This window comes from Vitreoscilla massiliensis, from assembly GCF_001457815.1.
Classification (GTDB): domain Bacteria; phylum Pseudomonadota; class Gammaproteobacteria; order Burkholderiales; family Neisseriaceae; genus Vitreoscilla; species Vitreoscilla massiliensis.
The window spans coordinates 228,407-286,077 of sequence record NZ_LN898219.1 but is presented as its reverse complement, the minus strand read 5'-3'; the positions used below and the strand labels follow the sequence as shown (position 1 = coordinate 286,077).

The following is a 57,671-nucleotide window of genomic DNA, read 5'->3' as shown; positions in this document are numbered from 1 at the left end:
CTTGCTTGAACCTTTGAAGCAAGGCCGTGATGTCGGCTTGGTCAGCGAAGCCGGTTGCCCTGCCGTGGCCGACCCTGGTGCACAAGTGGTGGCTTTGGCACACCAACATGGATTTACCGTTAAACCTTTGGTGGGCCCATCGAGCATTTTATTGGCCTTGATGGCCTCGGGTGCCAATGGCCAAAACTTCGCCTTCCGTGGCTATTTGCCGCAACACGCCGATGAGCGCGCTGCGGCATTGAAAGACTGGGAAGCCCGCGCTTACCAACAAAAAGAAACGCAAATCTTCATCGAAACGCCATACCGCAACGATGTGCTGCTCGAAACCGCGCTGCAAACCTTAAAACCAACGACACGCTTGTGTGTGGCCTGTGATTTGACCGCCGACAGCGAAACCATCATCTCTTTGCCGGTACAAGATTGGCCTAAAGACCGTCCGAACCTGAAAAAACGCCCGACCATATTCATTATTTACGCGCAGTAAGCATGCGCACATGATTTGAATGCATGGCAATCAAAAGCGGCCTGTAAAGTTTACAGGCCGCTTTAATGTGTGTTGAAGCATATGACTGTGATATTGGATGCCATTCCCAGCCATCACGCATGCACCAGCCCCCACCACAATAGGGTCGCACAGGCTGCGGTGGTCAATGCATAATAAAACCCACCCACCACCAAGCAATGCTGAAACTCGTCTGCGGGCAAATCGTATTGCTGTTGCCACTGCGGATGGCGGCACAGCGCCCACCACAGGCGCACGTATTTGTACGGGTAAAACACGGTCGAGGAAGTCGCCATAAAATGCGGCAATTGCGCCACCAATTGAGGACGCTGCTGCAAGAGTTTGCGCCATTCCTCAGCCACTGCTTCCATGTACAGACTCAAGATGCCCAACACCACCATAGGCAATATCAACCACCACATCATCACACCTCATGCATTCAAATGATTGATACAGACAAATGCGGCCTGTAAACACTTACAGGCCGCATGAATTTGTTGCAGTTAACGTTGTGCCAATACCGCACCACCGGCGAAATAACGCTTCACACCGGCAGAAATCGCGTCGGCGACTTTGCCGCGAAACGCCGTGCCTGCCAACAAGCGCTCTTCTTCCGGATTGGAAATAAACGCGGTTTCCACCAAGATGGACGGAATGTCTGGTGCTTTGAGCACGGCGAAACCGGCTTGGTCGACTTGGCCTTTGTGCAATTTGTTGATGTTGCCCAAGGCATTCAACACATGCCGGCCCAATACCAAAGAATCGCGCACAGTGGCGGTTTGGGTCATGTCCAAGATGGCGCGATCGACGTTGGCATTGCCAACTTTTTTCACCCCACCGATTAAGTCGGCCGCGTTTTGCGAATCGGCCAAGAACTTCGCTTGCGCACTGGTGGCGCCGCTGGTACTCAAGGCATACACGCCTGTACCGCGTGCCGATGGGCTGGTAAACGCATCGGCATGCACGGAGATAAACAAGTCGGCCTGTAATTTGCGCGCCGTGGCCACGCGCACGCCCAAGGGGATGAACACGTCTTGGTTGCGCGTCATGTGGGTTTTGTAGCCGGCAGCATCGAGTTTTTTCTTCAAGTCGCGGCTAATGGCCAACACCACGTTCTTTTCTTTCAGACCATTGGGGCCGATGGCACCGGGGTCTTCGCCGCCGTGACCAGGATCTATGACCACCACCACTTTGCGGTTGATGTTGGATTTGTTTTGCGGCGTGGCTTTCGGGCGTGCTTCTTCAGGTTTGGGGATGGTGGTTTGCGCGGTGACGGTGGTCGAGCCATCTTTGCTGACCTTGCCCTTGCTGTAATCATTGAGCAGCGCCATCAATGCGTCTTCTTCCTCGGCCTGTACCGCTGGCGCCGAGCCTTGGCCTGCTGGGAACAAATCAATCACCAAGCGGTGTTTGTATTCGGCCACGGGCAATAAGGAAAACACTTGCGGGCTGATGTTGCGTTTTAAATCCACCACGATGCGCACCGTGCTTTGATCAAACTGGCCAACGCGAATCTGGTTGATGTAAGGGTCACGCGCCAATACCTTGCTCGGCACGCTTTTCATCACCTCGTTGATGCTGACGCCTTGCATGTCCACCACCAAGCGGCGCGGATTGTCGAGCACGAAGTATTTAAACGGCACGGCCGCGCTGGCTTCCAACGTCATGCGCGTGTACAAATCGGAGGGCCAAATACGGGCGGCGGTAATTTGGGCGTTGTTGGCAAAGGCCAGTGGCGTCACAGACACCAACGCACCGGCACTTAAGGTTTGCAACATACCGCGACGGGTCATCAAAGGCATGGGCTTAACATCTTTTGAGCTAGTTCTGTATGGGGAATGATTGTACACAGACGACCGGCGTCCTGTACACTCAAGGCGACTGTCACATCGGCCGCAGGCACGAAACCTGCCGCCATTTGTGGCCATTCTATCAAGGCTATGGTGTTGTCATCAAACAACTCATCCAAACCGGCGTCCAACCACTCTTCTGGACTTTGAAAGCGGTACAAATCAAAGTGTTCTACTTTAAAACCATCCAATTCGTAACTCTCGACGATGGTATAAGTCGGGCTTTTCACCGTGCCCGCAAAACCCCACGCGCGTAGCAGGCCGCGGGTCAATGTGGTTTTACCTGCGCCCAAATCACCGGCCAAATACACGGTTAATGAAGGTTTCAGGACGCTTGCTAATTTTTGTGCAAATGCAAGGCTTGCCGCTTCATCGGCAAGGAATTGCGTATAATCTGCCATGTTGTTTCCATAGATAGAAGTATGAATGCCACCGAATTGAGTCTGGCCGTGAGCACTGAAGCGAAGCGGCTGGGTTTTTTAGACTGCAAAATCGCACCGCCCCATTTGTCCGCCGAGCACGATGAGAAACTGCGTGCATGGCTGGCTCAAGGTTATGAAGGGGAAATGACGTTTTTCCACAAACACGGCACGGCGCGCAATCACGCCGATTATGTGTTGCCACAAGCCCAATCGGTCATCATGGTCGCCTTGCCGTATTGGACGGAAGGCTTTGACCTAACGCATTCCATTCTAGCAGATAGCCACGCAGCATATGTGTCACGCTATGCGGTCGGGCGGGATTATCACAAAGTTTTACGTTCTCGCCTCAAACAATTGGCGCAATACCTGTCGACACTGGCACCAGAAGGCATACACCGCCCCGTGGTCGACAGTGCGCCGGTGTCAGAAGTGTCGTTTGCGGTACAGGCCGGCTTGGGTTGGCGCGGCAAACACACTTTGCTCTTGCAAAAAAACACCGGCAGTTTTTACTTTCTCGGTGCCTTATTGACCACGGTCAAACTCGAGCCCACTGAGGCAGTTAATGGCCATTGTGGCCAGTGCAGCCGTTGCATCCAAGCCTGCCCCACTGGCGCCATCGTTGGCCCGCACATGGTGGACGCGCGCCGCTGCATTTCCTACCTCACCATAGAGTTGCCCAGCATCATTCCGGAAGAATTTCGCACCGCCATCGGCAACCGCATTTATGGCTGTGACGATTGCCAATTGGTGTGCCCGTTTAACCGCTTTACCCCAGAGAGCAGCGAAGCCGATTTTCAAGTGCGCCACAACCTGACCCAAATGAGTTTATTGGATTTATTGGCGTGGACAGCAGACGATTTCAAAGAGCGCATGGCCGGCAGCCCGATTTACCGCATCGGTTTTCACAAATGGCTGTCGAACATCTTGATTGCCTTGGGCAACAGCGCCCCCAGTGCTGCGATTGCCGCGGCGGTGGCGCCTTTTTGCCAACACGAATTGGCCTTGGTATCCGAAGCCGCACAGTGGACGTGGCAACGGCATCAAACACCGGCGTAAACACTTGAGCGCAATGGCTTACAGGCCGATGCATTTTGCCATCTGCTGCCAGTGCCATATGGACAATTGCGATGGTTTCGCCTACTGTATGCAGGCTGTGACTGCGACTGAGCAGCGCTAAGTCATACTTTGCTGCAACTTCCACAGTCATCACCCGACCATGCGGCCTGTAAAGAGGAATTTATGAATTTTCAATTGATCATCATAGGCGACGAAATCATCCACGGCAGCCGTGTCGATGCCCACTTCAGTGCGATTAAGAATTTACTGGCCGAACGCGGCTTGCGTTTGCGCAATGTGCAATACCTACCCGATGACAGGGTGATGATTATCGAGCAGCTTAAGCGCAGTTTTGCCGATGGCATTCCCACTTTTGTCACTGGTGGCATCGGTGGCACACCAGACGACCATACCCGTCAAGCGGCAGCGGCGGCCTTGGATTTACCACTGACTTTGCATGCCGATGCTGTGCCTGCCATCGAAGCCATTGCACACCGACGCGGCGAAAGCTTGGACAATCCTAACCACCTCACCCGTTTGAACATGGCGACCTTCCCGGTCGGCGCCGACTTGGTGCCCAATCCGTATAACAACATCGCCGGTTTTTCCATCCAAGAACATTATTTTTTGCCCGGTTTCCCCATCATGGCCCATCCGATGGTGGCATGGGTTTTGGACACGCTCTACCCGCATTTACACCACCAAACCCGTTATGCCAGCGTCAGCGTGTGGGTATACAACTTGCCTGAGTCCAACATCACCGACTTGATGCACAATATCGAGCAGCAATATCCGCAAATACAGACTTTTAGTCTGCCCTCTACTTTACAGGCCGGGCAAAACAGCCCTTACCAATACCGCATCGAATTTGGTTTGAAAGCACAAGACCAAGCTTGCGACAGCTTGCCGCAAGTGTGGGCGCAGGTATTGCAGCAATTGCGTGATTTGGGTGGCGAATTGCAAGACACAGACGTGCCGAGCGAATAAGCACAAAAAAGCGCCCCCGCTGGTTTAGAGCGGGGGCAAACGGAACACACCTCATAAATCTCTGCCAAACAGCCGCCGCGCTTGCTGCACATGACTACTGTTTAACGATGGCTGCATCTTAATCCAAGCGAATTTAAATGTAAATAATAACAATTATCATTAATTGTAAATTTACATCAATACCACAAGTCCATACCACCCTAGTCGATGATTTTCGCCATGGTGTTTTTCTTGCCCAAGTGTTTGGCATCGGTTTTCAGCCATTGTTGCCCTGCTTCGCGCCCTTGCTCAAACAATTGTTGCAAAAATGACCAATCAGACTTGACCTTGCTGTCACTGCCATAACCCATCAATTTGGCACCCCCATCAATTTGATGCAAAAACACCTTGCGATAGCGGCTGGTGTCCAATTTTTGCTCTTCTACCAAGCGGGTGACAAAGCGGATGGCGCGCAATTCCATGAGCAAACCGGCATTGAACGTGATTTGATTGGCTCGGTCTTGAATTTCATCCATGGTTTTGGGCATGTTTTCAATCGCAATTGGATTGATTTGCACCAGTAAAATATCGGTGGCTGGCGTTTGGTAAATCAAGGGGTACAAGACCGGATTGCCAGCATAACCGCCATCCCAATACTGCTCGCCATCAATCTCCACCGCTTGGTATAACATGGGCAAACAGGCTGAAGCCATCACCGCTTGGCTGCTGACATTGCAATTGGTAAAAATCTCGGCCTTGCCCGTGCGCACACAAGTGGCACAAATAAACAATTGCGGCATCCACGGCGCTTCTTGCAAACTGGCAATCAAGTCGAAATCAACAATATTGTTCAAAATGCGCCGCAATGGGTTGATGTCAAACGGGTTGCTTTGCGCCGGTGCCAATACCGGTCTGAGCCACGGCATCAATTGCGCGGCAAACGCAGCAGGACTGGCCGCCAACAGTGTCCCTATCTTGCCCACTTCCCACCAAAACGTGTGCAGTTTTTGCCGCGCCAATTCACAGCGCGCCTTGTGCGCCTCGGCCTCACTCATGCCCTCAGTTTTTGCCTCGGCAAACCCAGCCGCCAAGGCCACCGCATTCATCGCGCCAGCGCTGGTGCCGCTGATGCCCTCAAATTCATAGCTACCGTCTTCCAACAAAGCATCCAACACGCCCCAAGTGAATGCACCGTGTGAACCCCCTCCTTGCAAAGCCAAATCCAAACGGTATGTTTTGTGTGCTGCCATTGTTCACCTCATTTTGTGTGCCATAGCTGTTTTGCAGCGCCGTCTTGCCTTGCCGCTGCCCTTAAAACCTTCACGCATCAGCATAAATCATCGCTGACCATCTCGCCACCAACGCTGCCAATTTTAATAATTTTTGCGCATAAATAAACAATAAAACGGTATTTAGTGCAGCCAAAAATCACTGCTATAGTGGTTTCATCTTCCATTTTGCACTGCAACAGAAAGCCGCATCATGCTCAAACTCAAAAAATCCCTCTTTCTTGCCCTGCCATTGGTATTGGCTTTGGCGGCATGCGGCAACAACACTGGCAATGACAAAAACGCGGCCAGCACCGCCGCCGGCAGCAAACCCGCCGCTACAGGCAGCGTCAGCATCTTAAACGTGTCTTACGACCCAACGCGCGAGCTCTACCAAGAATACAACCAAGTGTTTCAAAAACAATGGCAACAAAAAACCGGCCAAACCTTGGACATCCAACAGTCTAACGGCGGCTCAGGCAAACAATCCTTATCGGTACAAAATGGTTTACAGGCCGATGTGGTGACTTTGGCCTTGGCCGGTGACATCGATTCTTTAAACAAACAAAAAGAATTGCTGAACAAAGATTGGCAAAAAACCTTGCCGGACAACAGCACCCCTTACACCTCCACCATCGTGTTCTTGGTGCGCAAAGGCAATCCAAAACACATCAAAGACTGGGGCGATTTGGTCAAAGGCGATGTGCAAGTGATTACCCCAAATCCAAAAACCTCAGGCGGTGCGCGTTGGAATTTCCTTGCCGCTTGGGCATGGGCAAAACAAAGCAATGGCGGCGATGAAGCCAAAGCCAAAGCGTTTGTCACCGATTTGTACAAACGTGTGCCAGTAATGGACACCGGCGCACGCGGCTCGACCATCACCTTTACCCAACGCGGCTTGGGCGATGTGTTGCTCGCATGGGAAAACGAAGCCTATTTGGCCTTGAAAGAAGCCGGTGACCAATACGAAATCGTCACCCCAAGCTTGTCCATCTTGTGCGAACCGCCTGTGGCTGTGGTCGACTCAGTGGTCGATAAAAAAGGCACACGTGAAGTGGCCACCGAATACTTAAAAGGCCTGTACACCGAAGACGCGCAACGCATCATCGCCAAAAACTTCTACCGTCCGATTAACCCGAAAGTGGCCGCAGAATTCAAAGACAAATTCCCACAACTGCAATTGGTGACCATAGACAAAGACTTCGGTGGCTGGAAAACCGCCCAACAACAATTCTTCGCCGATGGCGGTGTGTTTGACCAGATTTATGTGAAGAAATAAACCGCTTACGGGTTTACTCACAAGATACCAAAGCGGCCTGTAACGATTTACAGGCCGCTTTTTCATGCTAGCTCTGCTTTAATAAATATATTCTGTATCATATCTTTGATTATGCACTGGCTGCCAACAAATTATTGCTTGGGTTGATGGTAGTCGGAGTAACATCGGTTTGAGCATCACTGCTTACCAATGAACTCATCGCCGTTTTCAACCCTGCAGTTTGTTGCGCCAAAGTAATGGCTTGCGCTGCAGTAATCGTTTTATCGGCAAACTGAAATTGCTTTTTCCCCGCTTGCACAGTGGTATCGTAAAACTGCTTGACGGTGACTTTGTCGGTAGTGGCGCCATAACCACTGATGATCAAATCATTGCCTGATTTTGAAAATTTTGCAGTGGAACTGTTAATACTGACAAAACGCAAGGTATCAACTGCTGACACATCATCAGTATCAATGACGGTGTCGCTGCCAAAACCTTTATAAAATAAGTAAGTATCAGCATCATTGCTTGTACCACCATACAACACATCAGTCCCAGCTCCACCATTAAAGGTGTCGCTGCCCTCAGCACCATTCAAACCATCATTTCCCGTTCCTCCAAATATTGTATCGTTACCAAGACCACCATTTAAAACATCATTACCATCATCACCATAAATGGCATCATTACCGGCTAAACCTAAGATACTGTCAGCAAGTTTACTGCCATTCAAAATATCATTGGTGACAGTACCATTTAAACCAAAACGTTTTGAACCAGACTGCATATCCGCCAATGTGATTGTTTTGTCAGCGAATTGGAAAGATTTGGTATGGGCATTCACTAACTTATCAAAATACTGCCTTACTATGGCTCTATCTGTTCCTGCACCATCCCCCGAAACCACCAAGTCGTTCCCTGAGCGAACAAATACCGCTTGTGTACTGTTAATATTGGAAAATTTCAATACATCAATAGCAGTGGTATCATCAACATCAATAATACTGTCTATCCCCATACCACTGGCAAAAACATACACATCAGCATCATTACCTTCGCCACCGTACAGATTATCATTCCCTGCACCACCATTTAAAGTATCGTTACCAAGACCACCATTTAAACCATCACTACCATTACCACCTGACAAACTGTCATTACCAATACCACCACTTAAAATGTCATTACCATTCAAGCCATTTATAACATCATTACCATCTAAACCATTGATGACATCGCTATATGAAGTGCCATTCAAAGTATCTGCGTTTACCGTACCTGTAATATTGAGTCGGATGGTGCCATTCACCAAATTACTCAAAGTTAAGGTTTGATCTGAAAATTTAAACTGCTTATTTGAGGCCTTAACTGCAGTGTCAAAATACTGTTTTACCGTAACTTTATCAGTAACACTCGCATATCCTGAAATCACCAAGTCATTGCCAACCTTAGTAAATACAGCACTGCTACTACTGAATGCCGAAAAATTCAATACATCTACAGCAGTAGCATCATCGGTATCATTGATGGTGTCATTTCCATGCCCAATGGCAAATACATAAGTATCCGCATCATTACCCACTCCGCCATACAAAGTATCACTGCCTTTACCACCCTCTAACATATCATTGCCAGCACCACCATTCATGCCATCATTGCCGTCACCGCCATACAATGAGTCATTTCCTGCTTCTCCAAATATGGTATCGTTACCCACATCTCCAAGCAAAATATCATTATCGTTACCACCAGACAATTTATCATTACCGGCATCACCATAAAGCACATCATTGCCGTTATAACCAAACAAAGTATCGTTACCGGCATAACCGATTAAGGCATCACGAGTGCCTGAACCCCATAAAGTATCATCGATGTTTTCACCAAATTGTATGCTGTCCACAGTCGCATCGCTAAATATAAAAGTGGAAATTTGGTCTGATGCCACACCGTTAGTTGCATAGTAATTTTGAAACGTGACTTTATCACTTCCATTCGTATGACTTATGACTAAATTCTGTGCCGACTTCAAGAAGCTAAACTCTCGAATACTCAAACCCTGAAAACGAGCAATATTATTTTGAGTGAGATTGCTTTCAGGCTCTTCAGCGGTATTTTCATGATCTTTTACCAAATCTGCGCCAAAACCCGCTGCAAAAATATAGGTATCATTATTGGCACCACCTGAAAGCACATCATTACCAGCACTTCCTGTTAATGTATCATTACCAGCTTCACCGTATAAATAATCAGATCCATCACCACCAGTCAACGCATCGTTTCCCACTCCAGAAAATACAGTATCATTGCCGTTTCCACCAATTAAGACATCATCGGCAATTCCACCTTTAATATAGTCGTTACCATTACCACCATTACTGGTTAACTTGCCTTTTCCTGCCAATATGATGTCATTGCCATTTCCCCCATTAATGGTGGTGGCAAGTTTACTGCCATACAACACATCATTTGCAGTCGTTCCTGTAATATTGGTTACGATAGAATTTGCAAATTGCAAACTGTAAGTGGGCAAAACATTATCCCAATAATAGTATTTAATGGTTAAACTATCGACGCCATTATTGTGCGTAATAACCAAATCCACGTCATTTCGAGTAAAGGTCACATCCGTTTCTTTAATATCAATAAACTTAATTATATTATTTTCACCCGCTCGCTCGTAATTACCATAAATTACATCTTGCCCATGCCCTTCTTGAAACACATAGGTATCGCTCCCAGCATATCCTGTAAGGACATCATTGCCAGCGCCTCCCCAAAATACATCGGCATCGACAATGCTATTATTATTTGACCCGCTAAAGGAATCATCACCAGCTCCACCAATAAACACATCATCTGCAAATGTGCCTGTTAGGGTAGTCTTAGTATTATTGGTTAAAAATCGAATCCCAGGATGATTGGTGAAATTACTGTTACTGAATGCTTCAGTGGTATAGACATTGTCAATTTCAGTGAAGTACAAATCCATTTTCTCAGCCCAAGCAGCCCAAGATTTGTTTTTATTAGAAAACTGTATATTTTCTATATTATTAACAGAATAAAACTGGTTATACAGCGTGTAAGATCTGTCTAAATTACTGCCCTTAATGATTAAATTATCGTAACTGTTTTCTTTATCAGCAAAGAATCTTGCATCTTCATAATTAAAATTGGTAAATGTCAAAGTATCAGTGCTGGCTGCTTCTGAAGACTCAATAATAATGCGATCACCTGCATACGCATTATTGATTTGATACACATCATTTCCCACGCCCCCATAGAGCTTATCATTACCACTTTTACTGTAAAGTGTGTCATTGCCGCCATTAGCATAGATATAATCTGCACCCAATCCATCAAAAATCACATCACCATAGTCCGTGGTTTTTACTTGATTATAGTCATAGTAAGAACTAGATGTTTCTGGCGCATCTGGCATATTGGTAAGTACAACGGGCCCATTCCATTTATTTGCACTGCTCAAATCTAAATCTACTCGGGAATATTCCTTCAAACTGATTTTTAATGCAGTAGTAGCCAAATTATTAAGGCTAAATTGCACATCTTTAAACACAAAATTTTCTATCTTATAATCATTGCTATAGAAAAAATTTTTTAAACTGACATAGTTACCACCGTTATAACCTGTAATTTTTAAGCCATCTGAATCATCGCCATCTAAAACAAATTCAACATCTGTAAAATTCACATCATTAAAGACAATTCTATCGGTACCTTTATTATCATTAATGACATCCAGACCATTATTTTTATTAAATACATAAGTATCATTGCTTGATGATGCTGGCTCATATGAATTATTTTGATTGGCTGTATCGGTATAGGTTGACATGGCTTGCTCCTGAATATAAATATTGTAAAATTTTTAACTAGAATGAAAAAACACAGACTCTGGCCTTACTCAATTTCGCCATGATAGTATATTGAACCTAAATGCTATTTTCTATTTGTCCATATCTTAAATTCTCATCTTTATTATTAAAAATCGCATGTACCATACGCCTTGAAATATTCGGTTAATTTTGATCCAAATACAGTATATTTCATCAGGAAAATGAAGCAAATACACCACTTCATCTTTTGGATTTTAGATTTTAAAAGCGGCCTGTAATAATTTACAGGCCGCTTTTTTAGCTGTTTGAAACAACAGTCTGTCTGATTATCTGAAAAAATATGCCCTTATTTCAAGCAGTTTTCCAAGCCACCCATGCTCCCTACTTGACGCCAAACGCATCTGTTGTCACCCTAAAACCCACACATCAAAACAGGAGAGCCTTATGGAAACCATCTCATTTGATGCCTATCTGGCGCAGTTGATGCCGCAGCCTGCTCCCGTGGTCAATTTGGAAACCTTAAGCGCCTTGCAATTGGCGCACATCAGCACGTTTGCGTTTCAATCCCTGTCGACGGTATTGCACCAAGACATCCAGCTTGATGCGGATGCGCTGTATCAAAAAATCGTGGTGGGCCATCAAGGCGGCTATTGTTTTGAATTGAATGGCTTGTTTTTGCGTTTGTTACAGCATTTGGGGTTTGAGGCGCGGGCGATTACCGGTCGGGTGGTGCACGACAACAATCCGGCTCTGGCCCATGCGCGCACGCACATGGCACTGTTGGTCAGCCTGTATGGGCAGGCATATTTGGTTGATGTTGGTTTTGGCGGCTTGGTGCCGACCGCGCCCTTGCAATTGCTCAACCCCGAAGCGCAAGCCACGCCGCATGGGCTGTATCGCATTCAAAACATCGGCAATGAATTTGTGTTGTCCGTGCAAATGGGCGACGAATGGCGCATGTTGTATGCGTTTGACTTGCAAAAAGTGAACGACATCGATTTGGAAGTGGCCAATTGGTTTGTCGCCACCCACCCCAAGTCGCCGTTTCGCACTCGTTTGATGGCGGCGCGCACCGAGCCCAATGGTAAGCGCCATGCGCTGCTGAACACCCGTTACAGCATCCACACACTGGGGCAGCCTAGCGAGCAACATCTGTTGCACAATGCCGATGAGGTGTTGCAATTGCTGAAGCAGGTTTTCAAAATCAATGTGCCCACCAGCGCCCAAGTACACGATGGCGTGCGCAAATTTCTGAAGCAATTGCCACCCACGCCTTAATCACACCTTGTTGGCGGCGATGTTCGGCAGCATCGCCGTCGCACGAGCTACTCAGGTATTACAGCATTACCGTCAGCGCCACCAACACTTGCGCACCAAAATAACACACATAATTGCCCACTATCATCCACGGCTGCTCGGGGCGTTTGCCAAAATACGACTGGCTCAAAATCACATCCGACAACACAAATGCAATCATCGCCAAAGTAAACAGCGCCAGTTGCCAACTCGGCTGTTGCCAACACGCATAAGCGGCCTGTAACAACACCCCCAGCAACACAAACGCATACAGCAAACTGATGGCGCGAAAACGACCATAATCCAATTGCATCGGCTTTTCTGTCAGCCACACCGCCGCCACCATCAACCCATTAATGCCCAGCCACCAAGTCAGTGCGTTGCCACTCCATGCAAACTGACTGAAGAAATACGCCCAATACAGCAAGTGGCCGATGCCAAAGGCGATAAAACCTGCGTAGGTAAACCAAGTGTCTTGCTCGCGGTAAATCAGTTTCAAATCCAAAAACACATCGCCCAACAACCCGCACACCAAGGCCAACACCACCACGCTTGCCCACAAAGACCAAGCTTGTGATGCATGGCCTCCATAAACCGCGATGGCAATGCAAAACACAGTGGTTAAGGCTTTTATGGCCAAGGCATTGAGGCTGGCCGCGCGCAGCTTTAAGCGCACATAAACACACGCCGACAACCCAAAACCCAATAGCAATCCCAATAACATCGCTTGTTCTCCGTAATCAATCCACACATCATACCTGAAATGAAAATGCGGCCTGTAAACCTCCATCATGGTTTACAGGCCACATCATTTGCTTGCTTAGCCAATGAGCTGGCAATGATTAGAACGTTCCCGCGTAAGCACCGCCATCGATGAGCAGGTTTTGACCGGTAATGTAGCCAGCCAAATCGCTGCACAAAAACGCACACAACGCGCCAAACTCATGCGGCTGACCAAAGCGGCGCACCGGTATCGTGTGTTGTTGCGCCGCTTGCACCTGCTCTTTGCTCTTGCCCGATTTTTGCATCGCATTCTCGGTAATGCCGCGCAAACGGTCGGTGTCAAACAGCCCCGGCAAAATATTGTTGATGGTCACGCCTTGCGCGGCAATGCCGCTGCGTGCCACGCCAGCGACAAAACCGGTCAAACCGCTGCGAGCGCCATTGGACAAGCCCAACACATCAATGGGTGCCTTCACCGCGCTGGAGGTGATGTTGATGATGCGACCAAAACCACGTGCAGCCATACCATCAACCGTCGCCTGTATCAAGGCTATCGGCGTGTACATATTCGCTTCCACCGCCTTAAACCATGCCTCTTTGTCCCAAGCACGGAAATCGCCCGGCGGCGGCCCACCGGCATTGGTCACCACAATGTCAAATTCTGGCTGCGCCGCAAACACTGCCGCGCGTCCTGCTTCGGTGGTGATGTCGGCCGCCACATATTTCACCCATGCGCCTTGCGTGGCCACGGTATGCAAACGCGCAGAGGCGGCCTGTAAATCCGCTTCACCGCGCGCGACGATGAGCACATTCACCCCTTCTTTGACCAAGGCCTCGGCACAGCCATAACCCAAACCTTTACTGGCGCCACACACCAAAGCCGTTTTGCCTGCGATAACCAATTCCATATTTCGTCCTTTATTTGTTGTCCACATACAGCGGTAAAAAACCATAATCACCATGATAAACCTTGCTGCCTTGCCGCACCGCCAAGCGCTGCGCAAATATCGGTCCATCGATGACACTGGTGTGAAATTCACCGCCCTCACCGGCGACATCAATGCCGCGCTGCTGCAATTCTTGCACAAATTCGCGGTTAAATTCGCGTCCCAAATCTTCCGGCCGCATGCCCAAGCTCAAGTTCACGGTGACCACGATGGCAACAAAGCCCAAGTCTATGAACTCATCCACCACTGCTTGGTGAGGGCGTTGCAACAGCGGCATTTGCAATTGCAAACCGGCCGCATGCGCCATTTGCTCATGCCAACTGCCCACTGCCGGCACATCCAAATCGCCAGTGGCCAACACGCTCACGCCTTGGTGCTGACATTGCGCCAACAACTTGGCAAATTCCGCTTCATAGTCTTGCCAACTCGCCGCCGCAGTGATGATGGGCAAGCCCAACAGCTGTGCTTGCGCGCTGATAAAGTCCGTGTCCATACCATGTGAGCGCGTGCGCTGGCCTTGTTCTTCCAACATGGCGATTAAGCCCACTACTTCGGTGGTTTGCAGCATATGATACAAAGCCAAACTCGAATCTTTGCCGCCGCTGTACGATACAACGCATTTTTGTTTTTGCTGCATGTCTGACCTGTGTTCTGATTTCAGCCTTATTGTGCCATGATTGCTGGATTTGAGCATGTTTGAGCAACATCACTGTGAACATGGTTTACAGGCCGCTTCTGCATACCAGTGCACGCTGGTCTCACATGTGTTATTCAAAAACACGCCTTAAACCAGCGTTACACCAATATATGCCACACAAGTCTGATGCGAGCGACTGCTATTTTGGTAACGGCAACACCCCAATACCCACAAAAAAATACGCACCCACAGAAAGTTTCTGTCAGTGCGATGGTAACGTGGTCTGTGGCGGTGACCATCATCAACAAGCCACATGCCCGCTCAAATCAAAATAAGCAGGTATGGATTACTTTGATTTGAGCACACGGCAAGCTGCGCTCCAGCCGCCTAAACACGATTGTTCAAAATATTGGCGACTGCGTGGTGCATCAACCGCCACATTCGCGCCACCATGTGCATACATCACACCCAAGGCATAAGCCGCTTGCACATGGTATTTGCCCGCGGCTTTGGCATAGTAATACACCGCTTGTTGGTCACTCTTAGCCACACCCAAGCCTTCGGCATACAACTTGCCCAAGCCATACCAACCTTCCACATCGTCTCTTAAGGCCGCTTGTTCATACGCGGTTTTGGCCTTGCCAAAATCCACAGCCTGCCGTGGGCCGCTGCTGTAAATATTGCCCAAGGCCGCATACGCATGTGGCTCGCCTTTTTGCACCGCCAATTGCAAATACTGGATGGCGGTTTGGTAATTGCCATCTTGAACCGCAGCCAAGCCCAAAGCATAAGACTCTTGTCCCGCATTATTCATGGCATGGGCCGATGTCAGCCACATCCAGCCCATACCCACACACAGCCACCATCTTAACTGATACCGCATTTCATTTTCCCCTATCCAAACCACTGTTGTTATGCTGCCATCTCGCATAAGCTGAATACTGCAGCAAAAAATGCAGCCCCCTGCAGCTGTCGCGATGATGCATTGCTTAGTCCAACGCCACCTCAGTGCGCCTTGCCTGACTCCTCGCGCTAACAAGCCCCTAAAAAAAACGCTGTCTGCTCTCTTAGTCATCTCCCCAAGAAACCAGCAAACATACACGCATTGCCCTTGCTTTCATATCCCAAAAAATAGGTATTTTGCCACTTGAATACCCTAATTGCATAAAAAATACAAGCAGTCTTCAAGGCCAGATAAGCATTTGATTCCTACTGAAAAAGCACAAGATACCCAAGCTTACAGACACAAAAAAGCGGCCTGTAAACGTTTACAGGCCGCTTCTATCATCTAAATAGGTTTAAACTTGTTTGCTTTGTACCCAAGCTGCAACACCATTCAAGGCTGCAGGCAAGGCGGCAATGTCGGTACCACCGGCTTGGGCCAAATCAGGACGGCCACCGCCTTTACCGCCCACTTTCTCGGCCACGGTTTTGACCAAATCACCGGCTTTGATGGTTTTGCTCAAAGCTTTAGACACGCCAGCGCACAAGCTGATTTTGTCGTCGGCCACAGAAGCCAACAACACCACCAAATCGTCGCCTTTGCCCGTCAAATCGGTGGTGATGTCGCGCAAGGCATTGCCATCGACACCGTCCATTTGTTTGACGATCACGCGTGCAGCGCCCACGGCTTGTGCTTCTCCCAACAAGGCCGCACCGGCGTGCGCTGCCAATTTGCTGTTGGCTTCGGCCAAGGCTTTTTCCAATTGTTTGGCATGGCTTTGCGCGGCCTGTACCTTGGTCACAATGTCATCGGCCGTTTGCGCTTTCACTTCAGCGACCACGGTTTTGATTAACTGTTCTTGCTCTTGCGCCCAAGCCAAGGCGTTCAAACCGGTCACAGCTTCAACACGGCGCACACCGGCGGCAATGCCTTGCTCAGACACGATTTTGAACAAGCCGATATCGCCTGTGCGTGATACGTGGGTACCACCACACAATTCGGTCGAGAACTCGCCCATTTTCAACACGCGCACTTCGTCGCCGTATTTCTCACCAAACAATGCCATGGCACCAGCGGCAATCGCGTCGTCAAACGACATGTGCGCCGCTTCGACTGGTACGTTCGCCAAGATGGATTGGTTGACTATCGCTTCAACGCGAGCAATTTCTTCCGCAGTAATCGCTTGTTGGTGCGAGATGTCAAAACGGGTGCGTTCAGCTGTCACCAACGAGCCTTTTTGCTCAACGTGTTCGCCCAAAACTTCGCGCAAAGCCGCGTGCATCAAGTGGGTGGCTGAGTGATTGCGCATATTGGCAGCGCGGATGTCGCTGTCGATGGAGGCAGTTACGTCTTCGCCCACTTTCAAGCTGCCGGCGGCCACTTTACCGTATTGACCAAAGACTGCCGCCTTGATTTTTTGCGTATCGGCCACTTCAAAGCGGCCTGAAACAGCTGCAATCACACCGGTGTCGCCAATTTGACCACCGCTTTCAGCGTAGAACGGGGTGTTGTCCAACACCACAATGCCTTCTTCGCCTTCATGCAATTCGTCTACCGCTTCATTGTCGCGGTACAAGGCTAAGATTTTGGCTTGGGCAGTAGTGTCGGTATAGCCTTTGAATGCGCTGTCGGCGCCTTCGTATTCCAATTGCACATTGGCTTTGAAGGATTTGGCCGAACGTGCACGCGCACGCTGCGCTTCCATTTCGCGGTTAAAGCCTTCTTCGTCGAGCTCGATTTCGCGCTCGCGGCAGATGTCGGCGGTTAAGTCGTATGGGAAGCCATAAGTGTCGTAGAGTTTGAAGATCACTTCGCCTGCCAACACTTTTTGGTTGTCGGCCAACGCTTGCTCCAGCAAGCCCATGCCGGTTTCCAAGGTTTGGGCAAAACGGGTTTCTTCCAAACGCAATTGTTCGGTAATCAAATCTTGGCGTTCGCGCAATTCTGGGTAAGCATCGCCCATGATGTTGGCCAAGTCTGCCACCAATTTGTGGAAGAACGGTTTGTTTTGACCCAATTTGTAACCATGACGCACGGCGCGGCGGATGATGCGGCGCAACACATAACCACGGCCTTCGTTAGATGGCAACACACCGTCGGCGATCAAGAATGAGCAGGCGCGGATGTGGTCGGCAATCACTTTCAAGCTTGGGGTTTCTTGGTTGTAAGGCACGCCAGTTTCACGCGCAGCGGCTTTCAACAAATCGACAAACAAGTCGATTTCGTAATTGCTGTGCACGTGTTGCAATACCGCGGTGATGCGTTCCAAACCCATGCCCGTGTCGACAGAAGGTTTAGGCAACAAATGCATTTCGCCGCTTTCGTCGCGGTTAAACTGCATAAAGACGTTGTTCCAAATTTCAATGAAACGGTCGCCGTCTTCTTCAGGGCTTCCTGGAGGGCCACCCCAGATTTCTTCGCCGTGGTCGAAGAAAATCTCCGAGCAAGGGCCGCAAGGGCCAGTGTCGCCCATGGTCCAGAAGTTGTCTGACGCGTACTTGGCACCTTTGTTGTCGCCAATGCGGATGATTTTTTCCGCTGGCAAACCGATGTCGTTCAGCCAAATGTCGTAGGCTTCGTCGTCTTCGGCGTATACGGTGGCCAATAATTTTTCTTTGGGCAAGTTCAAGTATTGTGGTGAAGTCAAAAACTCCCACGCAAACTTGATGGCATCGTGTTTGAAATAATCACCGAAGCTGAAGTTGCCCATCATTTCAAAGAAAGTATGGTGACGTGCGGTATAGCCGACGTTTTCCAAGTCATTGTGTTTGCCACCGGCACGCACGCATTTTTGCGCGGTCACGGCACGGCTGTATGGGCGTTTGTCAAAGCCCAAAAACACGTCTTTGAATTGGTTCATACCAGCATTGGTAAAAAGCAAGGTCGGGTCGTCATGCGGCACGAGCGAGCTAGAGGACACAATGGTGTGCCCTTGACTCTCGAAAAACGAGAGAAATTTTTGGCGTATTTCGGCTGTTTTCATGCGGAGTTCTTAATGTTTATGAAGTTAAAAGAAACCTGTGGCCAGCGCGCTGGCAATCGAGCTAAATACTATCATATCTGCGGGGGTGGGTAAGCAATGATGGTTAAAATTTGTGCGCCGCATAAGCAAAGTCGCGGCCACACAGTGTTACAGCCATCTGCAAACACCTCAATGCGGCCTGTAAGCCATAAAACCAGCAGTGTTGTGTGCACACCCTTAATAGACTTTAAACTTCACCAAGCCACCAAGCGCATAGCTTGAGCGCCCACCAAGCCTGCATTAGCAGTTTTGCACTCCCAGTGTGACCGCTGTGCAACACATGCAAGACCGTAAAATCCATGCTGTCAGCGCAATAATGGCCGAATTTGCTCGGTTCGCACCCAAAAAAATTCGCCCTCTTTTCAAATTTTTAATGTTTTTATACTCAGTTTGAGCATAAAAACAATTGCACAATATACTCAATGTGAGCATAATTAAATTTCCTTAACCCACCTCATGAAACCACCATGAACACCCTCACCCCCTCATCGCCCAATCAGCGTGCTTACCCATATGAAAAGCCCAGCTTGGCCGATATGCAGCAACATTTACAGGCCGCTCAAAGCGAGCAAAGCGCACACGCATGCGTGCTACACCAAGCTTGGGCCAAAGTCCCCGCCAGCTTAAGCCGCGCTGAGCAGCAAACCCATGTCGCGCACATCCGCGATTTATTACAACAGCGCCAAGCGGTGATGGTGGCGCATTATTATGTGGAGCCCGAATTACAAGACTTGGCCTTGGCCACCGGCGGCATGGTCGGTGACTCTTTGGAAATGGCCAAGTTTGGCCAAGCACATGCGGCGCAAACGCTGTTGGTGGCGGGGGTGAAATTCATGGGCGAAACCGCCAAAATCCTCAGCCCCGAAAAAACCATCTTGATGCCCGATACCGATGCCACTTGCTCTTTGGATTTGGGCTGTCCGGCAGACGATTTTGCGCAATTTTGCGCCGAACATCCCGACCGCACTGTGGTCGTGTATGCCAATACCAGCGCCGAAGTCAAGGCATTGGCAGACTGGGTAGTGACCTCGTCCATTGCCTTGGAAATCGTGACTTTTTTGCACCAACAAGGCAAAAAAATTCTGTGGGGGCCAGACCGCCATTTGGGGCAATACATCCAGCAGCAAACCGGTGCCAACATGATTTTGTGGCAAGGCTCGTGCATCGTCCACAATGAATTCAAAGGCAGTGAACTGGCGAGCTTAAAACAGCAACATCCCGACGCCTTAGTATTGGTACATCCAGAATCGCCTGCCGCCGTGGTAGCACAAGCCGATGTCATCGGCTCGACCAGCAAATTGTTACAGGCCGCTGTCACGCTGCCGGCGCAGATCTTCATCGTGGCCACCGACTTGGGCATTTTGCATGAGATGCAAAAACAAGCACCGCACAAACACTTTATCGCCGCGCCCACCGCCGGCAATGGCGCAACGTGTAAATCGTGCGCGTTTTGCCCATGGATGGCGATGAACAGTTTGCAAGCGTGTGCACACGTCTTACAACAAGGCGATGCGGGCATCACCGTGCCGACGCCAACCTTACAGGCCGCCCGCAAATCCATCCAAAACATGCTCGATTTCGCCGCCGCTTACCGCGAGTTTGGCCCTGCCAGCGACGATTTGCACACCCACATACAGCACTTTCACCACTGGATACGCCACCATGAACGCACAGCAACATTCTTGTGATGTCTTGATCATCGGTGCTGGTTTGGCCGGTTTGAGTGTGTCGTTGTCGTTGCCGGTGCACACGCGCATCATCATCTTGGCCAAACAAGACTTGGACACTTGCGCCAGCAAACGCGCGCAAGGCGGCATTGCCGCAGTGATGGCTGCCGATGACAGCATAGACGAACACATCCACGACACCTTAATCGCCGGCGATGGCCGCTGCGATGAGAAGCAAGTGGCGGCAATACTGGCTGCCGGCAGCGAGGCGATAGACTGGTTGCAGCAATTGGGTGTGCCATTCAGTCTAGACGACGATGGCAGCTTGCATTTGACCCGCGAAGGCGGCCATGGCAAACGGCGCGTGGTTCACCATGCCGACCACACTGGCTTCAGCATTACCGAAACCTTACAACAGCGGCTATTACAACAAGGCAATGTGCAATGGCTGACGCACTTGCAAGTGCAGGCCTTGCGTTTACAGGCCGCTTGCTGTGTGGGCGCGGACGGTGTGGATGATGCAGGTCTTAACCACCACATAGAAGCAAGCCATGTGGTATTGGCCACTGGCGGTTTGGGACAATTGTTTGCGCTGACCACCAATCCGCTCACCGCCACCGGCGACGGTGTTGCCTTGGCCGCACAAGCCGGTTGCCGCACCCAAGATTTGGCCTATGTGCAATTTCACCCTACCGCTTTGGCCTTGCCTGAAAACCCGTGTTTTCTGATTTCCGAAGCGGTACGCGGCGAAGGTGGGTTATTGAGAAATCATGTGGGCGAACGCTTTATGCCACATTATGACGCCCGCGCCGAATTGGCGCCGCGCGATGTGGTGGCACGCGCCATCGCCACAGAAATGCAGCGCAGCCAGCAAAACCATGTGTATTTGGACAGCAGCCATTTACAGGCCGACTTCATCCATGCGCATTTTCCCAGCATCCACGCCCATTGCTTGCAACAGCATCAATTGGACATGAGCACCACCGCCCTGCCGGTGGCGCCTGCCGCCCACTATGCCTGTGGCGGCGTGTTGACCGATGCTTGGGCGCGCACCAATGTGCCAAACTTGTACGCCGTCGGTGAAGTGAGTTGTACCGGTTTGCACGGTGCCAACCGCTTGGCCAGCAATTCCTTGCTTGAGTGTGTGGTCATGGGACGCAAAGCGGCGCAAGCCATAGCAAGCAACAGTGATTGGCCAGTCAACACAACCCAACCCACTACCACAGGCAATTGGCAACAGTTGCAAGCGTTAGTTTTGCAAACTGATACGGCAAACACGGATTTGGATGCCGAGTTTACGCCGGTGAAATTACAGGCCGCCATGAGCCAATATTTTGGCATCGTGCGCGATTTTACGGGTATGAACTTGCTGTGGCAGCAATTGTGTCTGTGGTATCAAAACTTGCCTGAACACGCGGTAGCTGAGCGCTTGCGCTTAATCACCGCCTTATTGATGGTGCACAGCGGCCTTGCCTTGCAACACAACCAAGGCGCGCATTACAACCGCGATTTGGTGACGCTTGCTGCTGAGTTGGCAACTTAAACAAATTGAATTGCTTTTAAGCAGTGTACAAAAATTACAGGCCGCATTAAGCGGCCTGTAACGGTAGTATTCATCAGAAATAAATACTCGGAATCAGGTATTTGACCAAGGTATCAACCACGATACCCAAGCTGAACATCATCATCACTTTGATCGAGTAAAAGAAAAAGCGCCTTGCCCATTTGTCGTTGTCTTCGGCAGCAAAGCCTTGCCAACCAATGGCCCCCCAACGCAAACCATAATAGCCAAAGATGGCCAAAAATACCCAACCCACAGTGCCATACGCGTACAAAGCCACACCGGTGGCCAAATACAAAGCCCAATACACCAACATGGCTTTTTTGGTATGCCCGACGCCTTTAATCAACGGCAATAAAGGAATTTGGGCATTGGCATAGTCTTGTTGGCGAAACACCGCAATCGCATACGAATGCGGAATTTGCCAAAACGCAAACAGCATGAAAATCAGAAAAGCATCTATGTTAAACACCCCAGAAATGCTGCAATAGCCCATGACTGGCGGACATGCTCCTGAAAAACTGCCTAAAGTGGTTTGGTGGATGGAATGGCGTTTGAGCAATAAGGTGTAAATCAACACATACACCACAAAGCCAAAAATACCGATGGCAAACGTAACCCAATTGATGCGCGCCAAAATCAGCAAGGCCGCCAACAACAACAACACCGCAATCACGATGACTTGGATTTTGGGGATGCCGTTGTGTACCAATACACGGTTTTGGGTGCGCGTCATCAAACCATCGATGTCGCGTTCATAGTAATTGTTGAAGACGCAGGCAGAGCCGACCAAACAAAAGGTGGCCAACATCACCCAAAGTAATGTCGGCCAGTCTTGCCAACTTGGTTCAGCCAGTAAGAAGCCACCCAACACAGGAATCATGTTACCAAACACGATTCCTGGTTTGATTAAGCCCCAATAGCGCTTAAACGTCGTTGTTTGCACTGCTGTTTCTTACATCATGAATGTGTGTAATTCGGACAAAATCCACACAGAACCGATGAACAAAATGGCTATGGTCAAGAAGGTATACCAAAAAGACAATACTTGCCATTTTTGGGAATCTTCACGTTTCATGTGTAAGAACCACACCAATTGCACCCAAACTTGGGCAATCATGGTGATGACCAACACAGCTACGGTCAAGCCTTTAGGGAAGCCACCATTCATCACCATAAAGAACGGAATGACCGTCAAGATGATGGAGATGATGAAACCAACCACATATTGCTTGGCAGAACCATGGTCTTGATGTGCATTTACATGGTTATTTCCACTCATTGAATTGCTCCCAATAAGTAAACTTCAGTGTAGACACAAACCCAAACGATGTCTAAGAAGTGCCAGAAAATACTCAACATGGTCAAGCGACGCATCATCACTGGGGTCAAACCAAATTTTTTGATTTGTACCATGATGACTGCCAACCAAATCAAACCTGAGCTCACGTGCAAGCCGTGAGTACCCACCAAGCTGAAGTATGAAGTCAAGAACGCGCTCACTTGTGGGCCTTGGCCGTTATGAATCAAATGATTGAATTCATACACTTCCATGCCAATAAAGATGGCACCCAATACAAATGTGGCAAACAACCACATTTGCAATTTGCCGATATCGCGTTTGGCTTGCGCCAAATGCGCCATACCAAAGGTAAAGCTACTGGTTAACAACACCAAGGTTTCCACAAACACGAAACCCAAGCTCTCTTTAAACACTTCATATTGAGTCGGACCACCCGCTGAATGTTCACGCAATACTTGAAAACCAATGAACAAGGAGCAGAACAAAATCAAGTCGGTCATGATGTAAATCCAAAAACCCAAAGAGGCATTGGCATTTACCACTTCATGATGGTCGTGATGTTCATCGTGATGATGGGCATCATTTACATTCACAGTTGTCATAATTATCCTCGTGATTCTTGGTAGTCACGAACAGCTTGTAAGTGTTCGCTTTCGGTTTTAGCGATGGTCTCTACATCAACATAATAGTCATGTTCAGTGTTGAATGAAGACACAATCAAAGACACGATGGTGCCAGCCAAACCCAATACCGCCAACCACCACATGTGCCAAATCACAGCGAAACCACCCACAGTCAACAAAGCAGCCATGACCACACCGATGGTACGGTTTTTAGGCATGTGGATTTCTTCGTATTTCACATCAGTGGCATACGCTTTACCATGTTCTTTGTCATACCAGAATTGGTCGATGTCATTGATTTGTGGCAATTTTGCAAAGTTATAGAATGGCGCAGGAGACGAAATAGACCATTCCAAAGTACGTGCATTCCAAGGGTCACCGGTAACGTCACGGTTTTTCTTGTATTGGTAAGCTGACCACAAGATGTTCAACACGGTCAAACCAATACCCGCAGCAATCACCAAAGCACCGACAAACGCGACGTGCAAGTAAGGAGTCCATTCAGGATGATCCAAACCGATGGTGTTCATACGACGAGTCATGCCCATGAAGCCCAAGATGTACAATGGTACGAATGCCAACCAGAAGCCCCAGAACCAGCACCAGAAAGAGGCACGGCCCAATTTGTCGTTCAGTTTGTAACCGAACATTTTTGGCCACCAGTAAGTCAAACCAGCCATCAAACCGAATACCACGCCACCGATAATGGTGTTATGGAAGTGGGCAACCAAGAACAAAGAGTTGTGAACCACAAAGTCAGCAGGCGGAATAGACAACAATACGCCAGTCATACCACCGATGGTGAAGGTCACCAAGAAACCTACTGCCCACAACATTGGCACTTCAAAACGAATCTTGCCTTTGTACATGGTGAAGATCCAGTTAAAGATTTTCACACCTGTTGGAATGGCAATCACCATGGTCATGATACCGAAGAAGGCATTCACGCTAGGACCTGCGCCCATGGTAAAGAAGTGATGCACCCAAACCACCATAGACAAGATGGCAATGGCCATGGTCGCGTACACCATCGATTTGTAACCAAACAAGCGTTTACCAGAGAAGGCCGAAACCACTTCTGAGAAAATACCAAACGCAGGCAATACCAAGATGTACACCTCAGGGTGACCCCAAGTCCAAATCAAGTTCACGTACAGCATTGGACTGCCGCCCAATTCATTGGTGAAGAAATGGAAGCCCAACAAGCGGTCTACGGTCAACATCGCCAAGGCGCCAGTCAATACTGGGAAGGTTGCCAAAATCATCATGGCAGCCACCAAGCTGGTCCAAGTGAAAATCGGCATTTGCATCAAAGTCATGCCAGGAGCACGCATGCGCAAGATGGTTACTACCATGTTCACACCAGTGAGCAAAGTACCCAAACCAGACAATTGTAATGCCCAGATGTAGTAATCCACACCCACGCCAGGACTCATCTCGATGTTAGACAATGGCGGATAAGCCAACCAACCAGTGGCCGCAAACTCACCCAATACCAAAGACAACATCACCAATACCACGCCTGACACGAACAACCAGAAACTGAAGTTATTCAACAATGGGTAAGCCACGTCGCGCGCACCAATTTGCAAAGGCACCACCACGTTCATCAAGCCCACTACCAAACCCATGGCCACGAAGAAAATCATGATCACGCCGTGAGCGGTAAAGATTTGGTCATAGTGTTCTGGAGGCAAATAGCCAGGACCGCCATTGGCAGCCAAAGACAATTGCAAACGCATCATGAAGGCATCGGCAAAACCACGCACCAACATCACCAAAGACACGATGACGTACATAATGCCCAAGCGTTTGTGGTCTACAGAGGTAAACCATTCATTCCACAAATAGCCCCACTTTTTCAAATAAGTGATGCCACCCAAAAGCACGATGCCACCCAAAACCATCGCTACCATCGTTACTTGTACGATAGGATCGGCTGGGATTGCATCCAAAGAAAGTCTGCCTAAGAAAGACATAGCTTAATTTCCTCCTGCAGCTGAAGCCGCTACTGGGGCGCTGGCGCCAGTGGCATTTTCATGTTTTGCAATCATGTATTGATCAACAATGTTTTGGAACAAGTTGTTTTCAACGCTGCCGAAATACTGCACTGGATTGGGTTTAGGCGCTTCGGTGCGTTTGGCGTGGTGACCCACTGCCGTTTGATGCACAGGGTCTTGCAAAGACTTGAACTTTTGCATGGTCAAGGTATTTGAAGACGCTTGGGCTTGTTTAATCCAGTTTTGGTATTCCGCTTCAGACACTGCATGGGCTTGGAATTTCATTTTTGAGAAACCGTGACCGCTGTAGTTTGAAGACATGCCGTAGAATTGACCAGGTTCATTTGCAATCAAATGCAATTGCGTTTTCATGCCTGCCATCGCATAAACTTGACCACCCAATTGTGGGATGAAGAACGAGTTCATCGAGAAGTCAGACGTGATGGTGAAATTCACTGGCGTATTCGCAGGGAAGTAAATTTCATTCACAGTCGCAATTTTTTCATTTGGATACACAAATACCCATTGGTACGGTGCAGCGATGGCTTGAATTTGAATGTGTTCTTTATCGGCATCCAAGGGACGGTATGGATCCAATTGATGAGTAGCACGCCAAGAAATGACCGCCATAATCAAAATAATGATACAAGGAACGGCCCACACCCACATCTCAATCTTGTGTGAATAGTCCCAGTTTGGTGCATACTCTTTCTCTACTGCTTTATTGTTATGGCGATACTTCCATGCAAACCACAACGACATTGCAATGGCGGGTATCACCACCAACAACATCATCACAATTTGGATGTAGATCAAATTACGCTGTTCGATACCAACCTGTCCCTTGGAATCGATCAGCACATATCCCTCACCACAACCTGCCAATAAACCGGCAAGCGCAGCAAAAGATAAGACCCGAATCATCTGCTTCATGAGCGTGACCTCAAATAATCTTTTTTGTAAAAAACACAACAACCTCATCATGCAGACTCAGCCGCCTCTACCATTAACAAACAGTAAACGCAGTTAAAACAACATTATGAGGTTTAGTGCTACCAAGTCGTTAACTTATAACCCCGCAATTTTAACAGGAACTTGGTTAAATTTCATGGTTTCCAAGCATTGCAATGGCGCATTGGGCATGAAATCACGGGTGGCTCTGCCATCCCAACCCTGATTCAAATCAATTATTTTAATAATAATCATTGAGTTAGCACAAGATTTAGAAACTTTATACCATTTACAATTAAAAGTTTTTTAAATCACGGATTTACATTTAAATCAGTGGCTTTTTGATTTTGATCAAATCGAATCCGTTTGCAAGGATTCGTGCGCATTCGCCGCACAACCGTTACAATAGACGCCGTTTTCACATTTAGTCGCAACCATGCTCAGCTACCGTCACGCTTTTCACGCCGGCAACCACGCCGACATGCTCAAACACCTTGTTTTGCAGCTGGTCTTGAATTATTACAACCGCAAAGACAAAGCCTATACCTATATCGACACCCATGCCGGTGCCGGTTTGTACGATTTACAGGCCGCTTTTTCGCAAAAAGTGGGCGAGTACAAACAAGGTTGGGAACGCTTGACCCAAGCCAGCGATTTGCCAGAAGTCTTGCAAGAATTTATCGCCCAAGTGCGCGCTACTTTGGACAACGAACAGTCGTATTGCGGTTCTCCGTGGCTGGCTGCGTCATTGCTGCGCGAACAAGACAAGGCCAAGCTGTTTGAATTGCACCCGAGCGATTTTGATTTATTGCGCGGCAACATCGCCAATTTGCACCGTGGCCGCCAGATTCAATTGTTCAAAGACAATGGCTACCAAGGCTTAATCGGCTTGTTGCCACCGCCGAGCCGCCGCGGCGTGGTTTTAATCGACCCACCGTATGAAATGGCGCAAGACTACCGCACCGTGGTCGACACCCTCAAAGCAGCGATGGAGCGTTTTGCCACTGGTACGTATTTGCTGTGGTATCCCCTACTGTCGCGCCGCGACAGCATCGAATTGGCTGGCCATTTACAAAAACTCGCACCCAATAATTATTTACAGGCCGAGCTGTTTGTACACGCACCGCGCGCCGATGGCTTTGGCATGCACGGCAGTGGCATGTTTGTCATCAACCCGCCGTATGTATTGGCAGAACAATTACAGGCCGCTTTACCTGTGTTAACGCAAACACTGGCTCAAGACGACAGCGCTCACTTTGTTTTACAACACCAAAGCGCTTAATGCGGCCTGTAAGCCGTGCTTCGCATGGCAAACTGCTCTAAAATACCCACTTTTAAAAAACCCGCTTCAAACAAAAGGATGGTTTTCATGGCACAAACTTTGAGTGCATTTTTACAAGAACATGCGGCTGCGCATCACATCGATGCGGGCTTGATTGATGTGATGAACACCTTGGCCGCCTCTTGCGTGGCCATCAGCGACAAAGTGCGTTTGGGCGACTTGGCTGGCATCATCGGTGAAGCCGGCAGCGACAATGTGCAAGGCGAACACCAAAAGAAATTGGATGTGATTGCCAACGACATGTTGATCAGCGCCTTGCAAAACAATCCTCATGTGGCCGGTTTGGCTTCGGAAGAAGAAGACGAATTTGTGGCAGCCAATCAAGACGGCCAATACTTGGTGTTGTTCGACCCTTTAGACGGCTCATCTAATATCGATGTGAACATTTCCATCGGCACCATTTTCTCTATTTTGCCGCACCAAGGTGAATTGAGCACCGCCAGCTTTTTACAGGCCGGCAATCAACAAGTGGCCAGTGGTTATGCCTTGTACGGCCCACAAACCTTGTTTGTGTTGACTTTGCGTCACGGCGTGTTTGTATTCACCTTGAATGCAGACGAAGAATTTGTGATGACGCGTGAGCACAACCACATAGCCGCGGCCACCAAAGAATTTGCCATCAATATGTCCAACCAACGCCATTGGCAAAGCGCGATGCAAGACTGCATCGCTGAATTGTTGCAAGGCAAAGAAGGCGTGCGTGGCAAAGACTACAATATGCGTTGGGTCGCTTCTATGGTGGCCGAAGTGCACCGCATCTTGATGCGTGGCGGCGTGTTCATGTACCCAAAAGACAAGCGTGACCCAAGCAAAGCCGGCAAATTGCGTTTGATGTACGAAGCCAATCCGATGAGTTTGATTGTGAGCCAAGCCGGTGGTTTGTCTACCAACGCCCACCAAGCCATTTTGGACATCCAACCCGAAGGTTTGCACCAACGCGTATCGGTGGTATTGGGCAGCAGCGAAGAAGTAACTTACATTACCGACAAACACATCGCCACCGGCATGCAAGCTTAATCTGTACTTGAATTGATTTTACAGGACGCTGTTTATGAAAAAATTACTTTTGGCTGCCGTACTCGGTGGCATCGTCCTCAGCAGTTTTGCCGCCACACCGGTGCGCATCGAAACCTCTATGGGCAATATTGATTTGTTGTTGGATGAACAAAAAGCACCGATTACGGTGAAAAACTTCGTGTCTTACGCCAACAAAGGCCATTACAACGGCACAATATTTCATCGCGTCATGGATGGCTTTATGATCCAAGGCGGCGGTATGGACGCGCAAATGCGCGAAAAAGCCACCGACAAAGCCATTGTCAATGAGTCTAAAAACGGCTTGAAAAACACCGTTGGCACCATTGCGATGGCGCGCATGCCCGCACCGAATTCGGCCACCAGTCAATTTTTCATCAACACCGCCAACAACACCCCCTTGAATTACAAGGGTCCAACCCCAGCTGGAGCGGGTTATGCGGTGTTCGGTCGCGTGACCGCCGGCATGAATGTGGTCAATGCCATTTCCAAAGTGCGCACAGGCTCCAAAGGCATACACAGCGACGTCCCTCTTACCCCTATTGTGATTAAAAAAGTCACTGTATTTAAAACCCAGTAATCATTAGCGAAAGACTGACCATGATTAAATTACACACCAATTTTGGCGTGATTGGCATCGAATTAGACCATGAAAAAGCCCCTATCACTGCGGCCAACTTTGAACAATATGTGAAAGACGGCTTCTACGATGGCGTGATTTTCCACCGTGTCATCAAAGGTTTCATGATTCAAGGCGGCGGCATGGATGCCGACATGCGTGAAAAACAAACCCGCGACACCATCGAAAACGAAGCGGCCAATGGCTTAAAAAACAACAAATACAGCATCGCCATGGCACGCACTTCTGCGCCTCATTCAGCGTCTGCACAATTCTTCATCAACACCGCCAACAACGATTTCTTGAACTTCAAAGCCCCTAACCCACAAGGTTTCGGCTATGCGGTATTCGGTAAAGTGGTTGAAGGCTTTGACGTGGTCGATCAAATCGAAGGCGTGAAAACCGGCAACAAAGGCTTCCACCAAGATGTGCCTAAAGACGCAGTGGTAATCACCAAAGCGGAAATCGTGTAAGCATGTGTGTTAAGCCCATTCATAGGGCTTAGACATGGAAAAAGCGGCCTGTAAACATTTACAGGCCGCTTTTTATCGACCACAAACACTTGCAAATGTCAGGCATTATCCTCTAAAAACACATTCCAATCGTCTTGTATGTGGAGCTGAAAACCACTCATCCAGTCGTCAAAACTCTCTGCCACCCACCCCACAGAGCCATCATCCAAATAATAATCCCACACTGCCCCATCTGCCGCATTCCAAAACCAGCGCACACCATCATCACCGCTGCCGAAGGCTATGGTGCGTGCAAACCCAACCGTATCCACCAAAGCATCGGTATCGCGACGGTACACCTGCCCTGATGGATATTTGTGTGCGGCGTCTGCAAAAAATTTCTGCAAGCGTTGATGATAGGCATATGGCCGCACAAACGGCTGCAACAACTGGCTCAAAGCATCAAAACTCACTTCTTGGCCATTGGCCAACACTCCCGCATATTGCTGTTCAAATGCCAACAAAATAGATTGCAGTCTGACCGGCAGTTCAAATCCCAATTCAGCGTGTAGTTGTTGCAAGGCTGCGTGTCTGTTTGCCATTTCCACGTTCTCCATAGAATCTGTTTGGATAAGCAGCATCAAACAACAGATAAGCTGCCAACACAAGCGGCCTGTAAACTTTTACAGGCCGCTTTATTACTTTCATCAAGCCGACTTGATGCATGGATGGCTACAATGCTTCAATGACAGCGACCTAAGCTGCTACCATGAACCATCACCAACCAACAGGAAAGCCATGTCCACACAGCCCAAAAATGAACGCACGCCTTGGGGATGCATGTTGCTGGTGGCCTCGCCATTCATCTTTCTGGCCTTGATTTTGGGGTTTGCGCTGTTTTTGAATCTGTATTTGTGGTTTTTTCCAGATGAAAGCAGCTACCCTATTACGACTTTTAGCAATGCTCCAGAATACTCATCTCAATTAATGAATCCCATTAGAGCGCCCAGTCCGACGCCATTTCAAGTGGAAAGTACGGGCTTTAAAACCGTGAGAATGGTGAGATATGGTGGTACGGCCAATTCGACACCTTATTTATTTGTGACCGACAGCAACAATTACTGTTATTGGATTTATGGGAGCTCCAACGAATTGCATCCTTTTTTTATCGACGCCAAAACCAAGAAACCAGCGCCATCTAAAAACTTAGTAAGCGAGCAGGATTGGCCACAAATCGAATATTTATTGGTTACTATCGGAGGTAATTTTTCCAGTTTGTTCAAAAAAACCAAGTCCATAGAAATACAAAGACAATGGTTGACCAATAACGCGGCCAATAAAGACCCTCGTACTGGGCAAGAGTGTGTGAATGCCCCGCGTGCTGACATCATCAAAATTCGTTACCGCTTGGACGCTAAGCTGTATGTGTATGAAGTGGAACCTGAACAAATGCAAGCATTCGATGCCAAGTTGCAATACACATTCAAATAAACACACTCATCTCAGCATCACTGACATGGCCCCATCAACAATCACCGACTAACACAGCCATCAATACCCACAAAAAGCGGCCTGTAAACATTTACAGGCCGCTTAAACATCGGTATTCACTCAATCCGGTATCACAAACTGCGTCGAATGGATCATGCCCATTTTGCCGCAATAATCGGTGTAAAACCATTCACCGTTGTGGTCTTCTATGCCGGTAGAGCCATAGAGCTTGATGCGGCCTTCGCGGCGCACCACGCATTGGATTTTGCCATTGGGCTGGGCGCGGATATTGGTGGGCGGGGTCGGTACCCAGCCGGTCAAGCCGACACGGTCAGGATTGTTGACACCGCGCGGGGCAGCCTGAGCAATGGGCGCGGCCACTACGGCCAGCACAGTCAAAGTCAGTATGGTTTTTAAGCTTTGCATCTGAACACTCCTTGTTCTCGATGAGGATGACACTGTGAATACGCGATTAGATGGCACAACGGCCAAGTTGCATTCATTGTGGCTTAACCTGGACTGATGAATTGTGAGCTGTGTATCACGCCCATGCGACCGCAATAATTGGTGTAATACCATTGGCCATTGTCGTCATAAACGCCGGTTTCACCGTAAATCTTGATGCTGCCGGTCTTTTTGGCCACGCACAAAATACGGCCGTTCGGCGTTGCCCTGATGTTGGTCGGTGGTGACAACAATTGTGAGGTGCTGATTAATTCTCGTGATGGTGGCTCCATGCTCGGTACCCTATCGGCCCAAACCAGTGAGCTGACACCCAAGATACCCAAACCCAAATACCATGCTGCTGTGTGTGATTTCATTTCGCTCTCCTACCTGTTTCGGTTTCAGACCATGGCCGCATTATTCAATGCGTCCCAATATTTTGTCAGTTTGTGCTGTTAAAGGTGCAAGATTCGCGCCTATTGGTATAAGGCCGTATAATTGCCCCCTAAACTTTTACAGGCCGCACATGGATATGAATAACGCATTGCAATTAAACCACATTCAGGCTTTTGCCTTTGATTTGGATGGCACTTTGGTCGATTCGATTAAGGACTTGGCTTTGGCCGCCAACGCCATGCGTGAGGCTTTGGGCATGGACGATTTGCCTTTGGACACCTTAAAAAGCTTTGTTGGCGATGGCATGGGGCGTTTGGTGCACCGTGCGCTCACCAACGACCACGAAGCCTTGGCCGATGATGCTTTGTGGCAACAAGGCTTTGCCTTTTTTACCCAGTATTACCACGAACACATCGCCGATTATTCCAGCCCGTATGCGGGCGTGGTCGATGGCGTGCAATTGTTGAAATCACTCGGTTACCCGGTGGTGGTGGTGACCAACAAGGCCGAACGCTTTGCCATCAAGCTGCTGGCGGATTTGGGCATGTTGGATGAATTCAGTTTGGTCATCGGCGGCGATACTTTGCCTGAGAAAAAACCGTCGGCCTTGCCTTTGCAACATGTGTGCGAGGTGTTGAACATTGAGCCCAAGCAATTAGCGATGGTCGGCGATTCGCACAACGATATTTTGGCGGCCAAAGCCGCCGGTGCGTATGCCATCGGTGTCAATTACGGCTATGAAAACATGGACGATTTGGCGCAAGACCCGAATACCCGTGCCGATGCGGTGATACAGTCGTTGACCCAGTTATACCCTGCGGCGCAAGACGCACAAATGGCGCAAGCGCGTGAAAGCTGAGAAAAGCCTGCGCGCACGCGCGCTGGATTTGCTCAGTCGCGGCGAATACAGCCGTTTGCAATTGGCGCAGAAGCTGGCCAAATACAGCGACGATGAGGCCGAAATTGCAGCCTTATTGGACGATTTGGTTGAGCGCGGTTGGCAATCAGACGAGCGCTATGCCGAAGTGTTGATACACAGCAAGGCGCAGCGTTTGGGCAATCGGCGTTTGCAACAAGAATTGCAGCAAAAAGGCGTGGACGCGGAACTGTTTCAAGATGCGCTGCCCTCGCGTGAAGCGCAATTGCACACCGCAGTAGAAGTCTTGGCCAAGAAATTCAAGGTTTACCAAGACGATGCGGCCTGTAAGCTCAAATACATGCGTTTTTTGGCTTACCGCGGCTTTGACATGGGCACCATCCACGATGCGATACAACAATGGCGTCAGCAAGACGATGCCGACGCCATGTTTTAAACCGAGTTGGTTTAGCCTTGCGGTTGCAACAATTTCATCAAATTGTCGACACCGGTCAACTTCATTTGGATGCCTTCTTTGCATGGCACGGCATTGCTGACGTTGGTGAGCAATGACTCGGCGTAATTGCCTTCGTATACTTTGGTGCCTTGGTGGGTCAGTTGTGACAAGGCATCAATGTAAATCTTATTGCCCATGCCTTCCCACAAACGGCAGAAACCATAGTCTTCTGACAAATAGCGGTTGGTTTCAGGGTCGACCATCACATCGAAGAAGCGGTAATGCAAACCTTTGTTGGCGTAACCGATGCTGTCTGATTTGTAAGCCAATTCCGGATAGTGTTGCATCATTTGTTCAAACACATGGCGCTTAATCACCATAAAGCCAGTAGGCGCTTCACTCATTTCGATGAAACCGTCTTCTTGAATGTGCACGGTGAATTCGGTTGCATCAGCAGGCGCACGACCGTTGACGGTATAGCGTTGGTACAAGGCTTGGAACACTTGCTTGGTCATGCCTTGTGGCAAACCTTGCTCAGGCCACGCTTCGTATTTCAATGGATACACACCGGCGGCAATATCGTAATCGGCACGCAACAAACGCAGTGCCGCATCTGGGGTAAAACCAATGTCCGAATCCACCCAAAACAAATGCGTCCATTCAGGGTTTTCCAAGAATTGTGCCACGCAATTATTGCGCGCACGCGTCACCAAACTCTCGCCTTGTTGCAATAAAAATTGTATCGGCATGCCCAATTGCATGGCCACGTTTTGCAAATTCAATAAAGACAAAGTGTAATTGTAGAAAAATTTGCCATCGTGGCTGGGGGTCACTATTAAAGGATAAATTCCGCGCAATTGTTCATTGGTGAGCATAAACCGTTTTCCTTGCTTTCTTCTCTTGATGGTATGGTATTGGTATTAATGGGCATGTGGCTGGGCTTGAAAAGACTCAGCACTGGCCAATTCCCACATACGCGCATAAAAAGGACTTTTGGTTTGTCCCGATAGCAGCTCCGATGGTCGCATATAATAATGCATTTGTCGGTAATTTTTAATCTCAATCTCGGAAATTCGCACCACCAAATGCTCAGGATGAATTTGCTCAGGATGGGTTAAACCCGCCGCTGCAATCATGTCAGCCAAGGCCTTTAAGGTATTGTGGTGAAAGTGAAATACCCGCTCAGATTTATCGCCGACCACCAAGGCTTTTTGACGGTTTTCGTCTTGAGTGGCCACGCCAGTTGGGCAGCGGTTGGTGTGGCAACTTTGCGACTGGATGCAGCCCAAGGCAAACATAAAGCCACGGGCGGAGTTGACCCAGTCCGCGCCCAAGGCCACGGTACGGGCAATGTCAAAAGCCGATACGATTTTGCCACTGGCGCCAACTTTGACCTTATCGCGTATGCCCGCACCGACCAAAGTGTTGTGCACAAACAGCAAACCTTCGCGCAGCGGCGTGCCCAAATGGTCGGTAAACTCAATCGGTGCTGCGCCCGTACCGCCTTCGGCGCCATCGACCACGATGTAATCGGGATACGTATCGGTTTGCAACATCGCTTTGACAATGCCCATAAATTCCCACGGCTGGCCGATACACAGCTTAAAGCCCACCGGCTTGCCACCTGACAATTCACGCAATTGGCGGATAAACGCCATCATTTCCAATGGTGTGCTGAACGCAGAATGCGCAGCCGGCGACACACAATCGCGGTCGCGTGGCACCCCACGCACTTGCGCGATTTGCTCGGTGATTTTTTCCTTAGGTAAAATGCCGCCATGGCCAGGCTTCGCGCCTTGGCTCATTTTGATTTCAATCATTTTCACATTCGGCAACACCGCTTGTTTGGCGAATTTTTCAGGGTCGAATTCGCCGGTATCAGTGCGACAACCAAAATAACCACTGCCCAACTCCCACACCAAGTCACCGCCACCTTGTAAGTGATACGGACTGATGCTGCCCTCACCAGTATCGTGGTAGAAGCGCCCGCGTGCTGCGCCTTTATTCAAGGCCAAAATCGCATTGGCGCTCAAGCTGCCAAAACTCATGGCCGAAATATTGAATACCGACGCTGAATACGGCTGTGTGCATTGTTCATTGCCAATTTGAATGCGGAAGTCGTCGGGATTCGGGTGTTTGGCCGGAGTAATCGAATGCACCATAAATTCATAACCGGTTTGGTAGACATCGACAATGGTGCCAAACGGCTTGTCCGCACTGACTGATTTAGAACGCTGATACACCAGCGAGCGTTGTGAACGCGTGAATGGCAAGGCCTCATCGTCGGCTTCAATCAAATACTGGCGGATTTCGGGGCGTATGCCTTCAAACAACCAGCGAAAATGGCCGATGACCGGATAATTGCGCAACACGCTGTGTTTGCTCTGCTTCACATCGTAAGCACCAAGCAAGGCGGCGAGCAAGGCGATGACAAACACCACGTTTTGCGTGCCTTCGCTCAAGAAAAAATCCAATAAGCCGCTGTGTATCAGATACAAAACCACATACACAATCGACACAATCCACACCCCAAAACGGATGGCACTGGAAAGCGAAGGTTTGCCCAACCAACGGTGGTTTTGTCTAGGCGTAGAAGAAGCTGTACTCATGGTTCGTTCCGTTTCAAAAGCGGCCTGTAAGCCTTACAGGCCGCATGGATTAAACTTGCCAATCGATTGGCGCTTGACCTGTTTGGATTAAGTATTGATTGGCTTGCGAAAAGTGGCGACAACCGAAAAATCCACGGTGTGCCGACAATGGCGATGGGTGCACGCTTTCTAAAACCAAATGGCGCGACCGGTCTATCATCGCGCCTTTTTTCTGGGCATGGCTGCCCCACAACATAAACACCACTTGCTGCTGGTATTGGTTGATGACATCGACCACCTTGTCGGTGAATCGTTCCCAGCCCCATTTGGCATGCGAATGCGCTTGTCCAGCTTCTACAGTCAAGACCGTGTTCAAAAGCAACACCCCTTGCTCGGCCCAATGGTTCAAATCACCATGTTCTGGAATTTGAAAACCGTCAATATCGGTGCTCAATTCCTTGTACATATTGCGCAACGATGGCGGTATTTTCACGCCTTTGCGCACCGAAAATGCCAAACCATGTGCTTGTTCGGGGCCGTGATACGGGTCTTGTCCTAAAATCACCACTTTGATATTGGCCAAATCTGTGGCCACAAACGCATGAAAAACCTCCGCATTCGGTGGGTAGATGGTTTTGCCATCGGCGCGTTCATGGTTGACTTTGCTCACCAATTCTTGAAAATAGGGCTGTTGCTTTTCCAGCGCCAAAGTATCTTGCCAAGTTAAAACATTTGTTTGCATGTTTGCCACTGTACCGATATGAATGATGGTTAAATTTTACAATAAACGCTTTGAACTTGTGGCCTCTTGCCACCCTCGTATGCACACAGAATGACTTGCTCGCACAGGAAGCCTGCACATGAAATTCACCACACGCCCAGCATTTGAATTGACCGGACTGCACATCCACACCACTTGGCACAACAACCAAGCCAAGGCCGATATTGCCAAATTGTGGAAACGCTTTTATCAAGACGATGTTGCCGGACAATTGGATTTCAGCGTGGACGACACTGTCTACCTACTCTATACCGATTATCAGCATTCTAGCAACCAGGGATTCAGTGTGTGGTTGGGTTTGGAAACCGAAGCCGATGCACCTTTGCCGGTAGACATGCGCCGTTTCAAAATCCCAGCACTCAATTATTACCAGTTTGAAGCGGCATCGGAATTGCCCGCCGACATGTTGACTTTGTGGCAAGGCGTGCACGAACAAGAAGCACAATTGCAACGGCTGTACCGTTGTGATTTTGAATGTTATCCCGACGGTGAAAATGCCTTATTGTTCATTTCCACCAGCCAAGCTTAAACCCACTCTCACGCTTAGCCTCCGTTAGCCGCGCCAAATCAGGTACAATTCCCACATAAACAGTAAAGGATGGTTTATGTTACCGCTGCATGTACCGGTGATTATCGTGGGCGCAGGGCCAGTTGGCATGTTGCTCAGTTTGCAATTACACCAACAAGGCCACCGCGTCTTGCTCTTGGAAGCCCGCCCCAAAGCCGTGCCGCCGCAAGACAAGCGCACGCTGGCTTTGTCGTATAACAGCGTTGTGGCGTTTGAACAGGCCGGCGTGGACTTAAGCCACGCCCATATGACCGCCATCCACCAAGTTCACATTTCCCAACAAGGCGCGTTTGGTCGCACCTTATTGTCTGAAACCGATTTGAAACTGCCGTTCATGGGTCAAGTGGTCGATTATGCGCGCTTGATGCAAGCGGCCATGCATGCCTTGGATGCGCAACACGTGCACAGCCATTGGGGCATGGCGGTGGAACAAGTCTCTACCCTGTCCAATATGGCGCAAGTGACTCTGGCCGATGGCAGCCAAATCACTTGCGATTGGCTAATCTTGGCCGAAGGCGGCCAACTCACCGCCCAATTGCCGGAATTGGCACCGCAACAATACGATTACCAACAGCGCGCTTACATCACCACCGCCCATTTCGACCGCCCGCAAGACGGGGTGGCATATGAGCGTTTTGCCCACGATGGGCCGTTTGCCTTATTGCCTTATGGCGACAATTACCGCTTGATTTGGACGCGTTCGCCAGAAGAAGCCGAGCGTTTGGCGCAATTGCCGTTTGCCGAGTTCAAACAAATCTTTCAGGCCGCTTTTGGCACACGCGCCGGTGAATTGGTGGCGGTAGACCCGCCGATACAATTCCCACTGGTATTAAAACAATTGCAAAAAGTCACCACCGGCCGCGTGGTCTGCATCGGCAATGCCGCGCAAACCATGCACCCAGTGGCGGCGCAAGGTTTGAATTTGGGCGTGCGCGATGCGCAGGCTTTGGCACAAGCGTTTGCCCAGCCTACCCAAGTCCGAAACGGCAGTTTGGGCGCCAACTATGCGCGTGCACGCCGCCTCGATGCCAAATCCATCGTCGCGTTTACCCATTCTTTGGTAACGGTATTTGACCAACCGAGTGCGCTCTTGCAAGCCAGTCGTGGCATGGTGATGAGTGCGCTCAATACCTCATTGCCGTTGCGACAAAAATTCTCTGAACATTTGATTTTCGGTTTGTAAAGGCGGCCTGTAAACATGAGTATTGCGTATTTTGATGGTGTGATTGTGGGTGGTGGTTTGGTCGGTGCGGCTTTGGCTGTGGCTTTGGCCGAACAAGGCAAAGACATCGCCTTATTGGAGCTGCGCCCGCCACAATTGAATTTACAGGCCGCTGCCACGGATTGGGATGCGCGCATTTACGCCATCAGCCCTGCCAATGAACAGTTTTTGCGCAGCTTAAATGCATGGCCAGACAGCGAACGCATCCAGCCAGTGACCCACATGGATGTGCGTGGCGATGCCGGCGGCAAAATCGACTTTTCCGCGCCAGCCATACACACCTCACACCTGACCTCCATCGTCGAAAACCGTTGGCTCCTGCAAGCCTTGTGGCAACGCATTCACAGCTTGGACAATATTCATGTTTACAGCTCGGCCGCGCAAGTGTTGCACAGCGATGAGCAAGCCGCCAGTGTGACCCTGCACGATGGCAGCGTGTTGTCAGCGCCGCTGATCATGGCCGCCGATGGTGCCAACTCGTGGGTACGCGCCCAAACCGACATCCACGTCGATGCCAAGCCTTACCATCATCACGGCATCGTCGCCAACTATCGCGTCGAAAAACCGCATGGCGCCATTGCACGCCAATGGTTCAAACAAGGCGATGTGTTGGCCTACTTGCCCTTGCCTGCGCAACACATCTCCATCGTGTGGTCGACCTCGCAAACGGCAGAATTGATGGCCTTAAGCGATGAAGCGTTTGCCGAACGCGTGGCCGCGCAAGGCGAGCATAGCTTGGGCACGCTGACCCCCATCGGCCGCCGCTTTGCGTTTGAACTGGTGTTGCGTCGCCCTGAAAAAATGTACGCCCCACGCATCGCCTTGCTCGGCGATGCCGCCCACACCATCCATCCCTTGGCAGGCCAAGGCGTGAACTTGGGTTTTGGCGATGTGATGGTCTTGGCCAAATTGTTGCAAGATGCGCAAGATTGGGGCCGCAGCAACGTGCTAAGACAATACGAAGCCGAACGTTTGCACGCCGTGCGTTCCATGCAAATGGGTTGCGATGGCTTGTTTCAATTGTTCAAAACCGAGGCCGCACCGCTGTCGTGGCTGCGCAATACCGGCTTGAATCTGGTCAACCAAATGGGCGGACTCAAAAACCAATTGATCCGCCAAGCCATGGGTTTGTAAGGCCAACACACTTGATTTGTCGCATATCCTCATGCAATAGCGGCCTGTAAAGCTTACAGGCCGCTATTTTGCTTGTTGTTTAAGCACAAGCACGCTACACTTGAATCACGTAACAACAACAAGCTCAGCCATGAATACGAACGATACAGCCAATAATTGGGGCGGCAAACGGGCAGGTGCGGGGCGCAAACCCAAACCTGAAGCTTTGGCAACCGTGGTCAAACGCGTGCCCAAAGCCTTGGTGCCGATGTTGGAACAGGCCATCTTGCAATTAAAACGCGAGCCCGACAACCCCAGCGCCGCCAACGACAGCCTGCCTTTGCATGCCTTAAAGCCCGTCGTTCATGGCGAAGCGGCCAATATTCCATTGGCCACCGAAAAAGTGCCTGCGGGCATGCCCTCACCGGTCGACAGCCATGTGGAAGAGTATTTAGACCTCAACCAATACCTGATTAACCACCCTGAACACACGTTTATGGTGCGCGCCGGTGGCGACTCCATGCAAGACGCCGGCATAGACAAAGAAGACTTGCTCATCATCGACCGCTCGCTCAAACCGCGTCATTTTGACGTGGTCATGGCCGACACCGGCAACGACTTCACCATCAAACGTTTGCACAGCCAAGCCGGCCAATTTGAATTGCATCCAGAAAACCAAGCCGCGGGTTATCCCATCTTAAAACCCAAAAGTGGTGAAAATTGGTACATCGTAGGCGTGGTTACCGCCGTCATCAAATCCTTCCGCTAAGCCTTACCCAGCTTGATTTTCGTCAAAAAGCAGCTTAATAAGCTGCTTTTTGTTTGCGTTAAATCAACACATCAAAAATGCAACACCTTTAAAAATATACAAAAAATCGCTTTTCTTACCATCTTGAATTCTGTTACACTTGATTCAAGTTACAACATTCATTGAGTAAGGAGTCGGTCATGTTAAACAACCACGTTAAGGCAGAAGCCCCATTGTTTTACTCCCCTACCCCATCAGCCAACAAAGTGTCTGCTGCGACCAAAGTCAAATCTTGGTTGACGCAATGGCGCATCGAACAATTGCAAGCGCGCATCGAAGAAATCCAAGATGCGCTGGAATACGAATTGCGCCAAAACCACAGCCACAAACGCTTGAGCGAGTTAACCCGCCATGCCCAAGAAATGTGCTTGAACTTGGCGCACAAACAACAGCGCTTATTGCAACGCTAGCTTGAGCATGAAACAACGCAGATTGAGTGACCATGACAGCACACCACCAGCGATGTGCTGCCAACAAATGACTAGTCTTAACTCAGTGTCTGTTTGATGAAAATGTTTGATTGGAAATGGTCAGAGCCAACAGTATGCAAAAAAGCGGCCTGTAAACGTCGATAATGCTTTTGGCCATGCGTGAGTCGTAAACATGTCACTGAGATGCATAGCACCAATACTGGGCTCACACAGCCCAAGTACTACAAGTATGTAGACGTAATGACAGCGCGAGATGCTAGACAGCCTAGCCTACCCATGTCATCACCACAAGATTATCCCTTTTAAGGCCATGCGAGCAATCCATGGCCTTTTTTCTTTCTGCGCCAAATTCATCTACAATGCCGACACCCACAATTGTCAAAAGGCCATGAAAGACCCATGTCGCAGTTACACGACCCCCGTGTGTTGTTTGCCGCCGAACGCACGTTGATGGCTTGGCAGCGCACCAGTTTGGCCTTGATCGCCTTTGGCTTTGCCATAGAACGCGCTGGCTGGTTGGCAGAATTGCTGCTGCACAAAAGCAATAATCTGTCGTCTGTCCTTATTGGCAGCCTGTTTATGCTGCTGGGCATCGCCGTGTGTTTGTACGCCACACGCCAATACCAAAAAATTCTGCCCACCCTCAACGACGATGAGATTCCAGCCAAATACCGGCCACAATGGGGTGTGGCGGTCAGTTACGCCATCGCCATGTTGAGCATGGTGTTGCTGTTAAGCCTGCTCTCGCCGCTGTTGCGCCATCTCTAGTCATCTGGTTTTGCATCGCCATCTGAATGTGCGCACTGGTAATCAAGCATCTTGCTTACTCGACCAACTTGCCACCATTTCAACATGACACACGCTGTAACAGATAAAAATAAAACCGCTTAAAAGCGGTTTTATCGTTCATACATCACGGGCACAGCAAGCGGCCTGTAAACTCAAATGTCCATGCCCGCCGCGCTTTGTTCGCGCTTGATTTGATGGCGCGCACCGATGCTGCGAAACGGCTCTGGCGGAATGCGATTGGCGTGACTGGTTTGTAGGATAAATTCCAATTCAGCACTGTGATTGCCATGCATCATCTCGGCCATGTAATAGCCCAAATATGTGCCCTTAGCGACACCAACGCCATTGCAACCACAAATGCCATACACATTGTCGGCCAGCTTCTCAAACACCGAATTGTGGTTCAAAGTCACCGCTAACAAGCCGCCCCAGGTGTATTGAAAATCTATGTGTTCCAAAAATGGGAAACGCGCCACAAACGATGCGCGGTGTTGTTGCCATGCTTTCTGGCGCACCTCTGCCGTTGAGGCTTGATTTGGATTGAATTCCAAGATGTTGCGCACCAAAATGCGTTTGTCTGGGGTAAAACGCACTGTGGTGCCGGCCGGATGGGCAGAAGTCAGCCCCCACGGCTCTATGTTTTGGAAATACTGGCTCACGATGTTATCAGGCAAGGGATCGGTCAAGCTGCCATAGGTAAACACCGGCGCGATTTTGTTTTTGACCAAACCAGTTTCTTCGCTGAACGAGCTCATGGTTTGCACAATGGTTTTGGCGCGCAACACACCACCGACGGTGTGTATCTGGTGCACGTCGCCATAATCGATGCCGATGACAGGCGAATGGGTATAGACATCAATGTGTTTTTGCAGCCCCAAAGCCAAGCCGCGCACCAAGGCCGCTGGATTCATCAGAATATTGCCGGGGGTGAAAATGCCATCTTGGTAATAATCGGTGCCCAAACGCTGCGCCAATTCGCTGCGATTCAAGCGTTGATAAGCAAAATCGCGCTTTTTCAAAGTGCGTTCAAAATCGTCCAAGCCTTTAACATTCTTGTCTTCACGCGCCACCATGTACTTGCCCGCATGGTGCCACAGGCAATTGATGCTGTAGGTTTGCATGCGCTCAAACAAGCGCGCGATGGCAAACTGATTCAGCGCGTACAACTGCATGTCTTCGGCAGCGCTGTTTTCTTTGGCATCGACATTGTGCGGCAAATCGATGATAAAGCCAGCATTGCGGCCAGACGTGCCTTGTCCCACATCCAAAGCCTCAACCACGGCGATGGTTTTGTCTGGATACAATTCTTGCAAACGCTCGGCAGCGGCCAAACCGGTAAAGCCCGCACCGATGATGGCGATGTCGGCCTGTTGTTCGCCTTTTAACGCCCGTCCCACTTTTCTGTCCACATTCGGTGCGGTCAAATACCAACCCAATTCACCATCGACTTGCGGCAGTCGTTTAATCGATTTCATATTCCCACTTCATCAACAATAAGCCATACACAATCATTTCAATCTGTTCTTTATCATACCCGCAGTCCACACAAACTCAAATACCCATTCCCTCTATAAATATTGCGATATTATCTTTAAGCATTCCTCTGCCGCGCAAGCGGCCTGTAACAACGCTGCGGCACATGATTGCAAACGCCTATGCCTGTCACATTCAACGTTACAGGCCGCATTGAAGACGGCCTCGCCCGCCTCGTCAGCCAACTGAACAAAGTCTGCACAAATCCACACACATACCGCCTAAATCTCAGCATATTTTGTCCGCAACATCCTGTTTTGTCCTAATGCTTACGCTTATGAGCTGTTTTTTTATATTCTTACTCAGGCATTCAAGCTGACAATAGGTCACACAAAGGAGTCGCCAATACCATGAAAACAATCAAACACTTACCACAAGACAATAAGCAGTGTGGCTGGTTTCACACCAGCCCACAGCGCACGCCCAAACCGGCCTTACAAGGCAATCTCAGCGCCAGATTTGTGGTCATAGGCGCAGGTTTCACCGGTTTGGCCGCCGCTCGCCAACTGGCCAAACGCTTTCCCAATGATGAAATCGTGTTGGTAGAGGCGCAAGAAGTCGGCTTTGGCACCGCCGGACGCAATTCGGGTTTTGTCATTGATTTGCCGCACGACATCGGTGCGGCCGATTACATAGGCGATATCACCATCGCGCGCAAAACTTTGCAATTGCAGCAACAAGCACAACAACTCATTACCGACTTGGTACACGAGCACCACATCGACTGCGGTTTAGAGCATGCCGGCAAATACCAATGTGCGGTTGAGCCTAAAGGCATAAGGGTCTTAGAGGCATACCAACGTGGTTTGGAGCGCTTGGGACAAGACTACACTTGGCTGGCGCAAGAGGAATTACAACAACACATCGGCATGCATTTCTACCAAAAAGCCTTGTACACCCCAGGCACTTTATTGATACAACCGTCGGCGTTTGTGAAAGGCGCGGCCGATGCCTTGCCCAGCAATGTCTCTTTGTACGAGCACACCGCCATTACCTCGGTCGATTACGGCAGCAAAATCACACTCGGCCATGCCTACGGTCACATTGTGGCCGACAAACTGGTCTTGGCCAACAATGGTTTTGCCAGCAGCTTTGGCTTTTTACAAGGTCGATTGTTGCCTGTATTCACCTATGCCAGCATGACGCGGCCGCTGAACGAAGACGAGCAAGCGGCTCTGGGCGGCAAATCTACTTGGGGCATCATTCCAGCCGACCCATTTGGCAGCACGCTGCGCCGCACCGCCGACCAGCGCTTGATCGTGCGCAATTCCATGAGCTTCAACCCCAATGGCAAATGCAGCGATGCCCAGCTCAAAACCGCTTACCAACGCCATGTGCAATCCTACCAACGCCGTTTCCCCATGCTCAAAGACGTGACCTTTGAATACACTTGGGGCGGTGCCATGTGTTTGTCGCGCAATCACATGCCTTTCTTTGGTCAATTGGCGCCCAATGTCTATGGCTCGCTGTGTTGCAATGGCTTGGGCACCACCCGTGGCACCATGGGCGGACATTTGCTCGCCAATTGGTTGGCGGGCGATGAAGACGAGATGATTGCATTCTTGCTTGGCTCGGAACAGCCTTGTGCCAACCCACCCCAACCTTTTTTGTCCATGGGCGTGAACTTCAACCTCATGTTGGGACAACAGCGCGCAGGCATGGAAGCTTAATAAGCGGCCTGTAAACCCTGCGGCATTCACCCTAACACTGCATTTCCCACTGTATTCATCCCTGCGGTGTCTGTGCATTCGTCACAGCCCTAGGGAAAGGTTTGCCTGCTGTAAACGCATCACCACCATAAAACCATCACAAAGGAGAAATCACATGAGAACAAGCAATGCATCCATCGAAGATGCTCCCCTCAACCCGTTTCACCAACGTTTGACCCTTGCCGTTGGCGGCGCCTCATTGATGGATGGCTACATCCTCAGCATCATCGGCGTGGCCTTGGTGCAAATGACCAGCCAATTGCAATTGAGCAATTTTTGGCAAGGCATGATTGCCACTTCGGCTTTATTGGGTATTTTTGTCGGCGGCTTATTCAGCGGCTGGCTCACCGACCGCTTTGGCCGCCGCAAAGTGGTGTTTGTGGCGCCGTGCGTGTTTCTCATCGCCTCGGTGTTGCAATTTTGGACCGACTCGCCCATGGTGATTTTCTTATTGCGCTTTGGCATAGGCCTCGCCATTGCCATTGATTACTCTGCTGCCACCAGTTTGTTTGTCGAATTTGTGCCCAAAAAATACCGCGGCTCGCGTTTGGCTGGCTTCACCATTTTGTGGTTTACCGGCGCGGCCATGGCCTATATTTTTGGCGACATCATCTTGCACAACAGCGGTGAACACGGCTGGCGCTGGGCTTTGGCCAGCCCCATCATCATCGGCGTGTTCTTGTTGCTGTCTCGCCTCAATACTTTGGAATCGGCACGCTGGCTCATCACCAAAAACCGTGCCACCGAAGCCGAAACCATCATCCAACACGTGTATGGCACAAACTACTCTTTGGCCAATCTGCCCGAAACGTCTGCCCAACAAAAACTGTCTTTGCGCGACATGTTGCGCATGGGTTATGGCAAACGTTTGGCCTTTGTCAGCATTTTTTGGACTTGTGCCGTCATTCCGGTGTTTGCCGTGTACGCGTTTGCCCCGAAAGTATTGGCAGCCTTGAAATTAGAAGGCGCTTGGGCGGCTTACGGCTCGGTGGCCATCACGCTGTTGTTCGTAGTGGGCTGCATCGTGGGCACCCAACTCATTGATGTCTTGGGCCGCCGCAAAATGCTGATTCACAGCTTTTTGTGGTCGGGTCTCGCCTTATTGTGCTTGGGCACTTGGGCCGATTCGTCTGAAATGGTGGTGTTGGTGTTCTTCGGTGCGTATGCCTTGTTCATCGGCGGCGCCCAAGTATTGGAATTGGTCTATCCGAATGAAATCTTCCCCACCGAGCTGCGCCCTTATGCCATGGGTTGGGGCGTCTCCGCCTCCCGCATAGGCGCCGCCATCGGCACATTCTTGGTCCCCGTATCTTTAGACAGCATCGGCATAGGCAACACCATGTTCATTGCCGCTGCCGTGACCTTCATCGGCCTCGTGGTTGCCATCGCTTGGGCACCCGAAACCAAAGCCAAAGATTTGGCTGAAGCCGCCGCCTTACATTAACCCTCATTCACCCAACACAGGAGCATCACCCATGAAATTACAAGGCATATACGTCCCTTTGGTTACCCCATTCACCGTCGATAACCGCATCGACTACCCCGTTTTAGAGCAATTGGCAGAATTGATGATACAAAAAGGCGTGGCCGGCATCGTCGCCTTTGGCACCACCGGCGAGTATTACTCGTTCAGCGCCGCCGAGCGCGCCGAAGTCTTGCAACGCATTGCCGCCGTGGCCCAAGGCCGGGTGCAATTGATTGTCGGCGTCAATGATTTGTCCACCGCAGGCAGCATAGAACACGCCAAAACAGCCAAGCAATACGGCTACCAAGCCTTGATGCTGAGCGCACCACCCTACAGCTTGCCCAGCCAAGCTGGCATTATTCATCATTTTGAAACCGTGGCTGAGGCGCAAGACTTGCCGATTATCATGTACAACTACCCCGACCGCATCGGCGTGAGCTTGGATTTCGACACCATCAACCACTTACGCCAACACCCCAATATCATTGCCATCAAAGAAAGCAGTGGCGACTTCAATTTTGCCTTACAAATGTTACAGGCCGCATGGCCAGACTTTGAGGTGATGTGTGGCAGCGATGGTTTGGCCACCGATTTCTTCTTCTGGGGTTCACACTCATGGATTAGCGGTGCCGCCAATGTCTATCCAGACGAACACGTGGCCTTGGCCAGGGCCGCATTGGCAGGCGATTGGAACACTGCCCGTGCGCAAATGCGCCACATGTATGCGGGCATACGCTCGATGGAGTTGGGCGACTACAATCAAAAAGCCAAATTAGGCATACAGCGTTTTGGTTTGGAAGCCGGCTCGGTGCGCATGCCTTTGGTCGATTTGGATGCAAAGGCCAAGGCTGAATTTTTGCAATTGTTAACCAGCGCCAACGACCACGCTGACATGGCCTAAGCCTTATCACCTGCAAATAAGCGGCCTGTAACGGTACAGGCCGCTTATTTTATGGTTATGAATGACAAAGGTTTCTAAAAACCCGACACACACGGATCAGGGAATTTCATCCTGTAAATCCGCATTTGCTTGATCTGTCGCACAGAATTTAAGCACTTCATTTTAAAACTTATTAACATTACGCAATTTTTACTACAGACAAATCGCTGTTATTGCGATTATAATGATTTGATGCATTGCAACAAAGGCCAAGCGCCAAGCTGCGGTGCACAACTCTCTCAATTGCCCGAGCTACCCAATCAAGCTCAAGGCTATCAATCAATGTGCCATGGAGAACATATGACACTCATCGAACAATTCAAGTCTTACGCCAAAGAAAACCATGGCTTAGATGACCATGATTTAATCACCGTCGGTGACAAATTCCGTAACCCCAGCGTTCACGCACAGTATGTGACGTGGTCTGAAGCGCAAAACTCTGGCAAACCCCATCGCAATTCCCATTACCATATCGGCGCACCGCTGTAGTGCGACTGTGATAAAAAAATCGGGCCCACTGCCCGATTTTTTTATGTGTGCATGTTTGGCGTAATGTCCTTATGAATATGGTATTGCCTTCATTTATATTTGTATAAATACACTAAGATTGTCATGCATACATTGGTCAATCCGCCTTATTCACCACCGCACTATGGTCTTCATCATGGGCAGCACTGAGAAAATGATCGGCTTTTTGGCCGCGCTTGCGGTACGCCCGCGGCGTTTCGCCATAGACTTTGCGAAACCACAAAATAAAATGCGACACATCGGCAAAACCGCATTCAATCGCGATATTGGTGATGTAGGCATTGGTGTTGGCCAATAAACGGCGCCCATGTTCCAAACGCAGCTTGCGCCAATAGCCTGCTGGCGTTTCTTGCGTATTCAGCACAAACAAACGGTGCAAATGGCGTGGATACGTGCCTATGTGCTCGGCCACATCTTTGAGCTGGGCATGGCTGTCCAAATTGGCCTGCATGTAAGCAATGGCTTTGAGCACCATTTTATTGGCATAGATAGGCGCATCACCCATGGCAGCCGTGGCGCTGTTCACACTCTCATCTTCATCGACCAGTAGGTATTCCAAACTTTTCTTCGCGCGCTTTTCGCCGCAATGTTGCCGTATCAAAAATGCGGCCAAATCAATGGCCGTGCCACCTGGGCAGGTGATGATGTTGTGGTCGTTGACATACATGCGGTCGCTGAAAACCTGCACTTGCGGAAACAAGGCTTTGAATTCGGCAATGGTGGTGAAATGAATCGCGCATTGCTTGCCATCCAACAAGCCTGCCACGCCCAAGATAAAACAGGCCGAATCCAAGGCAATGATGGGAATATTGGCCGCATAAGCGGCCTGTAAAGCCTGCAATAACTCAGGCTTGGGATGGCGCGCCGGTCCCAGCAAACCACTGGCCAGCACGATGTAATCGTAATCATTGAACAAATTGAAGTTTTGCGTGGGTACCACTTGCATGCCGCAACTGGCGGTTACCGCCTGATTGTCCAGCGTCATCCAATCCCACTGACAATAGATTTGCAAACTGCGAAACGACTCGTCCGCCGCAAAACGCAGCGACTCCACCAAGCCCGCCACCGGAGCCAAGGTAAACTGCTCAATGAGCACAAAACCCACGCGCAAATCGGGTTTGATTGCCTGTTCCATGTCTGCCCACCTCCACTGCCACCATTGAAGTAATGGCTGTCATTATGGCGCAAACACCGCTACAGCACAGCTTAATTCCCATGCAGCCAGTAAACATGTCAGCACCGGCGCAATAAGCCTCATCCTATTTACACATAAAAAACCGACTCAATGACTGGGGATGAGCCGGTGGAAAGAAGAAAACAACCCTACTGGACATTTACAGGCCGCATTGATGATTCAAGCGGCCTGTAAATCCATGCTGACTTTAATGCCAATGCTTGCACTTACTGGTTTTGCCTATGCCCGGATTGAACACATTGGTCGGGTCTAGCTGCTGCAAAAATGCTTGGTAACCCGCCGTAGCCTCATACACATGGCCAACATTGTGCTCCGCAGGGTATTGCGCCCCACGTGCGCGGAACAAGGCCAACATGTCGTTTTTAAACTGCTCCGTATCCACACCGGCTTTGACGATGAATTCTTGGTGCGCCACATAACAGAAAAAATGCCCACAAGAAGAATTGAACTGAATTTGCTGTTGCAAGGCTTCGGGTATGTCCAATAACCATTGCGTGTCATTCGCCCGCAAAGCCACGTCAAACGTGACAATGCGCTCATTCGGATTGAGGCCATGCAAGTCACAATAACTGCTCAAACAACTGCCCACACCAAAACGGATTAAAAAGGCATTCTCAGCTTCGGCAGCATTGCATTGAAAATATGCACCATCGTGGTGTTGAAAATGCTGTTGCAACAGCTCTGTCACCTCTTGCAATTGTGTGGCATCAATCTTCAACATCAAATGGTGTTCGTACTGCTGGCGGTAGGCTTGAATTCTCGGCGCCACAGCACCGGGAATGAACACACTGGCAGCCTGTATCAACTTGTCTAAAGCATTGCTGGGCAGCAATGGCAGCTTGCACAATGCGGCCTGTAATTTCTTTTTCCAGCCAAACAACTGTGGAATCTTATCAGCGCCCAAGTATTGCACCGCCTTGTAAACATATCGTGCATAGCGCACGGTCAAATCCATGGCGCCACGGTGGATGTATTCGGCTTGATACGGCAAATCGCTCATGTGCGTTAACAGGCTGCGGCGCAAGGCGATGAGTGAGGCTTGGCTATGTGATCCGATGTAAAACACCTCGCTGCGCCCTGCTTTGGCAAACGTGGGCAAACGCACCGCAAACACCGCCAATTTGCCAGCACAACCAGCACTGTTGTGCAGATAATCGGGATTACCATTGAAACGGGTAGGCTCATCGGCATCCACTTGTCGCAGTTTGTCGGCGTAATCGTCGGCCCAAATGCGTCCCTGCCATTCTGGGTGCTGGCCAATTTGGTAGTTTTGCGCACTTAAATTGGCGAAAATTTGCTGTGGGCTCTCGCCCAAGTCTATGCCCAACTCATTCACCAATTCCAATTCACCGTTGGCATTCACCCGCGCAAACAGTGATTTCTCGGTAAACGCAGGGCCGCGGCGTATCAAAGAACCACCAGAGTTGTTGCACACACCACCGATGACCGAAGCACCGATACAAGAAGAACCAATGACCGAATGAGGCTCTCGATCATGCGGTGCCAATGCTTGCTCCAACTCGGTCAAACTGGTGCCAGGGAACGCCAATACCTGTTGCTGCTCATCCAATAAGTGCACCCCTTTGAGGGCATTGGTGCTGATGATGACAATATCGCGGTCATAAGCATCACCATCAGGAGTAGAACCACCGGTCACACCGGTATTGGCCGCCTGCGGGATCACAATCACATCGGCATCGACGCAGGCTTGTAAGACTTGCCACATTTGCAACAGGGTTTGGGGCAACACCACTGCCAAACACGCGCCACCGCCCAAACGAAATCCGGTTGCAAACGGTTTTTTGTGTATTTCTTGCGTCAACACCTTGGCCGAGCCGACGATGGCTTCCAATGTGGTGATTAAGTTTGCTGTTTGCTGATTATTCATGCTTTATGTGCGGGGGACTGGCCCCCTTTCTCAAAGTTTATTGCGCGTTAACCAAGTCCAAAGCCACATCGACTATCATGTCTTCTTGGCCACCGACCATTTTGCGTTTGCCTAATTCCACCAAAATATCGAAAGTAGAAAGTTGGTATTTCTGCGCTGCCGCTTCAGCATGGCGTAAAAAGCTGGAATACACACCTGCATAACCCAAGGCCAAGGTTTCACGGTCTACCCTTACAGGCCGGTCTTGTAGCGGACGCACGTAATCGTCAGCAATATCAATCAGCTGTTTCATGTCACAACCGTGCTTAATGCCTAACTTGTCGGCTGCAGCGATAAAGACTTCCAATGGCGCATTGCCCGCTCCAGCTCCCATGCCGGTTAAGCTAGCATCCACACGGTCACAGCCATGCTCAACGGCCACGATGGAATTGGCCACGCCCAAACTCAAATTGTGGTGTGCATGTATGCCTGTTTGGGTATCGCTGTTTAGCACGTCTTTTAAAGCTTTAAAACGGTCGGCAATGTCGTACATATTCATCGCCCCACCAGAATCCACCACATACAAACACTCGGCCCCATAAGACTCCATCAGCTTGGCTTTCTCTGCCAATTGCTGCGGGCTAATCATGTGGCTCATCATCAAAAAACCCACCGCGTTCATGCCCAATTTGCGGGCGTGTTCTAAATGCTGTTTGGCCACATCGGCCTCGGTACAATGGGTCGCCACACGCACCACGCTGATACCTGCTGCATGCGCATGGGTCAAATCGTGCAAAGTGCCGATGCCAGGGATGATTAAAGTGGCGATTTAAGCAGTAGCCGCACACTGTCAATTGACAAGGCAACTGCCGCCCAAATCACTGCCAGCACACCCAATAAAGTGGTTACCTCAGATATTTTGGGTCCAATATTGGCAGGCAAGGCCAATGTGTCTAACACCTTGGCCGGTTATGGCATCAGCAACGCTTATAACAAAACAGAAGTAGACAACTTGTTGAGCGTTAAAGTCAGCCAATCAAACACACTGGCAGGCTATGGCATCACAGATGGCGTGACCAAAAAAGAGCTACTGACCATTTCAGCAACAACAGCCAGTCTGCCGGAAACCATAGAAAAACCCATTTCACTGGTCACGATTGCCGCCGGCGATGGTATGAAAGACCACTCAGGATTTACATATATTCGGACGACCCAATACGGTGGCAGCATTCAATATTCACAATTGGCAGTACCCTACTCAACCGCATCGGCCCCAAAACTTTATGGTCGCCATTGTTATCAAGGAACAGAAACCGCATGGGGTCGCTTTGATGGTGCCGACTGGAATGCCGCAGCATCAGAAACGGGATACATCTACAACAAGCCAACCACTTTGGCCGGTTTTGGCATTACTGACTGGGTAGCAAAAGCTTACAGCGGCACAGGTAATATCATTGCTGATGCTATTGGTAATGGTGTGCACTCATACGGTGCTGGGGCAACTGATGCAGCAACATGGTTAGATGGTTCATCCATTGGTGCCCAAAAAATGCTGCAATATGGGTCAGCCGCATGAGACAGTCAAATTGTTACGCAAGCCTATGGCGAGTGCACATTTATCCGCTCGCGCCGCACTGCCAACGGGGCATATCAACCATGGAAACGACTTGATGGTGCAGACTTTGCCGCCCCCGAAAAAGCTGCGGGATTCATTGCAAACAAACCCACTGACCTTGCCGGTTATTGTAGTGGTCAAGCCGCGCAGGACACTTTTATCTGAGAATTTTCATACTCCAATGGGCTCATTCCATTGTTGGCTGTATGTGGCCGTTTAAAATTGTAATAATGAATAAATTGCGTGATTTCTTGTTTGACTACACTTTCATTCATGCTCGTGGTATGGCCTAAACCTTCATATTTCAAACTGCCAAAGAATCGCTCTACTACCGCATTATCGTAGCAACATCCCATATCAGACATACTCAAACGCATCTTTAATTGACTGGCTTTCTTAGCGAAGGCTCGACTGGTGTACTGTGAACCTCGGTCGCTGTGAAATACACAGCCATACTGCGGTTGGCGTAAGACATGTGCCTGTTGTAACGCTTGAATCACCAAGTCAGCTTTCATGCGTTCAGCCATACTCCAACCCACAATGCGGCGAGAGAACAAGTCCATCACCACAGCCAGGTAGCGCCAACCTTGGCTGGTTTTGATGTAAGTAATGTCGCCGGCCCAAACTTCATTGGCAAACAACGGTTGGAAGTTTTGATTCAATAAGTTGAATTGAACTTGGTGCCTCTCATTGCGTTTGGTTGTCACCTTAAATGCTTGACGCTGCTGACATACCAAACCCAACTTTCTCATCACACTGCGAACTTTGTACCTTCCGACTTGGAATCCAATTTGTTGTAATAACGCTTTAATTGTGCGAGAACCTATACGTTGTTTGTGTTGCTGTGTAGTGGTCAAGCCGCGCAGGACACTTTTATCTGAGAATTTTCATACTCCAATGGGCTCATTCCATTGTTGGCTGTATGTGGCCGTTTAAAATTGTAATAATGAATAAATTGCGTGATTTCTTGTTTGACTACACTTTCATTCATGCTCGTGGTATGGCCTAAACCTTCATATTTCAAACTGCCAAAGAATCGCTCTACTACCGCATTATCGTAGCAACATCCCATATCAGACATACTCAAACGCATCTTTAATTGACTGGCTTTCTTAGCGAAGGCTCGACTGGTGTACTGTGAACCTCGGTCGCTGTGAAATACACAGCCATACTGCGGTTGGCGTAAGACATGTGCCTGTTGTAACGCTTGAATCACCAAGTCAGCTTTCATGCGTTCAGCCATACTCCAACCCACAATGCGGCGAGAGAACAAGTCCATCACCACAGCCAGGTAGCGCCAACCTTGGCTGGTTTTGATGTAAGTAATGTCGCCGGCCCAAACTTCATTGGCAAACAACGGTTGGAAGTTTTGATTCAATAAGTTGAATTGAACTTGGTGCCTCTCATTGCGTTTGGTTGTCACCTTAAATGCTTGACGCTGCTGACATACCAAACCCAACTTTCTCATCACACTGCGAACTTTGTACCTTCCGAGTTGGAATCCAAGTTGTTGTAATAACGCTGTAATTGTGCGAGAACCTATACGTTGTTTGTGTTGGTTAAACAGAGCTCTGATTTGGATTTGTAAACCAACTTCAACCAGATTTGTCCGTTTAGGTTCCAAGGCATAGTAGGCTGAAACACTTACTTTCATTACTTTGCACAGAGTCTTAATTGGGTAATGGCGTTGATTTTGTTGAATAAAATTGTATCTTACTTCACGTGCTTCGCAAAGTAAGCGCTGGCCTTTTTTAATATTTCTTGCTCCATTCGAAGCTGTTTTATTTCTTTGCGCAATCGCAATAATTCGGCCTTCTCATCATCATTCAATATTGGCTGTTCAGTCAGTTTGGCTTTCCATTTATAGAGCAAAGCTGGAGTGATACCGACTGCTCTAGCAGCATCAGCCACTGAATAACCTTGTTTCAACACCAAATCAACCGTTTCTTGTTTGAATTCATCTGAATGACGGCGTGGGCTCTTTTTTGCCATGATTTTGACCTTTCAAAGGGAATTAATATTCTCTCAGAAATGTGTCCTGTTGTATTAGACCACTACACTGCCTTGTTTGCTTTAACCCGGCCACGTCATATTTCGTTGACAATCAATCTGGATGCAGATGATGGAGGGCTATTTCCGGCATAGCCTCTTAATTGAAAGAAGGTCTACGAAATATTGGAACGAGTATTCATATAACGTGGAATCTGCATTTACTTAATATCGTAGATGGGTTATTAATTATTATTTGGCATTAATGTATGTTAATTGAATAGTAGACTATTTATAAATAGTAACAAGTTAATACATATAATAAATTATTTATAACTAATAACAAGTTAATATATATATAAATAAATAACATTACAAACCTAAATTAAAATCCCCATGTGTAGTGGTCTAATACAACAGGACACATTTCTGAGAGAATATTAATTCCCTTTGAAAGGTCAAAATCATGGCAAAAAAGAGCCCACGCCGTCATTCAGATGAATTCAAACAAGAAACGGTTGATTTGGTGTTGAAACAAGGTTATTCAGTGGCTGATGCTGCTAGAGCAGTCGGTATCACTCCAGCTTTGCTCTATAAATGGAAAGCCAAACTGACTGAACAGCCAATATTGAATGATGATGAGAAGGCCGAATTATTGCGATTGCGCAAAGAAATAAAACAGCTTCGAATGGAGCAAGAAATATTAAAAAAGGCCAGCGCTTACTTTGCGAAGCACGTGAAGTAAGATACAATTTTATTCAACAAAATCAACGCCATTACCCAATTAAGACTCTGTGCAAAGTAATGAAAGTAAGTGTTTCAGCCTACTATGCCTTGGAACCTAAACGGACAAATCTGGTTGAAGTTGGTTTACAAATCCAAATCAGAGCTCTGTTTAACCAACACAAACAACGTATAGGTTCTCGCACAATTAAAGCGTTATTACAACAAATTGGATTCCAAGTCGGAAGGTACAAAGTTCGCAGTGTGATGAGAAAGTTGGGTTTGGTATGTCAGCAGCGTCACGCATTTAAGGTGACAACCAAACGCAATGAGAGGCACCAAGTTCAATTCAACTTATTGAATCAAAACTTCCAACCGTTGTTTGCCAATGANTGTAGTGGTCTAATACAACAGGACACATTTCTGAGAGAATATTAATTCCCTTTGAAAGGTCAAAATCATGGCAAAAAAGAGCCCACGCCGTCATTCAGATGAATTCAAACAAGAAACGGTTGATTTGGTGTTGAAACAAGGTTATTCAGTGGCTGATGCTGCTAGAGCAGTCGGTATCACTCCAGCTTTGCTCTATAAATGGAAAGCCAAACTGACTGAACAGCCAATATTGAATGATGATGAGAAGGCCGAATTATTGCGATTGCGCAAAGAAATAAAACAGCTTCGAATGGAGCAAGAAATATTAAAAAAGGCCAGCGCTTACTTTGCGAAGCACGTGAAGTAAGATACAATTTTATTCAACAAAATCAACGCCATTACCCAATTAAGACTCTGTGCAAAGTAATGAAAGTAAGTGTTTCAGCCTACTATGCCTTGGAACCTAAACGGACAAATCTGGTTGAAGTTGGTTTACAAATCCAAATCAGAGCTCTGTTTAACCAACACAAACAACGTATAGGTTCTCGCACAATTAAAGCGTTATTACAACAAATTGGATTCCAAGTCGGAAGGTACAAAGTTCGCAGTGTGATGAGAAAGTTGGGTTTGGTATGTCAGCAGCGTCAAGCATTTAAGGTGACAACCAAACGCAATGAGAGGCACCAAGTTCAATTCAACTTATTGAATCAAAACTTCCAACCGTTGTTTGCCAATGAAGTTTGGGCCGGCGACATTACTTACATCAAAACCAGCCAAGGTTGGCGCTACCTGGCTGTGGTGATGGACTTGTTCTCTCGCCGCATTGTGGGTTGGAGTATGGCTGAACGCATGAAAGCTGACTTGGTGATTCAAGCGTTACAACAGGCACATGTCTTACGCCAACCGCAGTATGGCTGTGTATTTCACAGCGACCGAGGTTCACAGTACACCAGTCGAGCCTTCGCTAAGAAAGCCAGTCAATTAAAGATGCGTTTGAGTATGTCTGATATGGGATGTTGCTACGATAATGCGGTAGTAGAGCGATTCTTTGGCAGTTTGAAATATGAAGGTTTAGGCCATACCACGAGCATGAATGAAAGTGTAGTCAAACAAGAAATCACGCAATTTATTCATTATTACAATTTTAAACGGCCACATACAGCCAACAATGGAATGAGCCCATTGGAGTATGAAAATTCTCAGATAAAAGTGTCCTGCGCGGCTTGACCACTACACAGCCTCTACAATGTCTCTGGTTGTCCCTCGGTCGCCTTTCACGCGTGCGCTGGCATCGATCCAGCTTTTCTCACCCGGCAGCGCGTCGTCCAAATAAGGCGGATTAATAAGGATTGAACGCAACGGGCTACCGTTAAATTCTTGCCTCAACCCCTCTGCCAGTGCGACCTGCCCTCGCTTTGCCGCATAGAAGGGAACCGAAACCGACTGTAAAGCAGCATTGGGAAGGCCGCTGATGGAACCTATGGTCAACAC

The 57,671-nt window shown here is 49.1% G+C and carries 57 protein-coding genes (2 of these 57 running past the window's edge); 28 read left to right on the top strand and 29 right to left on the bottom strand.

The features are described 5' to 3' along the window. Window positions 1-484 carry the 3' portion of an SAM-dependent methyltransferase gene (locus BN3003_RS06970; protein WP_058355920.1) on the top strand. Its footprint begins 221 nt before the window's first position, so 484 of the gene's 705 nt are visible here — the last part of the coding sequence; its start codon lies beyond the left edge, outside the window; the stop codon is at window positions 482-484. Window positions 485-597: 113 nt separating this feature from the next. On the opposite strand, the gene BN3003_RS06965 is transcribed toward BN3003_RS06970, so the two are convergent. The 3 genes from BN3003_RS06965 to tsaE form a co-directional block, all read right to left on the bottom strand. Then, window positions 598-927: a hypothetical protein gene (locus BN3003_RS06965; protein WP_058355919.1), complete on the bottom strand. Its 330-nt coding sequence runs from the start codon at window positions 925-927 to the stop codon at window positions 598-600. Between the two features lie 78 nt (window positions 928-1,005). Further along, a complete protein-coding gene (locus BN3003_RS06960) occupies window positions 1,006-2,304 on the bottom strand; it encodes an N-acetylmuramoyl-L-alanine amidase (RefSeq protein ID WP_058355918.1) in 1,299 nt (432 codons plus the stop codon). After that, complete coding sequence (gene tsaE, locus BN3003_RS06955; protein WP_058355917.1) at window positions 2,295-2,753, bottom strand: tRNA (adenosine(37)-N6)-threonylcarbamoyltransferase complex ATPase subunit type 1 TsaE; 459 nt, start codon at window positions 2,751-2,753, stop codon at window positions 2,295-2,297. Before tsaE ends, BN3003_RS06960 begins: the two co-directional genes overlap by 10 nt. 21 nt (window positions 2,754-2,774) lie before the next feature. Here tsaE and queG point away from each other — a divergent pair, with 21 nt between their 5' ends. Together queG and BN3003_RS06945 are read left to right on the top strand one after the other, a co-directional pair. Continuing rightward, a complete protein-coding gene (gene queG, locus BN3003_RS06950; protein ID WP_058355916.1) occupies window positions 2,775-3,830 on the top strand; it encodes a tRNA epoxyqueuosine(34) reductase QueG in 1,056 nt (351 codons plus the stop codon). A 183-nt stretch (window positions 3,831-4,013) separates the two neighbouring features. Then, window positions 4,014-4,817, top strand: a complete 804-nt coding sequence (locus tag BN3003_RS06945; protein ID WP_058355915.1) for a competence/damage-inducible protein A — start codon at window positions 4,014-4,016, stop codon at window positions 4,815-4,817. 200 nt (window positions 4,818-5,017) lie between these two features. Here BN3003_RS06945 and BN3003_RS06940 read toward each other — a convergent pair whose 3' ends face one another. Both BN3003_RS06940 and BN3003_RS19200 read right to left on the bottom strand, forming a co-directional pair. Continuing rightward, on the bottom strand, window positions 5,018-6,046 hold the full coding sequence (locus tag BN3003_RS06940) for a patatin-like phospholipase family protein (RefSeq protein ID WP_058355914.1): 1,029 nt from the start codon (window positions 6,044-6,046) through the stop codon (window positions 5,018-5,020). A 77-nt stretch (window positions 6,047-6,123) separates the two neighbouring features. Beyond that, window positions 6,124-6,252, bottom strand: a complete 129-nt coding sequence (locus BN3003_RS19200; RefSeq protein ID WP_267886099.1) for a hypothetical protein — start codon at window positions 6,250-6,252, stop codon at window positions 6,124-6,126. A gap of 26 nt (window positions 6,253-6,278) precedes the next feature. On the opposite strand from BN3003_RS19200, the gene BN3003_RS06935 reads away from it, so the two are divergent. After that, window positions 6,279-7,343 carry a sulfate ABC transporter substrate-binding protein gene (locus BN3003_RS06935; protein ID WP_058355913.1) on the top strand — a complete coding sequence of 355 codons (1,065 nt, stop codon included), beginning with the start codon at window positions 6,279-6,281 and terminating at the stop codon, window positions 7,341-7,343. Window positions 7,344-7,452: 109 nt separating this feature from the next. Here BN3003_RS06935 and BN3003_RS18660 read toward each other — a convergent pair whose 3' ends face one another. After that, window positions 7,453-11,178 carry a calcium-binding protein gene (locus BN3003_RS18660; RefSeq protein WP_058355912.1) on the bottom strand — a complete coding sequence of 1,242 codons (3,726 nt, stop codon included), beginning with the start codon at window positions 11,176-11,178 and terminating at the stop codon, window positions 7,453-7,455. A 445-nt stretch (window positions 11,179-11,623) separates the two neighbouring features. On the opposite strand from BN3003_RS18660, the gene BN3003_RS06925 reads away from it, so the two are divergent. Next, window positions 11,624-12,457 carry an arylamine N-acetyltransferase family protein gene (locus BN3003_RS06925; protein WP_058355911.1) on the top strand — a complete coding sequence of 278 codons (834 nt, stop codon included), beginning with the start codon at window positions 11,624-11,626 and terminating at the stop codon, window positions 12,455-12,457. Between the two features lie 58 nt (window positions 12,458-12,515). On the opposite strand, the gene BN3003_RS06920 is transcribed toward BN3003_RS06925, so the two are convergent. The 5 genes from BN3003_RS06920 to alaS form a co-directional block, all read right to left on the bottom strand. After that, complete coding sequence (locus BN3003_RS06920; protein WP_082625590.1) at window positions 12,516-13,268, bottom strand: lysoplasmalogenase family protein; 753 nt, start codon at window positions 13,266-13,268, stop codon at window positions 12,516-12,518. A gap of 49 nt (window positions 13,269-13,317) precedes the next feature. Then, complete coding sequence (locus BN3003_RS06915) at window positions 13,318-14,106, bottom strand: SDR family oxidoreductase (protein ID WP_058355909.1); 789 nt, start codon at window positions 14,104-14,106, stop codon at window positions 13,318-13,320. 10 nt (window positions 14,107-14,116) lie between these two features. Continuing rightward, window positions 14,117-14,782, bottom strand: a complete 666-nt coding sequence (locus tag BN3003_RS06910; protein WP_082625589.1) for a Dph6-related ATP pyrophosphatase — start codon at window positions 14,780-14,782, stop codon at window positions 14,117-14,119. 346 nt (window positions 14,783-15,128) lie between these two features. Beyond that, complete coding sequence (locus tag BN3003_RS06905) at window positions 15,129-15,665, bottom strand: tetratricopeptide repeat protein (protein ID WP_159061413.1); 537 nt, start codon at window positions 15,663-15,665, stop codon at window positions 15,129-15,131. A 415-nt stretch (window positions 15,666-16,080) separates the two neighbouring features. Further along, a complete protein-coding gene (alaS, locus tag BN3003_RS06900) occupies window positions 16,081-18,708 on the bottom strand; it encodes an alanine--tRNA ligase (protein ID WP_058355907.1) in 2,628 nt (875 codons plus the stop codon). 575 nt (window positions 18,709-19,283) lie between these two features. Here alaS and nadA point away from each other — a divergent pair. Further along, window positions 19,284-20,435: a quinolinate synthase NadA gene (gene nadA / locus BN3003_RS06895; protein WP_234333048.1), complete on the top strand. Its 1,152-nt coding sequence runs from the start codon at window positions 19,284-19,286 to the stop codon at window positions 20,433-20,435. Next, window positions 20,410-21,957 (top strand): L-aspartate oxidase, encoded by a 1,548-nt coding sequence (gene nadB, locus BN3003_RS06890; protein WP_058355905.1) that lies wholly within the window; start codon window positions 20,410-20,412, stop codon window positions 21,955-21,957. The genes nadA and nadB overlap by 26 nt, the downstream gene beginning before the upstream one ends. A gap of 73 nt (window positions 21,958-22,030) precedes the next feature. On the opposite strand, the gene cyoE is transcribed toward nadB, so the two are convergent. From cyoE to cyoA, 5 genes are read right to left on the bottom strand one after another with little or no spacing between them, the layout of a single operon-like run. Beyond that, window positions 22,031-22,921 carry a heme o synthase gene (cyoE, locus tag BN3003_RS06885; protein WP_082625588.1) on the bottom strand — a complete coding sequence of 297 codons (891 nt, stop codon included), beginning with the start codon at window positions 22,919-22,921 and terminating at the stop codon, window positions 22,031-22,033. 9 nt (window positions 22,922-22,930) lie between these two features. Continuing rightward, window positions 22,931-23,257, bottom strand: coding sequence for a cytochrome o ubiquinol oxidase subunit IV (cyoD, locus tag BN3003_RS06880; protein WP_058355903.1), 327 nt, complete (start codon window positions 23,255-23,257; stop codon window positions 22,931-22,933). Then, entirely contained in the window at window positions 23,254-23,880 is a 627-nt protein-coding gene (gene cyoC / locus BN3003_RS06875) for a cytochrome o ubiquinol oxidase subunit III (RefSeq protein ID WP_058355902.1), read from the bottom strand. Before cyoC ends, cyoD begins: the two co-directional genes overlap by 4 nt. A gap of 2 nt (window positions 23,881-23,882) precedes the next feature. Continuing rightward, the gene (gene cyoB / locus BN3003_RS06870; protein WP_058355901.1) at window positions 23,883-25,880 is read right to left on the bottom strand and encodes a cytochrome o ubiquinol oxidase subunit I; all 1,998 of its coding nucleotides are present in this window, start codon (window positions 25,878-25,880) and stop codon (window positions 23,883-23,885) included. A 3-nt stretch (window positions 25,881-25,883) separates the two neighbouring features. Then, window positions 25,884-26,834: a ubiquinol oxidase subunit II gene (cyoA, locus tag BN3003_RS06865; RefSeq protein ID WP_234333039.1), complete on the bottom strand. Its 951-nt coding sequence runs from the start codon at window positions 26,832-26,834 to the stop codon at window positions 25,884-25,886. 454 nt (window positions 26,835-27,288) lie between these two features. Between cyoA and BN3003_RS06860 the strand changes: the two genes are divergently transcribed. From BN3003_RS06860 to BN3003_RS06845, 4 genes are all read left to right on the top strand, one after another. Beyond that, window positions 27,289-28,134 carry a 23S rRNA (adenine(2030)-N(6))-methyltransferase RlmJ gene (locus BN3003_RS06860; RefSeq protein WP_058355899.1) on the top strand — a complete coding sequence of 282 codons (846 nt, stop codon included), beginning with the start codon at window positions 27,289-27,291 and terminating at the stop codon, window positions 28,132-28,134. A gap of 87 nt (window positions 28,135-28,221) precedes the next feature. Continuing rightward, the gene (locus BN3003_RS06855) at window positions 28,222-29,211 is read left to right on the top strand and encodes a class 1 fructose-bisphosphatase (protein WP_058355898.1); all 990 of its coding nucleotides are present in this window, start codon (window positions 28,222-28,224) and stop codon (window positions 29,209-29,211) included. A 34-nt stretch (window positions 29,212-29,245) separates the two neighbouring features. Beyond that, window positions 29,246-29,809 (top strand): peptidylprolyl isomerase, encoded by a 564-nt coding sequence (locus BN3003_RS06850; protein ID WP_058355897.1) that lies wholly within the window; start codon window positions 29,246-29,248, stop codon window positions 29,807-29,809. Between the two features lie 20 nt (window positions 29,810-29,829). Further along, window positions 29,830-30,321: a peptidylprolyl isomerase gene (locus BN3003_RS06845; protein ID WP_058355896.1), complete on the top strand. Its 492-nt coding sequence runs from the start codon at window positions 29,830-29,832 to the stop codon at window positions 30,319-30,321. A 98-nt stretch (window positions 30,322-30,419) separates the two neighbouring features. On the opposite strand, the gene BN3003_RS06840 is transcribed toward BN3003_RS06845, so the two are convergent. Then, on the bottom strand, window positions 30,420-30,902 hold the full coding sequence (locus tag BN3003_RS06840; RefSeq protein ID WP_147645374.1) for an SMI1/KNR4 family protein: 483 nt from the start codon (window positions 30,900-30,902) through the stop codon (window positions 30,420-30,422). A gap of 196 nt (window positions 30,903-31,098) precedes the next feature. Between BN3003_RS06840 and BN3003_RS06835 the strand changes: the two genes are divergently transcribed. Further along, complete coding sequence (locus BN3003_RS06835; RefSeq protein WP_147645372.1) at window positions 31,099-31,791, top strand: hypothetical protein; 693 nt, start codon at window positions 31,099-31,101, stop codon at window positions 31,789-31,791. A 120-nt stretch (window positions 31,792-31,911) separates the two neighbouring features. Here the strand turns inward: BN3003_RS06835 and BN3003_RS06830 are convergent, their stop codons facing one another. Both BN3003_RS06830 and BN3003_RS06825 read right to left on the bottom strand, forming a co-directional pair. Then, window positions 31,912-32,217, bottom strand: a complete 306-nt coding sequence (locus tag BN3003_RS06830) for a hypothetical protein (RefSeq protein WP_058355893.1) — start codon at window positions 32,215-32,217, stop codon at window positions 31,912-31,914. Window positions 32,218-32,300: 83 nt separating this feature from the next. Further along, window positions 32,301-32,612, bottom strand: a complete 312-nt coding sequence (locus tag BN3003_RS06825; protein WP_058355892.1) for a hypothetical protein — start codon at window positions 32,610-32,612, stop codon at window positions 32,301-32,303. A gap of 155 nt (window positions 32,613-32,767) precedes the next feature. On the opposite strand from BN3003_RS06825, the gene BN3003_RS06820 reads away from it, so the two are divergent. Next, on the top strand, window positions 32,768-33,490 hold the full coding sequence (locus BN3003_RS06820; RefSeq protein WP_058356270.1) for a phosphoglycolate phosphatase: 723 nt from the start codon (window positions 32,768-32,770) through the stop codon (window positions 33,488-33,490). Next, the gene (gene recX, locus BN3003_RS06815) at window positions 33,480-33,944 is read left to right on the top strand and encodes a recombination regulator RecX (RefSeq protein WP_058355891.1); all 465 of its coding nucleotides are present in this window, start codon (window positions 33,480-33,482) and stop codon (window positions 33,942-33,944) included. Before BN3003_RS06820 ends, recX begins: the two co-directional genes overlap by 11 nt. Before the next feature lie 11 nt (window positions 33,945-33,955). Here recX and BN3003_RS06810 read toward each other — a convergent pair whose 3' ends face one another. Genes BN3003_RS06810 through ung form a run of 3 tightly spaced genes read right to left on the bottom strand, consistent with a single transcriptional unit; the run spans window position 33,956 to window position 37,274 of the window. Next, a complete protein-coding gene (locus BN3003_RS06810; RefSeq protein WP_058355890.1) occupies window positions 33,956-34,819 on the bottom strand; it encodes a hypothetical protein in 864 nt (287 codons plus the stop codon). 45 nt (window positions 34,820-34,864) lie between these two features. Beyond that, window positions 34,865-36,553 (bottom strand): FMN-binding glutamate synthase family protein, encoded by a 1,689-nt coding sequence (locus BN3003_RS06805; RefSeq protein ID WP_082625587.1) that lies wholly within the window; start codon window positions 36,551-36,553, stop codon window positions 34,865-34,867. A gap of 49 nt (window positions 36,554-36,602) precedes the next feature. After that, complete coding sequence (gene ung, locus BN3003_RS06800; protein WP_058355889.1) at window positions 36,603-37,274, bottom strand: uracil-DNA glycosylase; 672 nt, start codon at window positions 37,272-37,274, stop codon at window positions 36,603-36,605. Between the two features lie 118 nt (window positions 37,275-37,392). On the opposite strand from ung, the gene BN3003_RS06795 reads away from it, so the two are divergent. The 6 genes from BN3003_RS06795 to BN3003_RS06770 all read left to right on the top strand — a co-directional run bounded on the left by BN3003_RS06795 (window position 37,393) and on the right by BN3003_RS06770 (window position 42,223). Next, window positions 37,393-37,842 (top strand): GyrI-like domain-containing protein, encoded by a 450-nt coding sequence (locus tag BN3003_RS06795; protein WP_058355888.1) that lies wholly within the window; start codon window positions 37,393-37,395, stop codon window positions 37,840-37,842. A 76-nt stretch (window positions 37,843-37,918) separates the two neighbouring features. After that, a complete protein-coding gene (locus BN3003_RS06790) occupies window positions 37,919-39,064 on the top strand; it encodes an FAD-dependent monooxygenase (RefSeq protein ID WP_058355887.1) in 1,146 nt (381 codons plus the stop codon). A gap of 15 nt (window positions 39,065-39,079) precedes the next feature. After that, window positions 39,080-40,237: an FAD-dependent monooxygenase gene (locus tag BN3003_RS06785; RefSeq protein WP_058355886.1), complete on the top strand. Its 1,158-nt coding sequence runs from the start codon at window positions 39,080-39,082 to the stop codon at window positions 40,235-40,237. 130 nt (window positions 40,238-40,367) lie between these two features. Further along, window positions 40,368-40,985 (top strand): LexA family protein, encoded by a 618-nt coding sequence (locus BN3003_RS06780; RefSeq protein ID WP_082625586.1) that lies wholly within the window; start codon window positions 40,368-40,370, stop codon window positions 40,983-40,985. A 179-nt stretch (window positions 40,986-41,164) separates the two neighbouring features. Beyond that, window positions 41,165-41,434, top strand: a complete 270-nt coding sequence (locus tag BN3003_RS06775) for a hypothetical protein (protein WP_058355885.1) — start codon at window positions 41,165-41,167, stop codon at window positions 41,432-41,434. A 420-nt stretch (window positions 41,435-41,854) separates the two neighbouring features. After that, window positions 41,855-42,223 (top strand): YidH family protein, encoded by a 369-nt coding sequence (locus BN3003_RS06770; protein WP_058355884.1) that lies wholly within the window; start codon window positions 41,855-41,857, stop codon window positions 42,221-42,223. A gap of 173 nt (window positions 42,224-42,396) precedes the next feature. Here BN3003_RS06770 and BN3003_RS06765 read toward each other — a convergent pair whose 3' ends face one another. Beyond that, window positions 42,397-43,719, bottom strand: a complete 1,323-nt coding sequence (locus BN3003_RS06765; RefSeq protein WP_058355883.1) for an NAD(P)/FAD-dependent oxidoreductase — start codon at window positions 43,717-43,719, stop codon at window positions 42,397-42,399. Window positions 43,720-44,127: 408 nt separating this feature from the next. Between BN3003_RS06765 and BN3003_RS06760 the strand changes: the two genes are divergently transcribed. The 4 genes from BN3003_RS06760 (at window position 44,128) to BN3003_RS06745 (ending at window position 48,380) form a co-directional block, all read left to right on the top strand. Then, on the top strand, window positions 44,128-45,447 hold the full coding sequence (locus BN3003_RS06760) for an NAD(P)/FAD-dependent oxidoreductase (protein ID WP_058355882.1): 1,320 nt from the start codon (window positions 44,128-44,130) through the stop codon (window positions 45,445-45,447). Window positions 45,448-45,601: 154 nt separating this feature from the next. After that, on the top strand, window positions 45,602-46,930 hold the full coding sequence (locus tag BN3003_RS06755; protein WP_058355881.1) for an MFS transporter: 1,329 nt from the start codon (window positions 45,602-45,604) through the stop codon (window positions 46,928-46,930). 31 nt (window positions 46,931-46,961) lie between these two features. After that, window positions 46,962-47,852, top strand: a complete 891-nt coding sequence (gene dapA / locus BN3003_RS06750) for a 4-hydroxy-tetrahydrodipicolinate synthase (RefSeq protein ID WP_058355880.1) — start codon at window positions 46,962-46,964, stop codon at window positions 47,850-47,852. A gap of 339 nt (window positions 47,853-48,191) precedes the next feature. Continuing rightward, on the top strand, window positions 48,192-48,380 hold the full coding sequence (locus BN3003_RS06745; RefSeq protein WP_058355879.1) for a hypothetical protein: 189 nt from the start codon (window positions 48,192-48,194) through the stop codon (window positions 48,378-48,380). Between the two features lie 136 nt (window positions 48,381-48,516). Here BN3003_RS06745 and BN3003_RS06740 read toward each other — a convergent pair whose 3' ends face one another. From BN3003_RS06740 to dmpG, 3 genes are all read right to left on the bottom strand, one after another. After that, window positions 48,517-49,554 (bottom strand): GlxA family transcriptional regulator, encoded by a 1,038-nt coding sequence (locus BN3003_RS06740; RefSeq protein ID WP_058355878.1) that lies wholly within the window; start codon window positions 49,552-49,554, stop codon window positions 48,517-48,519. A 247-nt stretch (window positions 49,555-49,801) separates the two neighbouring features. Then, window positions 49,802-51,502 (bottom strand): D-lactate dehydrogenase, encoded by a 1,701-nt coding sequence (gene dld, locus BN3003_RS06735; RefSeq protein WP_058355877.1) that lies wholly within the window; start codon window positions 51,500-51,502, stop codon window positions 49,802-49,804. A 37-nt stretch (window positions 51,503-51,539) separates the two neighbouring features. Beyond that, entirely contained in the window at window positions 51,540-52,298 is a 759-nt protein-coding gene (dmpG, locus tag BN3003_RS06730; RefSeq protein ID WP_324609301.1) for a 4-hydroxy-2-oxovalerate aldolase, read from the bottom strand. Between the two features lie 132 nt (window positions 52,299-52,430). Between dmpG and BN3003_RS06725 the strand changes: the two genes are divergently transcribed. Beyond that, window positions 52,431-53,057, top strand: coding sequence for a hypothetical protein (locus BN3003_RS06725; protein WP_147645370.1), 627 nt, complete (start codon window positions 52,431-52,433; stop codon window positions 53,055-53,057). A 176-nt stretch (window positions 53,058-53,233) separates the two neighbouring features. On the opposite strand, the gene BN3003_RS06720 is transcribed toward BN3003_RS06725, so the two are convergent. Together BN3003_RS06720 and BN3003_RS06715 are read right to left on the bottom strand one after the other, a co-directional pair. Next, on the bottom strand, window positions 53,234-53,953 hold the full coding sequence (locus BN3003_RS06720) for an IS3 family transposase (protein WP_082625585.1): 720 nt from the start codon (window positions 53,951-53,953) through the stop codon (window positions 53,234-53,236). Continuing rightward, window positions 53,950-55,088 (bottom strand): IS3 family transposase gene (locus BN3003_RS06715; RefSeq protein ID WP_407701093.1). Its coding sequence is split into 2 segments (ribosomal slippage): window positions 53,950-54,851 and window positions 54,851-55,088, totalling 1,140 coding nucleotides; the frame shifts between segments, so codons are not numbered across the junction. The genes BN3003_RS06720 and BN3003_RS06715 overlap by 4 nt, the downstream gene beginning before the upstream one ends. A 463-nt stretch (window positions 55,089-55,551) precedes the next feature. Here BN3003_RS06715 and BN3003_RS06705 point away from each other — a divergent pair. The 3 genes from BN3003_RS06705 to BN3003_RS06690 all read left to right on the top strand — a co-directional run bounded on the left by BN3003_RS06705 (window position 55,552) and on the right by BN3003_RS06690 (window position 57,407). Next, window positions 55,552-55,830: an IS3 family transposase gene (locus BN3003_RS06705; RefSeq protein WP_058355568.1), complete on the top strand. Its 279-nt coding sequence runs from the start codon at window positions 55,552-55,554 to the stop codon at window positions 55,828-55,830. Window positions 55,831-55,889: 59 nt separating this feature from the next. After that, on the top strand, window positions 55,890-56,246 hold the full coding sequence (locus tag BN3003_RS06700) for an IS3 family transposase (RefSeq protein WP_058355873.1): 357 nt from the start codon (window positions 55,890-55,892) through the stop codon (window positions 56,244-56,246). 22 nt (window positions 56,247-56,268) lie between these two features. Next, a protein-coding gene (locus tag BN3003_RS06690) for an IS3 family transposase (RefSeq protein WP_407701090.1) occupies window positions 56,269-57,407 on the top strand; the annotation gives its coding sequence in 2 pieces (ribosomal slippage) (window positions 56,269-56,506 and window positions 56,506-57,407; 1,140 coding nt in all). Window positions 57,408-57,410: 3 nt separating this feature from the next. Here BN3003_RS06690 and BN3003_RS06685 read toward each other — a convergent pair. Beyond that, a protein-coding gene (locus BN3003_RS06685) for an SDR family NAD(P)-dependent oxidoreductase (RefSeq protein ID WP_082625584.1) crosses the window boundary here: on the bottom strand, window positions 57,411-57,671 show its 3' portion. The gene runs 408 nt beyond the window's last position; the window shows 261 of its 669 coding nt (coding positions 409-669); the start codon falls outside the window, past its right edge; it ends in the stop codon at window positions 57,411-57,413.

Coding starts and splice junctions, on each gene's coding strand:
- BN3003_RS06965 (WP_058355919.1), bottom strand. CDS start 927: ATGATGTGGTGGTTGATATTGCCTATGGTGGTGTTGGGCATCTTGAGT.
- BN3003_RS06960 (WP_058355918.1), bottom strand. CDS start 2,304: ATGCCTTTGATGACCCGTCGCGGTATGTTGCAAACCTTAAGTGCCGGT.
- tsaE (WP_058355917.1), bottom strand. CDS start 2,753: ATGGCAGATTATACGCAATTCCTTGCCGATGAAGCGGCAAGCCTTGCA.
- queG (WP_058355916.1), top strand. CDS start 2,775: ATGAATGCCACCGAATTGAGTCTGGCCGTGAGCACTGAAGCGAAGCGG.
- BN3003_RS06945 (WP_058355915.1), top strand. CDS start 4,014: ATGAATTTTCAATTGATCATCATAGGCGACGAAATCATCCACGGCAGC.
- BN3003_RS06940 (WP_058355914.1), bottom strand. CDS start 6,046: ATGGCAGCACACAAAACATACCGTTTGGATTTGGCTTTGCAAGGAGGG.
- BN3003_RS19200 (WP_267886099.1), bottom strand. CDS start 6,252: ATGGAAGATGAAACCACTATAGCAGTGATTTTTGGCTGCACTAAATAC.
- BN3003_RS06935 (WP_058355913.1), top strand. CDS start 6,279: ATGCTCAAACTCAAAAAATCCCTCTTTCTTGCCCTGCCATTGGTATTG.
- BN3003_RS18660 (WP_058355912.1), bottom strand. CDS start 11,178: ATGTCAACCTATACCGATACAGCCAATCAAAATAATTCATATGAGCCA.
- BN3003_RS06925 (WP_058355911.1), top strand. CDS start 11,624: ATGGAAACCATCTCATTTGATGCCTATCTGGCGCAGTTGATGCCGCAG.
- BN3003_RS06920 (WP_082625590.1), bottom strand. CDS start 13,268: ATGATGGAGGTTTACAGGCCGCATTTTCATTTCAGGTATGATGTGTGG.
- BN3003_RS06915 (WP_058355909.1), bottom strand. CDS start 14,106: ATGGAATTGGTTATCGCAGGCAAAACGGCTTTGGTGTGTGGCGCCAGT.
- BN3003_RS06910 (WP_082625589.1), bottom strand. CDS start 14,782: ATGCAGCAAAAACAAAAATGCGTTGTATCGTACAGCGGCGGCAAAGAT.
- BN3003_RS06905 (WP_159061413.1), bottom strand. CDS start 15,665: ATGCGGTATCAGTTAAGATGGTGGCTGTGTGTGGGTATGGGCTGGATG.
- alaS (WP_058355907.1), bottom strand. CDS start 18,708: ATGAAAACAGCCGAAATACGCCAAAAATTTCTCTCGTTTTTCGAGAGT.
- nadA (WP_234333048.1), top strand. CDS start 19,284: ATGCAGCAACATTTACAGGCCGCTCAAAGCGAGCAAAGCGCACACGCA.
- nadB (WP_058355905.1), top strand. CDS start 20,410: ATGAACGCACAGCAACATTCTTGTGATGTCTTGATCATCGGTGCTGGT.
- cyoD (WP_058355903.1), bottom strand. CDS start 23,257: ATGAGTGGAAATAACCATGTAAATGCACATCAAGACCATGGTTCTGCC.
- cyoC (WP_058355902.1), bottom strand. CDS start 23,880: ATGACAACTGTGAATGTAAATGATGCCCATCATCACGATGAACATCAC.
- cyoB (WP_058355901.1), bottom strand. CDS start 25,880: ATGTCTTTCTTAGGCAGACTTTCTTTGGATGCAATCCCAGCCGATCCT.
- cyoA (WP_234333039.1), bottom strand. CDS start 26,834: ATGAAGCAGATGATTCGGGTCTTATCTTTTGCTGCGCTTGCCGGTTTA.
- BN3003_RS06860 (WP_058355899.1), top strand. CDS start 27,289: ATGCTCAGCTACCGTCACGCTTTTCACGCCGGCAACCACGCCGACATG.
- BN3003_RS06855 (WP_058355898.1), top strand. CDS start 28,222: ATGGCACAAACTTTGAGTGCATTTTTACAAGAACATGCGGCTGCGCAT.
- BN3003_RS06850 (WP_058355897.1), top strand. CDS start 29,246: ATGAAAAAATTACTTTTGGCTGCCGTACTCGGTGGCATCGTCCTCAGC.
- BN3003_RS06845 (WP_058355896.1), top strand. CDS start 29,830: ATGATTAAATTACACACCAATTTTGGCGTGATTGGCATCGAATTAGAC.
- BN3003_RS06840 (WP_147645374.1), bottom strand. CDS start 30,902: ATGGCAAACAGACACGCAGCCTTGCAACAACTACACGCTGAATTGGGA.
- BN3003_RS06835 (WP_147645372.1), top strand. CDS start 31,099: ATGTCCACACAGCCCAAAAATGAACGCACGCCTTGGGGATGCATGTTG.
- BN3003_RS06830 (WP_058355893.1), bottom strand. CDS start 32,217: ATGCAAAGCTTAAAAACCATACTGACTTTGACTGTGCTGGCCGTAGTG.
- BN3003_RS06825 (WP_058355892.1), bottom strand. CDS start 32,612: ATGAAATCACACACAGCAGCATGGTATTTGGGTTTGGGTATCTTGGGT.
- BN3003_RS06820 (WP_058356270.1), top strand. CDS start 32,768: ATGAATAACGCATTGCAATTAAACCACATTCAGGCTTTTGCCTTTGAT.
- BN3003_RS06810 (WP_058355890.1), bottom strand. CDS start 34,819: ATGCTCACCAATGAACAATTGCGCGGAATTTATCCTTTAATAGTGACC.
- BN3003_RS06805 (WP_082625587.1), bottom strand. CDS start 36,553: ATGAGTACAGCTTCTTCTACGCCTAGACAAAACCACCGTTGGTTGGGC.
- ung (WP_058355889.1), bottom strand. CDS start 37,274: ATGCAAACAAATGTTTTAACTTGGCAAGATACTTTGGCGCTGGAAAAG.
- BN3003_RS06795 (WP_058355888.1), top strand. CDS start 37,393: ATGAAATTCACCACACGCCCAGCATTTGAATTGACCGGACTGCACATC.
- BN3003_RS06790 (WP_058355887.1), top strand. CDS start 37,919: ATGTTACCGCTGCATGTACCGGTGATTATCGTGGGCGCAGGGCCAGTT.
- BN3003_RS06785 (WP_058355886.1), top strand. CDS start 39,080: ATGAGTATTGCGTATTTTGATGGTGTGATTGTGGGTGGTGGTTTGGTC.
- BN3003_RS06780 (WP_082625586.1), top strand. CDS start 40,368: ATGAATACGAACGATACAGCCAATAATTGGGGCGGCAAACGGGCAGGT.
- BN3003_RS06775 (WP_058355885.1), top strand. CDS start 41,165: ATGTTAAACAACCACGTTAAGGCAGAAGCCCCATTGTTTTACTCCCCT.
- BN3003_RS06770 (WP_058355884.1), top strand. CDS start 41,855: ATGTCGCAGTTACACGACCCCCGTGTGTTGTTTGCCGCCGAACGCACG.
- BN3003_RS06765 (WP_058355883.1), bottom strand. CDS start 43,719: ATGAAATCGATTAAACGACTGCCGCAAGTCGATGGTGAATTGGGTTGG.
- BN3003_RS06760 (WP_058355882.1), top strand. CDS start 44,128: ATGAAAACAATCAAACACTTACCACAAGACAATAAGCAGTGTGGCTGG.
- BN3003_RS06755 (WP_058355881.1), top strand. CDS start 45,602: ATGAGAACAAGCAATGCATCCATCGAAGATGCTCCCCTCAACCCGTTT.
- dapA (WP_058355880.1), top strand. CDS start 46,962: ATGAAATTACAAGGCATATACGTCCCTTTGGTTACCCCATTCACCGTC.
- BN3003_RS06745 (WP_058355879.1), top strand. CDS start 48,192: ATGACACTCATCGAACAATTCAAGTCTTACGCCAAAGAAAACCATGGC.
- BN3003_RS06740 (WP_058355878.1), bottom strand. CDS start 49,554: ATGGAACAGGCAATCAAACCCGATTTGCGCGTGGGTTTTGTGCTCATT.
- dld (WP_058355877.1), bottom strand. CDS start 51,502: ATGAATAATCAGCAAACAGCAAACTTAATCACCACATTGGAAGCCATC.
- BN3003_RS06705 (WP_058355568.1), top strand. CDS start 55,552: ATGGCAAAAAAGAGCCCACGCCGTCATTCAGATGAATTCAAACAAGAA.